The 57,671-nt window shown below is 38.4% G+C and carries 47 protein-coding genes, 1 tRNA gene and 1 pseudogene (1 of these 49 running past the window's edge); 32 read left to right on the top strand and 17 right to left on the bottom strand.

Features of this window, described 5'->3' with window-relative positions; genetic code table 11:
* Positions 1–1,553, bottom strand: partial view of a ribosomal protection-like ABC-F family protein gene (gene abc-f / locus PTI45_RS03455; RefSeq protein ID WP_069326144.1) — the 5' portion only. It extends 388 nt beyond the left edge of the window; the window shows 1,553 of its 1,941 coding nt (coding positions 1–1,553); the start codon lies at positions 1,551–1,553; its stop codon lies off the left edge, out of view.
* 243 nt (positions 1,554–1,796) lie between these two features.
* Here abc-f and PTI45_RS03450 point away from each other — a divergent pair, with 243 nt between their 5' ends.
* The 9 genes from PTI45_RS03450 to groL all read left to right on the top strand — a co-directional run bounded on the left by PTI45_RS03450 (position 1,797) and on the right by groL (position 14,017).
* Positions 1,797–2,429 (top strand): 5-formyltetrahydrofolate cyclo-ligase, encoded by a 633-nt coding sequence (locus PTI45_RS03450; protein ID WP_069326143.1) that lies wholly within the window; start codon positions 1,797–1,799, stop codon positions 2,427–2,429.
* 24 nt (positions 2,430–2,453) lie between these two features.
* Complete coding sequence (moaC, locus tag PTI45_RS03445; protein ID WP_069326142.1) at positions 2,454–2,975, top strand: cyclic pyranopterin monophosphate synthase MoaC; 522 nt, start codon at positions 2,454–2,456, stop codon at positions 2,973–2,975.
* A gap of 120 nt (positions 2,976–3,095) precedes the next feature.
* A complete protein-coding gene (locus PTI45_RS03440; protein WP_069326141.1) occupies positions 3,096–3,593 on the top strand; it encodes a MogA/MoaB family molybdenum cofactor biosynthesis protein in 498 nt (165 codons plus the stop codon).
* Between the two features lie 173 nt (positions 3,594–3,766).
* Positions 3,767–4,000 (top strand): twin-arginine translocase TatA/TatE family subunit, encoded by a 234-nt coding sequence (locus PTI45_RS03435; protein WP_069326140.1) that lies wholly within the window; start codon positions 3,767–3,769, stop codon positions 3,998–4,000.
* A 66-nt stretch (positions 4,001–4,066) separates the two neighbouring features.
* Positions 4,067–4,822: a twin-arginine translocase subunit TatC gene (gene tatC / locus PTI45_RS03430; protein WP_069326139.1), complete on the top strand. Its 756-nt coding sequence runs from the start codon at positions 4,067–4,069 to the stop codon at positions 4,820–4,822.
* Between the two features lie 364 nt (positions 4,823–5,186).
* Positions 5,187–6,356 (top strand): small-conductance mechanosensitive channel, encoded by a 1,170-nt coding sequence (locus tag PTI45_RS03425; RefSeq protein ID WP_069326138.1) that lies wholly within the window; start codon positions 5,187–5,189, stop codon positions 6,354–6,356.
* A complete protein-coding gene (locus PTI45_RS03420; protein ID WP_069326137.1) occupies positions 6,356–11,719 on the top strand; it encodes a diguanylate cyclase in 5,364 nt (1,787 codons plus the stop codon). The genes PTI45_RS03425 and PTI45_RS03420 overlap by 1 nt, the downstream gene beginning before the upstream one ends.
* Before the next feature lie 290 nt (positions 11,720–12,009).
* Positions 12,010–12,291: a co-chaperone GroES gene (gene groES / locus PTI45_RS03415; RefSeq protein WP_069326136.1), complete on the top strand. Its 282-nt coding sequence runs from the start codon at positions 12,010–12,012 to the stop codon at positions 12,289–12,291.
* Positions 12,292–12,376: 85 nt separating this feature from the next.
* Positions 12,377–14,017: a chaperonin GroEL gene (gene groL / locus PTI45_RS03410; RefSeq protein ID WP_069326135.1), complete on the top strand. Its 1,641-nt coding sequence runs from the start codon at positions 12,377–12,379 to the stop codon at positions 14,015–14,017.
* Positions 14,018–14,181: 164 nt separating this feature from the next.
* On the opposite strand, the gene nagA is transcribed toward groL, so the two are convergent.
* The gene (gene nagA, locus PTI45_RS03405; protein ID WP_069326134.1) at positions 14,182–15,321 is read right to left on the bottom strand and encodes an N-acetylglucosamine-6-phosphate deacetylase; all 1,140 of its coding nucleotides are present in this window, start codon (positions 15,319–15,321) and stop codon (positions 14,182–14,184) included.
* Between the two features lie 26 nt (positions 15,322–15,347).
* On the bottom strand, positions 15,348–16,133 hold the full coding sequence (locus PTI45_RS03400) for a DeoR/GlpR family DNA-binding transcription regulator (RefSeq protein ID WP_069326133.1): 786 nt from the start codon (positions 16,131–16,133) through the stop codon (positions 15,348–15,350).
* Between the two features lie 269 nt (positions 16,134–16,402).
* On the opposite strand from PTI45_RS03400, the gene cls reads away from it, so the two are divergent.
* Positions 16,403–17,857 carry a cardiolipin synthase gene (gene cls, locus PTI45_RS03395; RefSeq protein WP_069326132.1) on the top strand — a complete coding sequence of 485 codons (1,455 nt, stop codon included), beginning with the start codon at positions 16,403–16,405 and terminating at the stop codon, positions 17,855–17,857.
* A 75-nt stretch (positions 17,858–17,932) separates the two neighbouring features.
* Here cls and PTI45_RS03390 read toward each other — a convergent pair whose 3' ends face one another.
* From PTI45_RS03390 to PTI45_RS03380, 3 genes are all read right to left on the bottom strand, one after another.
* Positions 17,933–18,598: a PsbP-related protein gene (locus PTI45_RS03390; protein ID WP_069326131.1), complete on the bottom strand. Its 666-nt coding sequence runs from the start codon at positions 18,596–18,598 to the stop codon at positions 17,933–17,935.
* A gap of 208 nt (positions 18,599–18,806) precedes the next feature.
* Positions 18,807–19,124 carry a hypothetical protein gene (locus PTI45_RS03385; protein ID WP_069326130.1) on the bottom strand — a complete coding sequence of 106 codons (318 nt, stop codon included), beginning with the start codon at positions 19,122–19,124 and terminating at the stop codon, positions 18,807–18,809.
* 82 nt (positions 19,125–19,206) lie between these two features.
* Positions 19,207–19,617 (bottom strand): Lrp/AsnC family transcriptional regulator, encoded by a 411-nt coding sequence (locus PTI45_RS03380; RefSeq protein ID WP_069326129.1) that lies wholly within the window; start codon positions 19,615–19,617, stop codon positions 19,207–19,209.
* Positions 19,618–19,734: 117 nt separating this feature from the next.
* Here PTI45_RS03380 and PTI45_RS03375 point away from each other — a divergent pair, with 117 nt between their 5' ends.
* Genes PTI45_RS03375 through PTI45_RS03365 form a run of 3 tightly spaced genes read left to right on the top strand, consistent with a single transcriptional unit; the run spans position 19,735 to position 22,341 of the window.
* Positions 19,735–20,496: an MBL fold metallo-hydrolase gene (locus PTI45_RS03375; protein WP_069326128.1), complete on the top strand. Its 762-nt coding sequence runs from the start codon at positions 19,735–19,737 to the stop codon at positions 20,494–20,496.
* A 32-nt stretch (positions 20,497–20,528) separates the two neighbouring features.
* Positions 20,529–21,740 carry an MFS transporter gene (locus tag PTI45_RS03370; protein ID WP_342672105.1) on the top strand — a complete coding sequence of 404 codons (1,212 nt, stop codon included), beginning with the start codon at positions 20,529–20,531 and terminating at the stop codon, positions 21,738–21,740.
* Between the two features lie 28 nt (positions 21,741–21,768).
* Positions 21,769–22,341 carry a GNAT family N-acetyltransferase gene (locus PTI45_RS03365; protein ID WP_069326127.1) on the top strand — a complete coding sequence of 191 codons (573 nt, stop codon included), beginning with the start codon at positions 21,769–21,771 and terminating at the stop codon, positions 22,339–22,341.
* 112 nt (positions 22,342–22,453) lie between these two features.
* On the opposite strand, the gene PTI45_RS03360 is transcribed toward PTI45_RS03365, so the two are convergent.
* On the bottom strand, positions 22,454–23,230 hold the full coding sequence (locus tag PTI45_RS03360; protein WP_069326126.1) for a sporulation protein: 777 nt from the start codon (positions 23,228–23,230) through the stop codon (positions 22,454–22,456).
* Between the two features lie 432 nt (positions 23,231–23,662).
* On the opposite strand from PTI45_RS03360, the gene PTI45_RS03355 reads away from it, so the two are divergent.
* The 3 genes from PTI45_RS03355 (at position 23,663) to PTI45_RS24030 (ending at position 26,202) form a co-directional block, all read left to right on the top strand.
* Positions 23,663–25,351 carry a methyl-accepting chemotaxis protein gene (locus PTI45_RS03355; protein WP_069326125.1) on the top strand — a complete coding sequence of 563 codons (1,689 nt, stop codon included), beginning with the start codon at positions 23,663–23,665 and terminating at the stop codon, positions 25,349–25,351.
* A 191-nt stretch (positions 25,352–25,542) separates the two neighbouring features.
* Positions 25,543–25,989 (top strand): NucA/NucB deoxyribonuclease domain-containing protein, encoded by a 447-nt coding sequence (locus PTI45_RS03350; RefSeq protein ID WP_069326124.1) that lies wholly within the window; start codon positions 25,543–25,545, stop codon positions 25,987–25,989.
* Positions 25,990–26,043: 54 nt separating this feature from the next.
* Complete coding sequence (locus tag PTI45_RS24030) at positions 26,044–26,202, top strand: hypothetical protein (protein WP_161594229.1); 159 nt, start codon at positions 26,044–26,046, stop codon at positions 26,200–26,202.
* 117 nt (positions 26,203–26,319) lie between these two features.
* Here the strand turns inward: PTI45_RS24030 and PTI45_RS24615 are convergent.
* A pseudogene (locus PTI45_RS24615) lies at positions 26,320–28,155 on the bottom strand (glycine betaine ABC transporter substrate-binding protein).
* Positions 28,148–29,350, bottom strand: a complete 1,203-nt coding sequence (locus PTI45_RS03335; protein WP_069326122.1) for a quaternary amine ABC transporter ATP-binding protein — start codon at positions 29,348–29,350, stop codon at positions 28,148–28,150. The pseudogene PTI45_RS24615 and the gene PTI45_RS03335 overlap by 8 nt, the downstream one beginning before the upstream one ends.
* A 334-nt stretch (positions 29,351–29,684) precedes the next feature.
* Here PTI45_RS03335 and PTI45_RS03330 point away from each other — a divergent pair, with 334 nt between their 5' ends.
* From PTI45_RS03330 to PTI45_RS03320, 3 genes are all read left to right on the top strand, one after another.
* A complete protein-coding gene (locus PTI45_RS03330; protein WP_069326121.1) occupies positions 29,685–30,239 on the top strand; it encodes a GbsR/MarR family transcriptional regulator in 555 nt (184 codons plus the stop codon).
* Positions 30,240–30,577: 338 nt separating this feature from the next.
* The gene (locus PTI45_RS24525; RefSeq protein WP_069326120.1) at positions 30,578–33,808 is read left to right on the top strand and encodes a S8 family serine peptidase; all 3,231 of its coding nucleotides are present in this window, start codon (positions 30,578–30,580) and stop codon (positions 33,806–33,808) included.
* A 435-nt stretch (positions 33,809–34,243) separates the two neighbouring features.
* On the top strand, positions 34,244–37,471 hold the full coding sequence (locus PTI45_RS03320; protein ID WP_069326192.1) for a S8 family serine peptidase: 3,228 nt from the start codon (positions 34,244–34,246) through the stop codon (positions 37,469–37,471).
* Positions 37,472–37,597: 126 nt separating this feature from the next.
* Here PTI45_RS03320 and PTI45_RS03315 read toward each other — a convergent pair whose 3' ends face one another.
* The 3 genes from PTI45_RS03315 to PTI45_RS03310 are packed head-to-tail and all read right to left on the bottom strand — an operon-like array spanning position 37,598 to position 39,991.
* Positions 37,598–38,125, bottom strand: coding sequence for a hypothetical protein (locus PTI45_RS03315; RefSeq protein WP_069326119.1), 528 nt, complete (start codon positions 38,123–38,125; stop codon positions 37,598–37,600).
* Between the two features lie 40 nt (positions 38,126–38,165).
* Positions 38,166–38,489 (bottom strand): hypothetical protein, encoded by a 324-nt coding sequence (locus PTI45_RS23610; RefSeq protein WP_083243319.1) that lies wholly within the window; start codon positions 38,487–38,489, stop codon positions 38,166–38,168.
* Positions 38,490–38,509: 20 nt separating this feature from the next.
* Positions 38,510–39,991, bottom strand: a complete 1,482-nt coding sequence (locus PTI45_RS03310; RefSeq protein WP_069326118.1) for an alpha-N-arabinofuranosidase — start codon at positions 39,989–39,991, stop codon at positions 38,510–38,512.
* Between the two features lie 173 nt (positions 39,992–40,164).
* On the opposite strand from PTI45_RS03310, the gene PTI45_RS03305 reads away from it, so the two are divergent.
* Positions 40,165–41,118, top strand: a complete 954-nt coding sequence (locus PTI45_RS03305) for an ArsR/SmtB family transcription factor (RefSeq protein WP_069326117.1) — start codon at positions 40,165–40,167, stop codon at positions 41,116–41,118.
* A gap of 112 nt (positions 41,119–41,230) precedes the next feature.
* Here the strand turns inward: PTI45_RS03305 and PTI45_RS03300 are convergent, their stop codons facing one another.
* The 4 genes from PTI45_RS03300 to arfA form a co-directional block, all read right to left on the bottom strand.
* Positions 41,231–42,073, bottom strand: coding sequence for a carbohydrate ABC transporter permease (locus PTI45_RS03300; RefSeq protein ID WP_069326116.1), 843 nt, complete (start codon positions 42,071–42,073; stop codon positions 41,231–41,233).
* A gap of 28 nt (positions 42,074–42,101) precedes the next feature.
* A complete protein-coding gene (locus tag PTI45_RS03295; protein ID WP_069326115.1) occupies positions 42,102–42,992 on the bottom strand; it encodes a carbohydrate ABC transporter permease in 891 nt (296 codons plus the stop codon).
* A gap of 117 nt (positions 42,993–43,109) precedes the next feature.
* Complete coding sequence (locus tag PTI45_RS03290; protein ID WP_069326114.1) at positions 43,110–44,453, bottom strand: ABC transporter substrate-binding protein; 1,344 nt, start codon at positions 44,451–44,453, stop codon at positions 43,110–43,112.
* Positions 44,454–44,550: 97 nt separating this feature from the next.
* The gene (arfA, locus tag PTI45_RS03285; RefSeq protein WP_069326191.1) at positions 44,551–46,038 is read right to left on the bottom strand and encodes an arabinosylfuranosidase ArfA; all 1,488 of its coding nucleotides are present in this window, start codon (positions 46,036–46,038) and stop codon (positions 44,551–44,553) included.
* Between the two features lie 294 nt (positions 46,039–46,332).
* Between arfA and PTI45_RS03280 the strand changes: the two genes are divergently transcribed.
* From PTI45_RS03280 to PTI45_RS03235, 10 genes are all read left to right on the top strand, one after another.
* On the top strand, positions 46,333–46,869 hold the full coding sequence (locus PTI45_RS03280) for a TetR/AcrR family transcriptional regulator (protein ID WP_245703403.1): 537 nt from the start codon (positions 46,333–46,335) through the stop codon (positions 46,867–46,869).
* 69 nt (positions 46,870–46,938) lie between these two features.
* Entirely contained in the window at positions 46,939–48,012 is a 1,074-nt protein-coding gene (locus tag PTI45_RS03275; RefSeq protein ID WP_069326113.1) for an SDR family oxidoreductase, read from the top strand.
* A 329-nt stretch (positions 48,013–48,341) separates the two neighbouring features.
* The gene (gene fur, locus PTI45_RS03270) at positions 48,342–48,827 is read left to right on the top strand and encodes a ferric iron uptake transcriptional regulator (protein WP_137222488.1); all 486 of its coding nucleotides are present in this window, start codon (positions 48,342–48,344) and stop codon (positions 48,825–48,827) included.
* Between the two features lie 183 nt (positions 48,828–49,010).
* A complete protein-coding gene (locus PTI45_RS03265) occupies positions 49,011–50,267 on the top strand; it encodes an SPFH domain-containing protein (RefSeq protein ID WP_069326111.1) in 1,257 nt (418 codons plus the stop codon).
* Position 50,268: 1 nt separating this feature from the next.
* Positions 50,269–51,024 carry a coiled-coil domain-containing protein gene (locus PTI45_RS03260; RefSeq protein WP_069326110.1) on the top strand — a complete coding sequence of 252 codons (756 nt, stop codon included), beginning with the start codon at positions 50,269–50,271 and terminating at the stop codon, positions 51,022–51,024.
* Positions 51,025–51,092: 68 nt separating this feature from the next.
* On the top strand, positions 51,093–51,752 hold the full coding sequence (locus tag PTI45_RS03255) for a hypothetical protein (RefSeq protein ID WP_069326109.1): 660 nt from the start codon (positions 51,093–51,095) through the stop codon (positions 51,750–51,752).
* A 249-nt stretch (positions 51,753–52,001) separates the two neighbouring features.
* The gene (alr, locus tag PTI45_RS03250) at positions 52,002–53,189 is read left to right on the top strand and encodes an alanine racemase (RefSeq protein WP_069326108.1); all 1,188 of its coding nucleotides are present in this window, start codon (positions 52,002–52,004) and stop codon (positions 53,187–53,189) included.
* A gap of 221 nt (positions 53,190–53,410) precedes the next feature.
* Positions 53,411–53,692 (top strand): CopG family ribbon-helix-helix protein, encoded by a 282-nt coding sequence (locus PTI45_RS03245; protein ID WP_069326107.1) that lies wholly within the window; start codon positions 53,411–53,413, stop codon positions 53,690–53,692.
* A gap of 3 nt (positions 53,693–53,695) precedes the next feature.
* The gene (locus PTI45_RS03240) at positions 53,696–54,046 is read left to right on the top strand and encodes a type II toxin-antitoxin system PemK/MazF family toxin (protein WP_069326106.1); all 351 of its coding nucleotides are present in this window, start codon (positions 53,696–53,698) and stop codon (positions 54,044–54,046) included.
* Positions 54,047–54,184: 138 nt separating this feature from the next.
* Positions 54,185–56,410, top strand: a complete 2,226-nt coding sequence (locus PTI45_RS03235; protein ID WP_069326105.1) for a Tex family protein — start codon at positions 54,185–54,187, stop codon at positions 56,408–56,410.
* 89 nt (positions 56,411–56,499) lie between these two features.
* On the opposite strand, the gene PTI45_RS03230 is transcribed toward PTI45_RS03235, so the two are convergent.
* Positions 56,500–56,865, bottom strand: coding sequence for a hydrolase/acyltransferase (locus PTI45_RS03230; RefSeq protein WP_069326104.1), 366 nt, complete (start codon positions 56,863–56,865; stop codon positions 56,500–56,502).
* Between the two features lie 186 nt (positions 56,866–57,051).
* Here PTI45_RS03230 and PTI45_RS03225 point away from each other — a divergent pair, with 186 nt between their 5' ends.
* Together PTI45_RS03225 and PTI45_RS03220 are read left to right on the top strand one after the other, a co-directional pair.
* A complete protein-coding gene (locus tag PTI45_RS03225) occupies positions 57,052–57,537 on the top strand; it encodes a SprT family protein (RefSeq protein ID WP_069326103.1) in 486 nt (161 codons plus the stop codon).
* Positions 57,538–57,576: 39 nt separating this feature from the next.
* Positions 57,577–57,652, top strand: a tRNA-Asn gene (locus tag PTI45_RS03220).
* The last annotated feature ends 19 nt before the right edge of the window (positions 57,653–57,671 follow it).

Here is a 57,671-nt window from a genome sequence, read left to right as displayed (position 1 = left end):
CGCAGTTCTAAGATTCGTTCTGCCATTTTATTTAAGAAATACCGGTCATGTGAAATAAATAATAGGGTGCCTTCATAATCCATCAGCGCGGATTCCAACACTTCTTTGCTCATTAAGTCCAGATGGTTGGTCGGCTCATCCAGAATCAGCATATTGGCATCCAGTAACATCAATTTGGTCAAAGAAACTCTGGCTTTCTCACCACCGCTAAGCGCAGATATTTTTTTGAGTACATCTTCACCACTGAACAAGAAGTTACCAAGCACTGTACGAATACGTACTTCTTCTAAATGAGAGAAACTACCCCATACTTCCTCAAGCACAGTATTGTTGGGATTCAAATGACCTTGTTCTTGATCATAGTAGCCAATTTTTACTTTTGCTCCCCATTCGATCTTACCAGTGTCTGGCTGATGCTCATCAATAAGTGCTTTTAGCATGGTGGTTTTACCAGTTCCGTTTGGTCCGATAAGTGCAACCATATCTCCACGTCTTAATTCAAATGAGATCGGTTCAAAAAGCTTTTGCTTATCTTCATACGAAAGAGTCAATTGATGTACACGCAACACTTCTTTACCAGAAACGACAGATACACCGAATGAGAAGTTTGCTTTTTTGAGGTCACCTGCAGGACGATCCAAGCGATCCATTTTATCAAGTGCTTTACGACGACTTTGTGCACGTTTGGTCGTGGATGCGCGTACAATATTTTTTTGCACAAAAGCTTCCATACGTGCGATTTCACCTTGTTGTTTATCGAACTGTTTCATTGCCGTTTCATATTCAGCGGCTTTGATATCAATATAACGACTGTAGTTACCGGTATAGCGTTTGGAACGATGACGCTCAATCTCGACAATTGTAGTCACTAAGCGATCTAGAAAATAACGGTCATGCGATACAACCAGTAATGAACCCGAATAACCACGTAAATAATCTTCTAGCCATGTCAGAGTATCGATATCCAAATGGTTGGTCGGTTCATCCAGCATTAATAGATCAGGTGCTTGTAACAGAATACGTGCCAGTGCTAATCTTGTTTTTTGCCCGCCACTTAGCGTCTCGACAGTCGTTTCTTGAGAAAAGTCACCAAATCCCATACCATGCAAAATACTGCGAATCCGTGTATCCATTTCATATCCGCCTTGTTCACGGAACCACTCGGAACGTTCTGCATAACGAGCGAGAAGATCAGCATATCCTTTGTCATCTTCCATCATGGCAGGATCAGCAATCTGTTGTTCCATAACACGTAATTCTTGTTCAGTATCAATTAAGTTAGCAAATACAGAACGCATTTCTTCGCCGATCGTATGGCCATGATGTAATCCACTATTTTGCGCTAGATAACCAAGTGTCATTTCTTTATTGCGGAAAATCTGCCCACTATCATAAGACATTTCACCTGCAATAATTTTGAGCAAGGTTGATTTGCCTGCGCCGTTTACCCCGACCAGACCAATCCGTTCTCTTTCTTCAATTTGCAAATTCAAACCTTCTAAAATAGGTGTAATTCCGTACAGTTTAGTAATTCCATTTGCTTGCAGTAACATTGACTGATTGAGCCCCCACATCATATATATAATTGAAAATCATGAATTTGTATAAAAAGTTATTGTATTTAGTTTACATGAAAGGATGTTAATTTGCACCGTAGATCATTTTTAATAGAGGGTGAAGTTGGTTTTTGGAAAGAACAATGATACACTGTCACTATCGGGATTTTTGCGAAATTTGCGATGATCATACAGGCTTATTATTCCTACAACAGCCTGGTCTGTGCAAGGAGGTAAACCATGGAAATCGTCTCAAATAAACAGCGTTTACGACAAGAGTTGAAACGTAAGCGAATGGCATTAACTCCTGAACAACGATTACAAGAATCAGCAGACATTTGCGCTGCTGCTGCCTCATATATGAATCAATTGCGTCAACAAAAACAAAAATCAACACTAACTTTATTTACTTATCTGGCGTATCGTGATGAACCAGATACAATGCCCTTATTGCATCAATGCTGGCAAGCAGGAGATACTGTTTTTGCCCCGCGTATTGATGCAGCGCAAGATGCTCTTTTTCATTTATACCCAATTACAGGCATTCATGATATCGAACCTGGAGCTTTTGGTATTCCCGAACCTAAGCACGACCTGCCAATAGTACCCGAATCAGCGTGGCAAGAGATAGATCTTATTCTTGTTCCGGGACTTGGATATGATAAGCAAGGTGGACGTATTGGTTATGGTGGTGGATACTATGATCGTTTTATGTCCAGATTAGAGCAGACTTCTTCTCATCTACCTGTATGTGGAGCATTTGTTTTTGGCACGCAAATCACGGAAAAGATTCCGATGGAATCGCATGATTTCCGTATCGACGTGCTGTTTATGGCGTCTGAATATAAAGTAACAACAAAAAGCGAGAAGTAGACACAATAGGTGGGATAGATAACGATGAGTAATCAACATAATCAAGAGTATGAAGGTCTACCAACACCGGCAGGGAAACTGACTCATTTTAATGAGCAAGGACGTGCGCGGATGGTCGATATTTCAGATAAAGAAAGTACATCACGTACAGCGATTGCAGTAACTACCGTTCAGATGTTACCAGCAACACTGGCTGCGATCAAAGCAGGACAGGTAGGTAAAGGCGATGTATTGGCTGTTGCACAGGTAGCAGGTATCCAAGCTGCCAAGCGTACATCAGATTGGATTCCAATGTGCCATCCTTTACCTTTAACAGGTGTAAATATTACCTTTGGAGATAATGATCATGATGAGCTTCATATTGAAGTTCAAGTGAAAACAGAAGGTAAAACAGGTGTAGAGATGGAAGCTTTAACCGCGGCTTCTGCTGTTGCTTTGACCGTATATGATATGTGTAAAGCATTACAAAAAGATATGGTGATTGGACCGACGATGCTGTTATCCAAAAGCGGCGGAAAAAATGGAGATTTTAAAAGAAACGAATAGAAGTCATCCATATACGTGATAGAGACGAATCCTTATAGTAAGAATAGTGATCCACCTGAATCGATGAATACAGATGTAATAGATAGAGGAAGATGGCAGATAGATGGGGAGGGTGAGAGCATGGTTTGGAGAACGGCTATTCTTACAGCCAGTGACAAAGGTGCACGAGGAGAAAGAGAAGACACAAGTGCACAAGTCATTCGGGAATTAATCGAAGAAGAATTAGGTGGAGAAATCGTTGAATACCGGGTCGTGCCTGATGAGCCTGATGAAATTATTGCAGCATTGATTGAGATGACAGAGTATTTCAATGCAGATCTGGTATTAACGACTGGGGGCACCGAGCTAGCGCAGCGAGATGTTACTCCTGAAGCAACACGGCGGGTGATTCAACGTGAAGTACCCGGAATGGCAGAAGCGATGCGTGCCACAGTAATGAAAAAAAATCGTTCTGCTATGTTATTTCGTGGCATTTGTGGTATCCGTGAACGCAGTCTTATTGTGAACTTGCCAGGTACACCCAAAGGGGTACATGAACACTTAGCCGCTATTATGGATCAATTGCCTGAAGCGCTACTGATGATTACAGGGCAATACAGTAATCCAGATGAGCGTTAAGAACGATCAAGCTTAGCCGTTATAAGAGTAGGTGTACCACAATTTTTTTGAATAAAGAATTGTGTCTTTTTGTCGTTGTTATATCCTATCTCCAAAGATGAACTGTACATTTGAATATGCTATGATAAAAAAGACAAAGCTAGCTTTGTCTGATTAATAAGGAGGAATACCAAATGCTTAGTGGTATAGGACCTACAGGATTTATATTGTTGATAGTGTTGGCGCTTATTTTATTTGGTCCAAATAAACTACCTGAATTAGGACGTGCTGTAGGAAGAACTTTCCGTGAGTTCAAAGAAGGCACACGCGATATGATGAAAGATGATGATACAACATCAAAGACTCGTACCGATTCTATTCAGTCCGCAGAAGTTATTCCACCTGTTCAACCAGAAGATAAACGTTAAAAGGATGCAGACCATTCCGAATCCCTTCCCTACGGAAGGGATTTTCTTTTGAGATAGGAGGAACCTATGGATAATCCTGAAAAGCAGATGTCCTTGATCGAACATATAGGAGAATTACGGCGACGATTGATTATGATTATCGCTGTGTTATTTATAGGTATGATTTTGGGGCTATTTGTCGCTCAACCGATATACCAGTATTTAGTTGCCGCAGAGACTGCACGAAATCTTGTATTTCATGTCTTTTCATTTTGGGATGGCATTGGCTTGTATATGAAGATTGCGATGGTCGTTGCTTTATTACTTACTTTACCTGTCACAGTCTATCAAATATGGGCATTTGTTAGCCCTGGACTGTTAGATAAAGAACGCAGAGCTGCTTTACGTTATGTTCCTTTTGTATTTATGATGTTTTTACTAGGCGTTTTATTTGCTTATTATGTCGTCTTTCCGATGGCGCTCACGTTTACCTCCAATGTCACGCGTAATATGGGATTAGCGGAAACATACGGAGTCGTGCAATACTTTACGTTTATGTCGAATATCGTATTTCCAGTAGCAGCGCTATTTGAATTGCCGATCTTGATTATGTTCCTAACGACGTTACGTATTCTTAATCCAACGGTACTGCGTAAATGGAGAAAAATCGCTTACTTGGTTCTGGTATTTATAGCTATCGTGATTACACCGCCTGATTTTATATCTGATATTTTGGTTGCGATTCCGTTGTTATTTTTATACGAGTTAAGTGTGATTCTGTCAGGTGTTGTTCATCGTAAACAACAACGATTAGATGCTGCACGATTAGAGCAAGAGCTATAAGATTTCAATAGGTGAAGAGTAGCATATATCCAAAAGTAAATACTATCTATAAAGTGAAAAAGAGTATTTTTGCAAAGTAGCTATGATCTGGAAATTCAGGCAAAGCTAGCAAAAATACTCTTTTTATTTGAAGTTTTTATAAAAAAATCACTATCTTTTTTAAACATCAACTATTATAAATAATAGAGAGAAGAAATAGAAAAAATAACTTATTTTAGAAAGGAAAATAAAATAATCGTCAAAATATGACAAATACTGCATAAAAGCATAGATAAAGCAAAAAAGAGAGTGTTTTGTTCAGTATTTGTACAGAGTGGTTGGTTTAAAATGATAAGGTAAGGAACGAAAAAAGGGGATAAGTATCATGAAAAAAATCATATTTTTATTGTCTACATTTGCGTTGATTTTTATTTTGCCATTACTGGGGAGTTTGGCGAAATGGGATGGATTGCCTCCGGGATATGGAGTATTTCCTGTACAAAATAATGTACAAGATCCGGGGTTTAATTTAATTTATTTTATAGGTGCATGTTGTATCGCAGCATTCATACTTATATTTTTATTATTTCCACGTTTGTTCGGATTTAAAAAAGAGAAGATTGTACGTGTCGCCAAAACAAGTGTACCTTTTCCGATCTGGTTCTGGGCTGCTTTCCCAATCTTGCTGATTTGTTGGTTTATTATATGGTCACGTGCTGGATTTGTCAGTTTACTTGAGCCGTATACTTTTGTACCCTTATGGTGGGCATTCATTCTGATTCTGGATGGTATCGTATACAAAAGAAATAATGGTGTATCTCTTTTATCCAGCAAGCTATACATAATGCAGTTGCTGGCAATCGTATCTTGTTTTAGTTGGTTTGCATTTGAGTATTTGAACTTTTTCGTGATGGAAAATTGGTATTATCCGAATAAAGATGTATTTTCTAATTTTGGTAATATCTTTTGGTTTGCGTTATCGTATACCACAGTACTTCCAGCGATTATTGAATGGTATTTGTTACTACAGACGTTCCCAAGCTTGAAAAAAAGATACAGCAATGGACCTAAGATTCATTTGAATAAGCCGTTGTTGATTGCATTTTACATTGTAGGTTTAATTCTTGCTTTTGCGATGGGGTATTTCCCATTCGAATTATTTTTTGTACTGTGGGTAGCTTTAGTACCTATGTTGTCTGCGGCTATGGGTCTGATCGGGTTTTGGACACCGTTTACCTCGATCAAAAACGGAAACTGGTCACCATTACTGCTTATCGCTATTGCTACAGTAGCGAACGGTTTCTTTTGGGAAATGTGGAACTTTGGTAGTGAATGGTTTAATCAAGGGATTCCAGTCAATCCGAATTACTGGAAATATTCTGTACCGTATTTAGATAAGATTCACATCTTCTCAGAAATGCCGATCTTAGGTTATTTTGGCTATCTATTCTTTGGTGTCAATTGTTGGATTATTTGGTTGACAGGTGCATACGTATTTAAATTTGATCCTAATTTTGAAATTGTCGGAACAGGGGATAAAGCGAGGGAACACTAATGATATGGAAAGATCAGAAATATACAGTGGTCGAAGAGATCGCCGATAATGGCAGTAAAGCGATCTATCGTTGCATTGATAATCTTTCCGGACAGACAGTCATTGCCAAGGTTCTAGGAGCCAAAGCATCCACATATGAAGCAGTGATGCGTATCAAAAAAGAATACAAAATGCTATCCGAATTAAAAGGTATAGTTGAAGGGGTTATTCAACCGATTCAGCTGGAAGAACGCGGTGGTTTTTTTGTACTAACTTTGGAAGATATCGACGGGCAATCGCTAAGAAATGTAATCCGGGATGAACAACTAGAATTATCAACTATTTTACGGTTAGCTATAAAGATTGTAGATATTGTCGGACGTATTCATGAGCAACAGATTATTCACAAAGACCTCAAACCAGCCAATTTGATTTGGAATCGTCAAAGTGACCAGATTCAAATTATCGATTTTGATCTATCTGTCAAACTGACCAATGAAAAGCAAGAATTTCAAAATGCAGGTGTGATGGAAGGTACATTATCTTATATTTCACCTGAACAGACAGGACGCATTAATCGGAATATCGATTATCGTTCTGACTTTTATTCGTTGGGTGTTGTTTTGTACGAAATGGTCACTGGTCAAAAGCCATACCCTTCGGATTCGGTTGTCGAGCAAATTTATTCGATTATAGCGAAGAAGCCAACATCTCCTTATGACCTTACACAGGGGCAAGTATCTCGCTCGCTATCAGATATCATTATGAAATTGTTAGAAAAGTCACCGGAAGATCGTTATCGCAGTGCATATGGAATCAAAGCGGATCTTAGAAAATGTTATGATCCTCAAGCTGAGTTTCAAATAGGGCATGAAGATCGTTTAAGTCTATTTCATATTCCACAACGATTGCATGGACGTGATGAAGAATTAGCCCGGATGAAGCACATTTTAACAGAAGGTATTCAAGAGCATGTTCAGCTGGCTCTGGTATCTGGAGAAGCAGGAATCGGAAAGACTGCTTTTGTTAATGAGTTGCACAGCTTTATTTCGAAAGAACGCGGTTATTTTATTCAAGGTAAATTTGAGCAATACAATAAAAACATCCCGTATAGTGCGATTATCCAAGCATTTCGTACATTGCTGGTGCAGTATCTTAAAGGATTGCCTGAAGAAACCCAACAGTTACAATTGGCTCTTCGCAATGGATTAGGGAATAATGCAGGTGTGATTACCAAATGGTTACCAGAACTTGAGCAAATACTAGGCATACAGCCAATGGTCGAACCCCTTAATCCAACCGAAGAAAATAATCGCTTTTTCTTATCGTTTATTCGCTTTCTTGAAGGATTAACAGTAGGGCAACGTCCGCTTGTATTATTTCTAGATGATCTACAATGGGCAGATGTAGCCAGTATTCAATTGGTAGGGCGATTGATGGAAAGTAGCAGTTTGAAAAAGCTGTTTATTATCGGTTCGTATCGTCCCAATGAAGTGAATCCAGGACATCCATTAGCAACTACGTTGGAAGAAATTGAAAAGCAGATGACGATTCATCATATTCAATTGACTACCTTATCTGCTGAACATGTACAATATCTGATTGAAGATACGCTAAATACAACCAATACGGATATTATTGAGCCGTTGCGTGAAAATATTTATCATCAGACCAAAGGGAATCCATTTTTTATTCATGAAATCCTTAAAGATTTGTACAAAAATAAAGCGATCTTTTTCGATGATCAATTAGGCACATGGAACCTGAATCAGACTCAGGTGAAACAGATGACAATGAATGAAGATTTGATTGATTACCTGATTCAGAAAATGCAAACGCTCCCTGTCCATATGCAGCACATTTTAGGATTAGCGGCATCGATCGGTCGTAGTTTTGATTGGCAGATTCTTCATCTGGTCAGTGATGAGACAACGACAGTTATCATAGAATCTTTAATACACGCAGTACAAGAAGATATCATTACACCACTTCATTCGAATTACCAAATGTTAAGCAGTGTAGAAGAAGTCAGTACTGAACTGAAGCAGTTGGATATTCCGTTTGCGTTTGGACATGATAAATTGCAACAAGCTTTGTACCAAATGATAGATCCACAGAGCCGTCAAAGTCTGCATCTTCAGATTGGCTGGTTATTACTAGATCATTGGTCAGTAGATAAAGTCCGCGAAAATAGTATGGAAATAGCAGGGCATTTGAATAAAGGTGTATCTCTAGTGGACTCTGTAGAAGAGCGCGAACGTATAATTATCATCAACCTTCAAGCGGCTAAGCGTGCTAAAGAATCTTTTGGCTATGAGATTGCTTGTCAGTTTTTGGAGACTGCGCTCAGTCTATTAGGCTCCAATAGCTGGACAACGCATTATCAGATTACATTTGATATTTATTATCTGTACAGTGAATGTTCGTATTTGATTCATCAGCTAGAGTCAGGAGATCAAGCTTGCCGTGCACTGATCGAACATGTACAGATTCCGATGGAACTGGCTAGAATCTATGAGATGCAGTCTAATCATTATATGTACCTCGGAATGATGAAAGAAGCGATTGAAGCAGGGAAGTTAGGTCTGGCGAGTCTAGGTGTATACGTGCCCACCAAGCTCAATATGGCGATTGTAGGCAAAGAAATAGTACGAGTCAAGCTCAAGCTCCGCGGCAAAACCACTCATGACTTATTACATGGCCCTGAAGTACAAGATGAGAAGATTAAGTTGGTTATGCGATTGTTAGTAAGCTTTATTCCACCTGCCTTTATTTCAGGAGAACAGACCTTATTCGCATGGGCAGTTCTGAAAAAAGCTTATTTATCTATCCAATATGGAAATGGCCCAGAATCGGCGGGTGCTTATATCGGTTATGCCATGTTGCTCTCTGGTATGGGTGATCTCAAAGGCGCACAAGAATACGGCAAGCTTGCAATGGATATCAACGAGAAATTCAATGATCTACAGTGGCGTAGCCTTGTAAAAGTGCTCTACACACTGTTTTGTTACAGTTGGAGTCATGAGTGGGAACTGCTAGAGGAACAATACAGTCAGGCAATCGATTCCAGTATATTGTCAGGTGATATGCTCTATCTGGCACATGCTTGTTATTATATGAATCTCTGGAATCCAGCACTTGAGATTGAAAAGTATTTGCAAGAAAGCGATCAGATGATCTCTATGATCGAAAATACCAAGTATAAAGAAGCGCTGGCAACCGCTCAGTTATCACGCCAAAAGTTCCGGATACTGGCTGGAGAGTTGAAGCAGACCGATTCTTTTGACGATGACTCTTTTAGCGAACAAGCCTATTTAGCACAATTAACAGAAGCTAATTATTATTCAGGCATCGCTATTTATTATATTAATAAGATCCAGATTGCATTTATTTTTGAAAATTATCGTGAATCGTTGAGTGATATCGACAAAGCGTATAAAGTGGTAGGCACATTAGCAGGTTCAACCTTTTTGGAAGAGTTCTCTTTTTACACATTTATGAACATAGCGGCTTGTTATGAACATATGAGTGTAGGAGAAAAGCAGACTGCTCGTCTACGTATGCGCAAAGAGTACCGAAAAATGAAAAAATGGGCAATTCATTTTCCTCATAACTTTTTGACACAGCAGCATATGATGAAAGCAGAATGGTTACGGATTAATCGAAGACACAAGGAAGCTGAAAAGTATTATCATCTTGCTTTATCTACAGGTGGACATGGTAACTTTACAAGATACAAAGCGATTGCAAGTGAACTTATGGCTCGCTTTTACCAATCCAGAAGATTAAATGAACTGGCAGCTTACTTCTTCAAGCAGGCTTCTTATTATTATTCTGTCTGGGGAGCCAAAGCCAAAGTTAAGCATCTAGAGAAACGTTATCAGGATCTGATGTATCATGTGCAATGGATTCCTTCTCATACCGAGAATACGCTCACTTCTTCTACAGAGAATATTGATATTCATCTGTTGTTCAAAGCATCGCAGATCATTTCCAAAGAGATTGAATTGGATCAGTTGCTACAAAAAATTATGGAAGTTGTGATTATGAACGCAGGCGCAGAACGTGGTTGTATGGTGATGCAGTCTAATTTCTCTTTGTGGGTTGAGGGAGAATACAAACATACCGAAAATCAGATCGAAGTCTTGCTTCATCACGAACAACGTAGAGATCAGCAACAGCATTTCCCATGGGATATTATTGATTATGTAGCGGAAAGCGGGCAAATCTTACTTCATAGTGATGCACGTTCAGGAATTGGTCTAGCAGCATACTCGTATATTGCAGAATATCAGCCAAAATCCATGTTGTGTATGCCTCTTTATAATCAGAATAAGTTGATTGCGATTATTTATCTGGAAAATAATTTGATGACAGGTGCATTTACCAATGAACGTCTGAAAATGATTAACTTGCTATCACGAGATATGGTCTATTCTATCGAAAATGCAAGTCTGTATGCGAACATGGAAAACTTGGTCGCAGAACGTACTGAAGAGCTAGCGATCAAAAATGAACAACTAAGTAAATACTTTAACATTGTTGATAAAAATGTCATTATTGTGCAGACGGATCTGCATGATGAGATCACAATGGTGAGTGAAGAATTTTGCATTATGACTGGCTATTCTCGGGAAGAATTAATTGGTAAAAAGCATCGTTTCTTATATGCCAAAGATCGTCGCGAAGGCTCTTATCAGGTCTTTGTCATGAACGAAGAAAATACATGGACAGGCGAATTAATTCAACCGAAAAAAGATGAAAGTTTACTGTGGCTGGATATGATTATTGAGCCTATTTTGAATCATAATCAGATTACAGGATATACCTTTATCGGTCATAATATTACAGACAAAAAGCAAATTGAACGCATCTCGATTATTGATGATTTGACTGGTTTGTATAATCGCCGACATTTTAATGATCGTATTGTGCACAAAATTTTGAAAGCAGCCAAAGAGCAAAAAGGGCTTGCTTTTATGTTGCTCGATATCGATCATTATAAGAAATACAATGATACCTACGGGCATTATGAAGGTGATCATGTACTACGAATGATCGGTTCCACATTAACGGCTCAAATGCGAAAAAGAACAGATATGGCTTTTCGTCTGGGTGGTGAAGAATTTGCGATCTTGCATATCAGTACAGGGATTGAAGAGGCGCATGAATTTGCAGAGTCTTTACGTGCTTGTATTGAAGATCTTCATATTCCTCATACTCAAAATGATGCCAGTCCATATATTACTGTTTCAGTAGGTCTAGCTGTAGTGACGGCTGTCGATGATGAATTAACCGAAGAGAAAATTTACCGATTAGCAGATGAAGCCTTATATCGCTCCAAAACCAAAGGTAGAAACTGTATCACGATCAATGTATTGTAAGAAAAAAGAAATTAACGTGAATGTATCCAAATCGCGTTGATTTCTTTTTTTATAACCCGATTGATGTTTTATTCCCTCGGATTGGGTAATTGTAAGAGTGATTGTATGGTAGAATAATCGTTATTTTGAACCTAACTTTTATAAATTTACACAAAGAGACTTGAAATTATCGCTCAAGTTGAGTATCATAAAGTTGGTTGTTAGCACTGAAAGGTGTCGAGTGCTAATTACATAAATAACAACCATCACATGAAACAAATCAATATATTATTTTAAGGAGGCTATTTTTCATGATCAAACCTTTAGGTGAACGTGTATTGGTAGAAGCGATCGAACAGGAACAAACAACTTCATTTGGTATTGTCCTTCCAGACTCTGCTAAAGAAAAGCCGCAAGAAGGCAAAATTATTGCTGTAGGTAGCGGTCAATTAAAAGATGGAGTGCGTATTCCTTTGGAAGTGAAAGAAGGCGATCGTGTCCTTTTCTCCAAATATGCTGGAACAGAGATTAAATTCGAAGGTAAAGAATATTTGATTATGAAAGAAAGCGATATTCACGCTATTCTATCTTAATACCAACGAATATACATGTATACAGTCGGTGTAAGCCGGTCTGTCATTATAATGATTTTAAAATATCAAGGAGGTAACTATTCTTATGGCTAAAGAAATTAAATTCAGTGAAGATGCTCGTCGCGCAATGCTTCGTGGTGTAGATGCTCTTGCAAATGCAGTAAAAGTAACATTGGGACCTAAAGGACGTAACGTGGTTCTTGAGAAAAAATTCGGTAGCCCATTGATCACAAATGATGGTGTAACGATTGCAAAAGAAATCGAACTTGAAGATGCTTTCGAAAACATGGGTGCGCAATTGGTTAAAGAAGTAGCAACTAAAACCAACGATGTAGCTGGTGATGGTACAACAACTGCAACTGTTTTGGCTCAAGCAATGATTCGTGAAGGTCTTAAAAACGTAACTGCTGGTGCTAACCCTATGGTTATCCGTAAAGGGATTGAAAAAGCAGTTCGTGCAGCTGTTCAAGAATTGCAAAACATCTCTAGACATGTAGAAGACAAACAGTCTATCGCTCAAGTTGCTTCTATTTCTGCGGCTGACGAAGAAGTAGGTCAATTGATCGCTGAAGCTATGGAAAAAGTAGGTAAAGACGGTGTTATCACTGTTGAAGAATCTCGTGGATTCGCTACTGAACTTGAAGTGGTAGAAGGCATGCAGTTCGACCGTGGATACCTTTCTCCATACATGATTACAGATACAGATAAAATGGAAGCTGTTCTAGAAAATCCATATATCTTGATCACTGACAAAAAAATCACAAACACACAAGAAATCTTGCCATTACTTGAAAAAGTAGTACAACAAAGCAAACCATTGGTATTGGTTGCTGAAGATATCGAAGGCGAAGCTTTGGCTATGCTAGTTGTGAACAAATTGCGTGGTACATTCAATGCTGTAGCTGTTAAAGCTCCAGGATTTGGTGACCGTCGTAAAGCAATGTTGCAAGATATCGCTGCTCTTACTGGTGGTCAAGTGATCACTGAAGAATTGGGTCTAGACCTAAAAACAGCAACAATCGAGCAATTGGGTACAGCACGCCAAGTACGTGTAACAAAAGAAAACACAATCATCGTAGACGGTTTTGGAGACAAAGCGGATATCGATGCTCGTGTGAACCAAATTCGTTCCCAACTGGAAGAAACAACTTCCGAGTTCGACAAAGAGAAATTGCAAGAGCGTCTAGCTAAATTAGCTGGTGGCGTTGCAGTAATCAAAGTCGGTGCAGCAACAGAAACAGAATTGAAAGAGCGCAAACTACGCATCGAAGATGCTTTGAACGCAACTCGTGCTGCGGTTGAAGAAGGTATCGTATCTGGTGGTGGTACAGCGCTTGTGAACGTATATGCAGCAGTATCTGCTGTACAAGTTACAGGTGACGAGCAAACAGGCGTAAACATCGTACTACGTGCTCTTGAAGAGCCAATCCGTACAATCGCTGCGAATGCTGGACAAGAAGGTTCTGTTATCGTTGAACGTCTGAAAAAAGAAGTAGTTGGTATTGGTTACAATGCAGCTACAGGCGAATGGGTAAACATGTTCGAGGCGGGTATCGTTGATCCTGCGAAAGTAACTCGTTCTGCACTACAAAATGCAGCTTCTGTAGCAGCTATGTTCTTAACAACAGAAGCAGTTATCGCTGACAAACCAGAACCAGCTGGATCTGGTGGCGCTCCTGATATGAGTGGCATGGGCGGTATGGGGGGAATGGGAGGAATGATGTAAAAAGATTCTTTTGAATCTTTTACATGATCCAACTGTTCTTTCAACAAAAGAGGTTGTCCACAGGTTTTAACACCTGAGGGCAACCTCTTTTTGCTATTTTAAATAGACTTCTATTAGATATATCGTATGTTCTGTATAAGTTAGAGCAATGAAGTGTAATGGCGTTATACTATGTGACCATCGATCATAGTCCATTGTACTTGAAAGTCATCATCTAGTAGCACAAGGTCTGCATCCATACCTACTGCAATTGTTCCTTTTTGCTGTAGACCCAGAATATATGCTGGCGTAGTGGATGCCATCTGTACAGCATCTGTCAAAGAAATTCCTGTTTCAACCGTATACCGAAGTGCTTCATTCATCGTAACTGTACTTGAAGCTAGTGTTCCATCATGTAATCTAGCCACGCCATTGGTTACCGTTACATGGTGACCTCCAAAAAGATAATCGCCGTCTCCCATACCCATCGCTTGTAAAGCATCTGTAATCAAAACCATACCTTCAGGGCCTTTGGAACGATGCATGAGTCGAATAATTGCAGGGTGCAAATGAATATGATCAACAATAGCTTGGAGGCTGACATGCTCTTCTTCAAAAGCCGCAACGACAATTCCCGGATCGCGATGATGGATCGGTCGCATCCCATTAAAACAATGTGTAACATGACTTGCACCAGCTTCAAACGCTTTTTTGGCTTCTTCATAAGTTGCATCTGAATGAGCAATAGATATAATAACACCTTGTTCTTTAAGAAATGAAATTAATTCCATCCCTCCCGGTAACTCTGGAGCGATCGTTACCATTTGAATAAGAGAGTCAGCTTCTTTAAAGATCATCTTCATTTCTTCGATATCAGGATGACGTAAATACTTCTCATTTTGCATACCTTTACGTATTGGATTCAAATACGGTCCTTCTAAGTGAATCCCTGCGATTTTGGCGCCTACTTCATGACCGACGACACGTTTCACACTGTGGATCATCGCTAAAAGATCTTCAATCGTAGAACTGACAGAAGTAGCTAGAAAAGAGGTACACCCTGTAGAAGCACATGTACGAGACACTTCTTGTATACTTTCTTCACGACCATCCATCATATCAAAGCCATTCGCTCCATGAATATGAACATCAATCATGCCAGGGATTAACCGTTGCCCTTTACAATCGATTTGTTGATATTCTTCATATGCAGAAATAGGAGCTGCATCAATCTTTACGATTGTTCCTTTTTCGATCCCTACATGAACGTTTGATAGAATTTTATTTGGAAGTATCAGTTCTACATTTTGCAAAATAGTATACATCAATATTCTCATCCTCATCATATGACTTAGTCATTATAGTTCGTTCCATGCTCCTCATCTTGATAAGTAATAACCGTAATATTGTTCTGACTAAGTATTTCTTTTAAGGGGTTAGGAACAGGCTGATTCGTAATTAAAATATCTATATAATCAAAATCTAATCTATAAAATGATTTACTTGTAAATTTAGTATGATCTGCTACCACAATTACTTGATCTGATCTTCTAGCCATTTCTTGCTTCACCCGAGCATCTTCTTCATAAGAGTAGTAGATACCATCTGAACCGATAGCTACAGCCCCAATAAAGGCTTTATCTGCACGAATCTGACTAAGCTTATCGAGAATAGAAGGACCAAATAAAGAACGATTTTTTACATTCAAATAGCCACCAAGTAAATAAATCTGCATATCTTCTCTATCTGATAAAATCCCTACATTATCAATAGAGTGTGTAATCACTGTAAGATGTTGAGCTTTGATCTGTTCTGCGACGAATTGTACCGTAGTGGATACATCCAAAATAACAGTCTCATGATCTTGAATAAGTTGAGCGCCAAGCACTCCAATTGTTCGTTTAGGTTCGGCTTCATCAATAAGACGATCTTGGTACGATAATATTTCTTTTTTTAATTGAGGTAAAGAGACTCCGCCATGAGTACGGATAACGACTCCTTCTTGTACTAATCTAACAATATCTCTACGGGCTGTATCTTTGGATATTTCAAATTCAGTACATATATCAGTTACGCTCATTGATTGATGCTGTTTTAAATATTCTAATATTTTCAATAATCGTTCTTCTTGATACATAATAATCACCTCTTATAAGTAATATTATTCGTTTATATAATGATATTCAAGTATTTTATTTTAATTATTAATGATTTGTAAGTTTTAGAAATTATAATAGTAATGAAAAGCGCTATATCATTTAACATAAATATTTAACAAGTATGTAAAAAATGAATATCCATTTGTGATTGATGACTTTAAGCTTTAAACTAACTATATTGAGCTACATATTAGTATAAAGACGTGTTATTCAGTTAATAGATGAATTTAGAAGAAGGGACATACATATGGAATACGGAAATGTAGTTACACTGATCGTTTCGATCGTTACCGTTATTAATATTGCTTTGTCGATCGGATTTCTGTTTTTTGAAAAAAGAGATGCAGGGTATACTTGGGCATGGTTGATGATTCTCTTTTTTATTCCGATTGTTGGGTTTCTGGTTTATATCTTTCTGGGACGTAATCTTAAAAAGAAAAATTTCTACGGGCTTTCTGCGGAAGAACGAGGATTTGTACAATCTGAGGTCGATAAGCAGTTACTTACATTACAAGATACACAGTCACAGGAATTTCCGATACCATCCAAATATGATGAATTAGTCACGCTGAATCTTAGATCAACCAATGCTTTATTATCGAATGACAATGAGATCGTTATTTTCGATGATGGTCATGTTAAGTTCGATGCTTTGCTTCAGGATATTCAAGCAGCTACGGAAGAAATTAATATCCAATATTATATTATTCAACCTGATGCGTTGGGCAGAAGGCTAAGAGATGCTTTAACTCAAAAAGCTCAAGAAGGCGTGAAAGTAAGATTACTTTATGATGAAGTAGGTTCTAAAAAAATCTCAGGTTCCTTTTTTAAAGAATTACAGTTAGCTGGTGGAGAAGTAGAAGTATTTTTCCCTTCCTTTTTCAAATTAATCAATTTCCGCATCAATAATAGAAATCACCGCAAGCTTTGCATTATTGATGGAACGATTGCTTATATTGGTGGGTTTAATGTAGGTGATGAATATCTTGGATTAAATAAAAAATTCGGTTATTGGAGAGATACCCATTTTAGAATAGAAGGCGATTCAGTCAATCATATTCAGGGCAGATTTATTCTGGATTGGCATCAAGCTCGCAAAGAACAAAAAGAAGATTATCATGAATTTGAGTACCGTTCTGCAAAGCATCATGGTAACAGTATGATCCAGATCGTTTCCAGTGGGCCTAATTCGGAGACAGAACATCTTAAAAATATGTATATTAAGATGATTTTATCGGCTAAAAAGAATGTCTATATTCAGACTCCGTATTTTATTCCAGATGCCAGCTTTATGGATGCGTGTAAGATTGCTCTGATCTCAGGAATTGATCTACAAATTATGATCCCTAATAAACCGGATCATCCGTTTGTCTATTGGGCAACATGGGCACATGTAGGGACATTGCTGGATTATGGAGCTAAAGTTCTTTTGTATGAAAAAGGTTTTTTGCATGCAAAAACGATTGTAGTAGACGAAGAAGTAGCTTCTGTAGGAACGATGAATATTGATTCTCGTAGCTTTAGACTGAACTTTGAGATTAATGCTATCGTGTATGATGAGCAGATTGCTAAGCAACTTCACGATCTATTTGATCAAGACAGTCTAGTCAGTAGTGAACTGACACCTGAACGCTATAATAATCGATCATGGATCATCAAGTTTAAAGAAGGCATTTCCAGATTGCTTTCACCTATTCTTTGATCCTAGAATCGTATCCAAAATAACAAAAAGACGATCTGCACAATGTATGCAAATCGTCTTTTTGTTATATTTATCTTAAGAGTTATCAGCAATTTTAAATGCTTTGATCATTTGTTCTGCTTGTTCTTTACCACCATTTTTATACGTATCTTTAGACATAGAGATAGATAACGTATACAGCGTTCCTTGATCTGCAACGATAGCTTGAACAAGAGCAATATCAACTTTTGCTTGAGCTTGTGTGTATTGACCTACAATCACAGCTTGATTTTGAGATGCATCTTGGTCATTACTAAGTAATTTAAAGTTAGCCATATTGGTTGTATCTTGCTCATAATAAGCTAATGTAGTGTCAACAACTTGTTTGATCGTTGCATTAGGATCAACTGCATTAACAGTCACATTCACATTATCTGCAAATTGAACTTTAGGTGCTGGATCATTGAAAGCGACTTTGATAGAAGGTTGGTTGAATGCTGTCGTATCATATTCTACCCATGAAGCAGGATAATCGATACTGAAGTTTTCACCTTCATAGGTTTTCATTTCAACAGCATCAGCTGTTTTTACATCTGTGTTCTCTGTAACTGTTTCTTCTGTTGCTGTAGTAGGTGCAGTTGTTGCAGATTCATTTGTTGCTACTGTTTTGCTTTCGGCTGCTGGAGTCGCTTCTTTATTAGCAGAACCACAAGCTGTTAAAGCTACAGATAGTAAAATGACAGGTACGATTTTTTTGTACATTTGAATAATAACCCCTTTTATGTGTATTGTCTCATCGGCTGAGAATATAACTTGTGCCTTATGTCGGAAAATAAATATAGCCATGTATCTACAAAATATACATAACACTATCTTTATCGGTAAATTCAGGAATAATATGAAGAGTCATGCTATTTTATTAGATATGACAAAAAAACAAGCGCACCCCTATACATGGAGTGCGCTTGTTTTAAATAGACCGTATCGTTTCTACCAATGTAGAACAATTAGATGGAAGAGCGATTTCAGGAATCGTTGCAGCATACGTAAGGTGAATCTGATGAGTTTCAAAGATTAGTCTAGCGGTCTCATTTAAATAATAAATATATTTATAAGGAGAATCTTCTTCATCGTGATGAGTCGAGCAATACAGTAAAACTTTGTCTGAACTGGTGGTGGGGTGACCTGATTCTATCCCCTCCAGATGTTCTTTTTGGATCAACTGATTCAACGTCTCTTGAATATAACTAGAATATTTCTCTTCTCTAACCATATAAAATTTAGACATGCTATCAGCTCCTTTCATAATATAACCATTCTAGATAAACTTACAGATTCCTTTTGCATATACTCACTTCTTTAGACACATTTTATTTATTAATAATGATAGATAATGTGTAATTGACATGCTCATTTAATCGAATCAGAAATTCATTTAATTCCTCGTTAGAAGGAAATTTACATTCTAGAATGTAACAGCTATCTCCGCTAATTTTATAGTTATGAATCACGTACGATTCTTGTGTTTTTAGGAAGGAAAGATAAGGCTGATGATGGGTACTTTTGGTAAAGATATTGATCATAGCATGAACAAAATACCCCATCTTTATTTGATTAATATTGATCGTATAGTCTTCAATAATTCCACTATTTTCTAATTTTTCTACTCGTGCTGAAGCGGCAGGCCCACTTAAATGTATTTTTTCTCCTAACTCTTTCATCGAGATTCGGCTGTTCTTCGAAAGCTCTTCTAGGATTTGCCTATCTGTATTATCTAACATTTGTTCAAATCCCTTCATTAATAAAGTTAAACGGTAAAAACACTTTATTTATACCATGTATTTGCAATGTTTCAATAGTATACACTGTATGTAAATCAAACAAAAGGAGTTACACACATGAATATACAGCAAATCCGAAGTGCAACATTGATCATCCAGTATGCAGGCAAAAAGTTTTTGGTAGATCCATTTTTAGCTGAAAAAGGCACGTATCCTCCTTTCTCAAATTCAGCAAGACAAGATCAAAATAATCCGTTGGAAAGTTTGCCTATTCCTATGAATGAAATTATCGACCATATCGATGCGGTGATTGTAACTCATTTGCATTTAGATCATTGGGATGATGTAGCCAAAGAAGTCTTGCCCAAAAACGTAAAACTGTTTACTCAAAACGAAGAAGATGCAAAAGAAATTCAAAGTGCAGGATTTCAAAATGTAGAGATTTTGCAAGCAGATACATTGTTTGAAGGGATTCAATTGATCAAGACAACAGGGGAGCATGGCAGAGGAGATCTAGTCAGTCTTATGGGACATGTATCTGGAGTAGTCTTTAAGCATCCAGAGGAGCCAACATTATATGTAGCTGGCGATACCGTATGGTATCCGAGTGTTCAAGACACGATTCACACGCATCAGCCAGAAGTAATTGTAGTGAATGCAGGCGCTAATCAATTTCTAGAGGGTGGTCCAATTATTATGGACAAAGAGGATGTATATCAAGTTCATCAAGCGGCAACTACTGCAACGATCATTTCTGTTCATATGGAATCGGCTAATCACTGGGGATTGTCTAAAAAAGAATTGAAACAATTTGCAGTTGAAAAACAGTTCTCTTCTCAATTGTTAATACCGGATAATGGAGAGTCATATCCATTTTAAAATAAGAAAGTATAAGAAATAGAGGAAATAAAATGATGAAAACAGCACAACCGAAATTATGGACAAAAGATTTCATCATTCTCTCTTTAGTCAATTTTTTCTTGATCTTTATTTACCTGTTATTAAATGCCACGATTGCTCTTTATGTGCTAAGAGAATTTGATGCGACTACGGGACAAGCAGGTCTGGCAGCAGGAATTTTTATTATTGGTGCACTGACAGGACGTATCTTTACAGGATCCCTTATGAAAAGACTCCAATATAAACGACTATTGGTGGCTGGACTTATTTTTTTTGCCTTAACAATTCTTCTGTATCTGGTGAATTACGGACTTTCTTTTTTCATTATTAGCCGATTTTTTAATGGCATTGCATTAGGAATCACGACAACTGTGATTGGAACGCTTGTAGTGCTTACGATACCGATATCTAAACGAGGTGAAGGTATTGGCTATTTTGCTGTTAGTACAGCAGTAGCAACCGGTCTAGGTCCATTTGTGGGTCTATACATGGCTCAACATACTGGATTTTATAAGATTTTTATCGTGTGTCTACTATTAGCGATCGTAAGCATTATCATTGGATTTTTCGTCCGTATTCCTGAAATGAAAAAAGTAGACGTGGTAGAAGAAAAGGGTAAAGGTATTAAACTTTCAGAGTATATTGAACCAAAAGCACTGCCGATCAGCTTTATCGTTCTGATTATGACTTTTTGCTTTTCTAGTGTTTTGTCCTATATCAATTTATATGCTATTGAGCTGAATTTAATAGATACTGCTAGTTTCTTCTTTATTGTGTATACAGTTACTGTTTTGATTTCCCGTCCATTTACCGGGCGATTGATGGATAGTATCGGAGCTAATTATATTATGTATCCTGCTTTTATTATTTTCGGTATTGGAATGGTTCTTCTCGGTACTGCAAATAGTGCATTAACTCTTTTAATTGCAGCAGGGTTGATTGGTCTTGGCTTTGGAAATATTTCTTCGATCAGTCAGACGATAGCTGTAACCGTGGCTCCTCCTCATCGCATGGGACTGGCTAGCGCTACATTTTTCATTTTTTATGATATTGGAAATGGATTTGGGCCTTCACTTTTGGGACTTGTTATTCCCATTACTGGATATCCCACTATATATATGATTTTAGGAGTAGCTGTTATCGCAACATCTGTTCTTTATTATGTATTGTATGGAAAGAAAGAAAAAGCTAATCGGTATATCCTTAATAAAAAAACAGGTTAACAATCGAATATAGTAAGGAATTGATGATATGAGTCTGAGAGTAGAATCACTAAAGAAACATCCGCAACAAATCAATAAAGTCAAAGAATTATATTTAGATTCGTTCCCTGCAAACGAGCGGATACCGATGAACCTTTTACTGTGGAAAGCTAAAAGAGATTTCGTAGACTTTCTTATTATGTATGAGGATGATGTATTTGTAGGATTTACGTACTTGATCACTCGTAAAGACTTAACGTATGTCTTATATATAGCTATAGACAACAATATTAGATCCAAAGGGTATGGAAGTCGTGCACTTACTCTAATTAAAGAAAAGTACCCGAATAATCGGATAATACTTAATATAGAATTTGTGGATGAGATGGCTAATAACTATGAGCAACGGTTAACGAGAAGGAAGTTTTATGTTCGTAATGGTTTTGAAGATTCAACTTTGATTTATCAAGATCGTTGGGGTCTGTACGAAGTTCTGATTTATAGAGGTCAGGTGGATAAAGAAGAATTTTATGATTTACTAAAAAGATTTGCAGGTACTTTACTATTTTCAGTATTCAAACCTCATATCACTTCATCAAAAGCATTAAAATTTATAAAGTGAAAAAAGGATGATCTACACCTGTTAGCGTAGATCATCCTTTTTGATCTCTATTGCGTATACATTATTAGCCACTTCAGAAAAATATGAAAAGAATATTTACTTCTTATACAAATTAACGACTTTGTTGAATAATTAGATTTTCTAATTTATCAGCAATATGTTCTACACCACGATTTAAGTCACTGTTGCTAAGTTCTAACCACGCATGACGCTCATCCATATCGAAAGCTTGAGCAAATAATCCTCCTAGACCCCGTCCACGGCGATCGACTTCAACCAGAACTTGAAGACCATGAGGTTCTAAGCGCATCACTAATTCCAACTCTGTAATCCGGTTGCTGAATTCACGACCTGGTGTAAATTCGAATTCTTGAACAAATGGAACACCGTAACGTGAACGGGACAGGTATTCAACAGATGAGCTATGGAAATGGAATCCTAGTAATTCAGCTGCTTGAAGTACTGTTTCCATGTAAGGATGTGGATGCACTGTAATATAGTCGTGATCGGTAGGGTCAAGGCTCATACCAATATCCAATCCGGTATGCAACCATACTTTTTGACGATCCAAAGTGATCGGCGTTTGCGAAGGTAATATAAAGGAGAACGGAATTTCTAACTTTTGTCCTTTTTTGACAACCATTTCATCAGATACTTTGTATTGAGCCATCGCATACTGTACATGTTCTTTTTTCTCATCGTGTTCACGAATATACTCAGTCATCACTTTAATATAGATATTACCGACTTCTTGATCAACATTGCCTCCTTGAATATGAACGACTCCGTTCATATCTTCATTAGGATAATACTCGGTACGCTCTAAGATGGTATCAATTTTGGCTGCGCCTACTCCTACGCGAGCAAGCATTTTGTTAAAGAATGACATTGGACATTTCCCCTTTTGGATGATGAGTAACTTATTTAGATATGAACATATACGGAAGAAATATATATTACGTTTCTTATTTCTATAATATTTTTATCGACAATTTTTGTGCAAAAGGTGATTTCTTGTATAGTCTGACTATATCTTTTTGTTTCATAATTTATAAATATAGGTATTAAGATATAGAACTAAAGTTTAATTGTTAAATAAAAAGGAGAAATGAAGTATACATATGTAATCTGTAAACGCTTATACACCTACTTATAAACTACATTTTTAGCACTAAATAAAATAATATGTCGATTTTTATCGAAAATAGGTATAAATGCTCATAAAACATGTGATGGATAACCCGATAATCTTATTATTAGCATTTCCTGAATTTGTAATTTTAAATTGTGAACAATAGATATGAAAGTAGAGTGATAAAAAATGAACATTAAACAGAAATTGTCAGGCGTATTTTCAATCATGATATTTATAGTTTTGCTTGTAGGTGCTATTGGAGGATATGAAGTTCATGTAGCTAGCAAAAATTATCAAAATTTACTTAATGACAGGGTTCAGACCATACTAGGGATTAAAGATCTAAGATACTTGGCGGGCGATCAGACCAAATATTTAAGAGGGTACTTACTTACAGGCGATACGAATCAACTGGATATGTTCAAGCAGAATAAGGAGAAATTGATTGCTGGTATCGCTACGATGCAACAGAAGCTAGCCGATGATTCTACAACGCTTAACATGTTACAAGAATTATCTGATCTAGAAACTCAATATGGCGGTATTACCGATCAACTGATTACGTACAAAGAACAAAATAATGTGGTTGCTTATACTAAAATGGTCCAAGAGCAATGTGTACCGATGGCATTATCTTTAGCAGACAAAGCGCAACAGATGGAAGAATACCATTCTAATCTATTAAAAGAAGCACAAGCTGAAACCAATAGTGATGCTAATGTAACGCTCTATACATTGATGGTTGTTAGTGTTATTGCTGTTATTGTAGGAATAGTCATTGCATACTTTGTGATTCGCATGTTCTCCAAACCTATTGCTCTTGTAGCTGAAGGTGCTAAAGAAATTGCACAGGGGAATTTAACGATTGAGGATCTTCAGATTTCAAGCAAAGACGAATTGGGTCAAATGGCTAATTCATTTAATGAAATGAAGAATAATTTACGTGGTTTGATGCAAGTGATTGGTTCAAGTGCAGAACAAATGGCAGCCGCTTCGGAAGAATTAACAGCAACTTCTGAAGAATCAGTCAAAACAGCTGACGAAGCTACGGTTACGGTCAAAGGCATTTCATCTTCAGCAGGACTTCAATTACAACAAGTGATGGACAACCAACAATTGTTAGAAAAAAATACAGATAATATTTATCGTATAGCTGAATCAGTGGCATTAGTTGCAGATTCTTCAAGCAAAGCATTAAGTGATGTTGAACATGGAGAAAGCAATGTAGAACAAACAGTGCTACAAATGAAAAATGTAGATCAGACCGTACAAGCGACAGCAACAGCATTGTATGAGTTAGCAGAACAGTCTAAAGAAATCGCTACGATTGTACAAGTGATTCGTGATATTGCAGGACAGACTAATCTTCTTTCTCTTAATGCTTCTATTGAAGCTGCTCGTGCAGGTGAACATGGACTTGGATTCGCTGTTGTAGCAAGTGAAGTGAAAAAATTATCTGAATATTCTAATGATTCTGCTAGACAGATCAATGACAAAATCGAAGATATTATTCAAAGAACGTCACATGCTGTAACCAAAATGGAAGAAGGCGCCAAAGAAGTACAAAGCGGTACCAAAGCAGTACAGCAAATGGGAGAGATTTTCCATAATGTACACAGTGCAATCCAGTTGGTAACAGAGCAAGTGAAAGAAGTTTCTACTGCTTCGAATCAAATTTCATCCGGTTCATCCAAAATTTTGGATTCTGAACGTCAAATTGCAGGTCTTTCTCAACAAATTACTTCAGATTCAAAAGAAGCGACTCAAGCATCTACTATTCAGTTAGAGTCTATGCGCGAAATCTCGAATGCTGCTGAATCATTAAGTCATTTATCAATGGATTTGCAGACAGAAGTTTCGAAATTCCGTGTGTAAGTCAAATCTTCATTCATTCGTCTGATTGAATTTAATACAAAATTCTTCTATATAGAGGATGAGCTGATGATTTCCGGTTCGTCTTTTGTATAGAAGAATTTTGTATTTTTTTGTATATTGAAACGTTTGTTCCTATTTAGGGAGACAGCAGGTTATAATAAAGAATGAGTACGATAGGAGGAACTTAATCGATGTCTTCTAAAAAAATATGGGGATTTGTGGTTACTGCTATTCTAGCAGGGGTTATTTATCTAGTGAATGGACAAGTGGATCTTGGCAATATATTGAATCCCAATCAAGCGTCTAATGGACAAGCCGATTATACCCTTGTTGTGCCTGCTGATCGCTATCCCAAAACAGCCGCTCATATCAAAGACGCGATCGCAGAAGGACATTCTGCGATCTGTACCATAGACCGTGGAGGCGCCAAAGCAAATAGACAGTTATCTTTACGAGGAATAGCTACCAAAAAAGGCTATGATCGAGATGAGTGGCCGATGGCGATGTGTCAAGAAGGTGGAGAAGGGGCAGATATCCGTTATATCAAACCTTCAGATAATCGAGGCGCAGGTTCATGGATAGGTAACCAATTAGACAATTATTCGGATGGCACAAGGGTATTATTTGAGGTAAAATAAGATAAGGATTGATTAAAAATTCGTTATTGAAAATTTATAAAGGAGGAATACCTGATGGGAACTTCTATTTTGCCGGCTGTGTTGCCTTTATTTATGGAATTTAATGCACACACACCTTACATTTTATTGTATGCAGTAATGATAGTGGTAGCATGTATTGCTTTTGGATTGTGGGTTAAAAAACTTAACGATACCAAAGATGATCCAGAATAAGCTTTAACTTATGTATACTGCTATAGTTAGGCATTAAAAAAGCTATCTTTGAAATCACTGACGATTTCAAAGATAGCTTTTTTTGTATTTCTATTTAAATTCTATGAAAGATAAAGATTATTTAGTAGCTGCTTGAGGCTGCAAATCTTGAATCGAATCCACATTTACATATTTAGGAACAACAAGTCCTACTTTAACACCGGTCATACTAGGGCCGAGGTCATCCAGTTTGGCTTTGTATTTTTCCCAATAGTCAGCATGGGTAAGTGGTAACCAAGCTGCTACGGTAGCATCTGCATCGCCATTAGCAACACCGGTAAACATAGGGCCTGCTTCTACTTGCAAAGCAGTTACTTTGTAACCGAGTTGAGTTTCTAAAATGTATTTTATTAGGTTCGTACTGGCAATTTCAGAATCCCATGCTACATAGCTTAATGTAAGTGTATTGCCATTTACTTTTTTCAAGCCTTTGGTCCATTCAGCAACACGGTCAGGATGAGCTTCAGCCCAATCTTTAGCCGCTACAGCAGAATCAGTACCCGCTTGAATAGCTACCATCATTTCGCCCATTTCATCAGAAGACCATTCAAAACGGTCTAAAAATTGATAAGCGGTTGGATCGTCTTTTTGTAATCCTTTACGAGCAAGCGTATGAATTTCTTCAGCATCTCCGTAAGATTTCTTCGGATCTTCTAAATATTTAAGATCGTATTTACTGAACATCCAGTGTGGTGTCCAACCTGTAATGATAATAGGTTCTTCATTTTTGATTGCTTTATCCAGTGTTGCTGTCATCGCTGCACTAGAACCTTCAACCAATGTCCAGTCTGTTAATTTATAATCTTCGATAGCTTTGCGTGTAGCTTTCATTATGCCTGCGCCTGCATCGATACCGATAATCTGGTAACCGACTTGATCGCCAATAGCGTCAGAGCTATTGGTTGTTTTACTGCCCGGGAACGATGGAAATGGTTGACGGTTCGGGTTACAGGCAGAAATGATCATGATCAATATAATACAGGAGAAAAGCAGCAAGTTTTTATGCTTTTTCATGCGTATAATTCGCCCCTTTAATCAATATTTTCAAATGTTGCTAGAGTATACAGTTAGTTACTATTAAGCGCGTTGTTTGCGTCCACCTTTGAATAAGCTCTGAGAAAGACGGTCAAGTACAATAGCAAGAACAACAACAGCTAGACCTGCTTCGAAACCTTCACCAATTTTGAGCTGTCCAACGGCACGATATACAACAGCACCGATACCTTGTGCACCAATCATAGATGCGATAACAACCATAGATAGAGATAACATAATCGTTTGGTTAATACCTGCCATAATCGTTGGTAGAGCAAGTGGTAATTGAACTTTAAATAATTTCTGTCCACCGGTTGACCCAAATGCGTCAGCCGCTTCAACTAATTCTTCCGATACTTGTCTAATTCCCAAATGGGTTAAACGAATTGTTGGTGGAATAGCGAAAATAACAGATGCGACTACACCAGGTACAACACCTAGACTGAAGAAAGTTACAGCCGGTAATAAGTATACAAATGCTGGCATGGTCTGCATAAAATCAAGTAATGGTGTAATAATTTGTGCAGCTAATTTGCTAGAACCACACATAATACCGAGTGGAACACCGATCAAGATTGAGATTAGAGCAGAAGTGATAACAAGACCTAATGTGTTCATGGTTTCTGTCCAATATCCCAAGTTGTAGATTAATAAAAATCCAAGTGCTGAGAATATGGCGAGCGACCATCTATTCGCGATATACCCGAGAATACCGATAATAATGACGAATAAGAATGGGTGTGGCAACATAAAGAAATACGTAAAAATATCGACGACATAACTGATGATGTTAGATACGCCTTTGAAAAATCCTGCCCAGTGCAGGCTCAGCCAATCTACTAACGTTTGTATCCATTGTGCTAAAGGAATCTTAGGCATACTCATTCACCTCTCCATTATCTACTTCGCCGGCAAGTGCACCTAGTAATGCTCCACGAATCAATACACCTGTTAAGCGATCACGTTCATCTACAACAGCAACAGGCAATTTAGCTGTGCTGACTAATTCAAATAGTTCATTCAACATACGTTCTGGTTCTACTTGAGGCACATCACGAATTAAGATGTCTTCAAGTTTTTGTTGTGTTTTCATTGCGGTAACAGCATCTTCTGCAGTAATAATACCGAGTAGTTTTTTGGAACGATCAATAACGAATAGATTAGATACACCGCGTTCACGCATCAATTCAAGCGCTACACGAGGTCCACGATCCAATGTGATCGTCTCAGGTCTGCGCATCACATGAGCAGCAGTTAATACTTTAGACAAATCAACATCTTCTACAAAGCGTGCAACATAAGAGTTAGCAGGCTGGATCATGATTTCTTCCGGTGTACCGATTTGGACAACAGCACCATCTTTCATCAGTGCAATACGATCACCGATACGAAGAGCTTCATCTAGATCATGCGTAATAAAGATGATTGTTTTTTTCATTTTATCTTGTAATTCAAGCAATTCATCTTGCATATCACGGCGAATCAGTGGATCAAGTGCACTAAATGCTTCATCCATTAAAAGAACTTCAGGATCATTGGCTAGAGCACGTGCTAGACCGACACGTTGTTGCATACCGCCACTAAGTTCGTCAGGCATTTTCGTTTCCCAGCCTTTAAGACCTACTAACTCAAGCGACGTTTCTGCTTTGGTACGACGTTCAGCTTTAGCCACTTTTTGAATCTCAAGTCCGTACTCCACATTTTCGAGAACACTACGATGAGGGAATAGAGCGAATTTTTGAAAGACCATACTGATTGTTTTGCGACGCACATTGCGAAGTTGTTCTTTATTCATTTTGCGAAGATCTTTACCATTGACTAGAATTTCACCAGAGGTAGGTTCGATCAGGCGATTGAACATACGTACTAATGTAGATTTACCACTACCAGACAATCCCATGATTACGAAGATTTCGCCTTCTTCAATCTCCATATTGACACGATTGACACCAACAGTAATCTGTTTTTCTTTAGCCATTTTTTCTTTTGTCCAACCTTGATCCAATAATTTCGCATTTTGTTCTGCGTTTGGACCGAACAATTTACTTACATTTTTGATTTCTAAAATAGACACTATTTGTCACCCCTTTTATATAGTAGGAAGATAAAGATGAAAAACATTATACTTACAGAAAATAAATGATTATTTTCATCATTTGCAAACCGACGAGATTCATTGTAACAAATATAAGTTTGCAAATCAACCGTAAAACCCGTATATTTAGTATGTACAGAAAAAACTGTACGGAAAGTTTATAAGGAATACTTTAATATACGCTCATATTCTCAGTCATACTATTCATTTTGAGACTTTACTTTTGAGATTATCTTTTTTAAAATGATTTAAGAAAACATAATATCCAGATCATAAAGAATAAACTGTATATATAGAATAGGAGTGTGCAAGCATGAGCTTGGACCAATTAAATGCATCACAGCAAGAGGCAGTAGAAAAAGTAAGAAAACGCGTTATCGAAGTCATCGGACGTAATATGGATCTATATGGAGTAACATTATCTACAGGACATTTATATGGAATGTTGTTTTTTGCAGACAAACCTATGACTTTAGATGATATGGGTACTGAAATGGCGATGAGTAAAACAAGCATGAGTACAGGTATCCGCAATTTGCTAGATTTACGTATGGTTAATAAAGTCTGGGAAAAAGGGTCACGTAAAGACTTATATGAAGTCGAATATGACTGGTATCAGACATTTACTGATTTTTTCGCTATCAAATGGCGCAAATCGGTTGAAAGTAATATTTTAGTGTTACGCAAATCGGTCAAAGAAATCGATAAATTGATTGTTGATCTCGATAGTGAGTCACCAGCGACCCAAGTATTGATGAAAGATAAAGAGAAAATGGAAGAAGCAGTACGTTATTATATGTGGTTAGATCGTCTGATTGATCTTATGGAAGAAGGACAAATTTTCGATTTTGTACCTAAAGAAGAATAGAATCGTACCCTATAAAATAGAACCACTTTCGCCTGTCATAAGGTAGAAGTGGTTTTTTGTTCCAATAAAAGTAATAACTATTTCATTTCACCAGAATATGATTATTAAAAGCGTATATTTTAATTATAACTATCAAAATAGGATAAATAGTTCTATATTGGGTCTAGTCGATCACTACATCTTAATGATAATATAGCTTTGTATTACAAAATTAGCATAATGAACAGTGAAGTATTCTGTATTTATGAAGTCGTCATTATGTATTACTTATGTATGTCAAACGATTGTAAGAGAAAGAAAACGATTTGAATTTTAGTCATCGAAAAGAGGGATATCATTTGAATAAAGTCAAAGCTATGCGTACATGTTCTATGATCACATTAACAGCCTTGCTTACAGTAAGTACCTTATTATCACCAAATCGTTCTTTTGCTGCTGAAGAAGGTACCATCACATCTCCTTATGAATTAACATCAACAGCGAATGCATCATTATTACATTCATCTGCGAATACAGCTCCTATCATTTCACGGCATATCAATCTCAAATCCAGCCAAATCATTCGAGTGATTGTCCAGCTTAATAATGAACCTGTTGCAGTGGGTCGATATGAAGCAGATCAAGCAGTACAAGGATTCACCACTCAATCGGTAGAAGATTCGCAAGTGATGGCTTCTACAGCAACAACGATAGATTCACAACAGTCTACTTTTACCAATGCCGCCAAAGCTAAAGGGATTAAGATGACAGTGAATTATCGTTATAACACTGTACTCAATGGGATGGAGATTTCGATACCTGCTAATCAAATTTCGACTCTGGCTGAGATTCCGGGTATCAAATCTATTTATGAAAATAATAATTATTATACGATTCCTGTACAGGAACCAGCTACACTCACTGCAACCAGTGCTACATATGATGCTTCACCACTTAACCTAATCGGTGCTCCGATGGCCTGGCAAAAAGGGTTAACTGGTAAAGGTGTTAAAGTCGGAGTGATCGATACTGGGATAGATTATGAACACCCAGATTTGAAAGGCGCTTATAAAGGGGGTTATGATTCTGTTCACCATGATAATGACCCTTATGAAGATCCACCGTTATCTGTACAAGATGATCCTCAAGGATTGGGATTTGCAGGAACATCTCATGGTACCCATGTATCCGGTACAATCGTAGGGCAAGCGGCGAATAAAACCAGTGAAATTGTGCAAAAAGGAGTCGCTTATGATGCAGAACTTCATGTCTACAAAGTATTAGGACGTGACTCGCAGACAGGGCGTTCTACAGGTACGACAGCGCAAATTATTGACGGTATCGAACATGCAGTTAAAGACGGTATGGATGTTATTAATTTATCGTTAGGAACAGACGCAGACAAAGATGTGAATTCACCAGATGTGATTGCTATTAATAATGCTGTATTAAGCGGTGTTGTTGTGGTGGTTGCGAACGGAAATGCAGCTGCTCCAGGTTCCTATTACTATTCTTTAGGTTCTCCAGCTACTTCGCCATTGGCGATTTCAGTAGGTGCTTCAACTGTTCCGGGTACTCAATATCAAGCATCGGTTACAGCTTCTGTGTATGATGCTGATTCGGTGAGTCAAGATACGTATGCACAAAGTTATTCTTTGCAGGCGATCGCATGGCGCACCCAGCAAGATGATTTTGCTCAATATTTGGGAAATACGTTGTATCAAGGAGTATATGTAGGCTTAGGATTGGATGATGATTATAAAGGCAAAGATGTACAAAATAAAGTGGTATTGATCTCACGTGGAGGTTCTAAATTCACAGATAAAATAACCCTTGCCAAATCTAAAGGAGCCAAAGCGGTTATTATTTTCAATGGAGATGCTCAAATCAATGATTCTACTCAAGCTGACTTATCCGAACATATAGCAGGGCGAGATGGAAATATTGGAAGCGGAGCTTATATTGGAGATGGTTATCCTTATATTCCAAGCTTTGATATGGCAGGTGAAGCAGGACGTGCCTTAGCAAGAAAAGCTATACAATCTCCTACAACGCCATTAACATTTACATTCGGAAAGCAATATCCCAAAACATCTTCTATTGGAGATACTATCGCTGATTTTAGTTCCCGTGGACCGAATCAAGATGGATTGCTCGGGATCAAGCCTGATTTTGTGGCTCCAGGAACGAATATTGAATCAACATTCCCGGCATATGGCAAATTAATTAAAGATGCTTCGTATAAAGAAGCTTATTTACGACAAAATGGAACGAGCATGGCTAGTCCTCATGTGGCTGGTCTAGCGGCTTTGTTAAAACAGGAGCATCCTGACTGGACTCCATTTGATATTCGGGCGATTCTAGCGAATACAGCCAAGCCGCTTAAAGATGAAAAAGGAACTTTATATGACGTCTATTCTCAAGGAAGTGGACGTGTAAATGTAATCGATGCTGTCTATTCACCAGCTGTGCTTGAAACCGTAGAACCGATTACAATTTTGGATAAAGAATTGAAAAAGAAAACAGTGACCAACTATGGTTCTTCTGCTGCTTTTGGCGTAGTTGCGGCAGGTGGGGCAGAACAGTCCAAAACATTGCAAATTAAAAATACATCGACCACGAGTATACAATATCAAGCGACTGTACACATGAATCCAAGCGTGACATCAGATCCTTATCAACCTGTAGCAACGCCAGATGTAAGTCATATTGCAGCACGGTTAAAAGGAGTAAATCCAGACGGCTCTATTCTGGTTAATGGGCAATCGACTAAATCGTTTGCTTTAGCTGTTCAACCCGATGCTACTGCTGTAACAGGAGATTATGAAGGCGATGTGGTATTAACAGCTAATGGTTATCCTACATTGCATCTACCATTCGTTCTCCATGTAGGAACCAATCTTCCTGATGCTGGATTAGGACTACAAGAAGTGACGTTAAGTGATCGAGACATTCGTTTAGATGGCAAGCAAGATAGTATAGATATTGGTTTTCACTTAACAGCTACCGATTCCAATGTCATGGAATTAAATGTGTATGATATGAATGATGTTGCTCAAGGAACACTGGCACAAGTCGTTCAACCGGTTACTGATGAGGGATACCCATTATTTAAGCCAGGGTATTATAACTTTAACGATATAGATAATGTCGTGATGGTATCTGACAATAACGGAACTTCTCTCAAAGCACTCCCGCCGGGACAATACAAATTAGAACTGGCTGTATATCATGTGAATCCGCAGGGGGTGACAGATCCTAACTCTGTTCATCCTGCTTACACCTCTTATCGCATTACAGGTACGGAGAAAGATCGAATCCATACCGCCGCAAAACCGTTCCATTATATTTTGGATGGACAAAATAAGATCGGTAAACCCGTGATTGCACTAAACGATACAGAACGGATCACCTACAAAGTATTATCTACAAGTGATGCCAAATATGTAGATAATACTGGAACACTTTTGAAGTATCCCGCTTCTGGTTCGCGTATCGTAAAATTAAATATTCAGATTCGTTCAGTAGCAGATCCTACTGTCCAGACAACGGTCAAAGCATTAGTCAAAATTAAAGCACCTGCAAAATAATGAAAAAATATCGATCTAAATAGTAAACAAAAAAGAACCTTTCACAATAGATACTATCCAACCTGCGGGTAAGGTAGTACTATAGGAGAGGTTCTTTTTTATTCCATTTAATGTAATATATATTATAAATTTGGTTAAAGATTGATAAAAATTCATTATTTCATTATAACTAACGCAAATTTTCTCTATAGATGGATAAAATATCTAGCCACTGGTTAATTCAGGTGGTAATATAACTTTATGTTACAAAATCTTCCTCACATTCTCATTAAAGGAGGTTACTATAGCTTACACTTAAAGTAAGATGTTAACGGTTTAATTCTGGGGCTACCTTTTAGTTCGGTAAAAAATCATTACACACACTATCTAACTTAACGAAACGAGGGAAATCATTTGACGAAGTTACACGTTATCCGTAAATTTTCGGTTGTTTCCATGGCAGCTGTTCTAGCTGTAGGTACTTTATTATCGCCAACTGCTTCTTTCGCAGCTGAAGCAGGTACAGCAACATCTCCGTACGAAATAGGACGCAATCTACCGACAGTGTTGCTTAATCAGACTTCAAACGAAGCACCTGTTATTTCGCCTAAATTAAATGTGACTTCTAGTAAAGTAATACGCGTTATCGTGCAATTGTCTAATCAACCGGTTGCTATAGGTCAATATGCTGCTGAAGCAGGTGTACGTAGCTTTGCTACAGAATCTACAGAAACAGCAATTGATTCTCAACAATCTGCTATTGTGAATGCAGCCAAAGCGCAAGGTATTTTGCTTAAAGTTAATTATCGCTACAATACGGTACTTAACGGTATGGAAGTATCGATTCCAGCAAATCAAATTCCCAAGTTGGCTGAATTGCCAGGTGTAAAGTCTATTTATGAGAATAGTGTGTATTACACGATTCCTGTACAAGATCCTCCTTCGCTTACAGCAACAGCAGCTACATATGATGCTTCTCCTTTGAACTTAATTGGTGCACCTGTGGCTTGGCAAAAAGGATTAACAGGTAAAGGTGTTAAAGTGGGTGTTATCGATACAGGTGTTGATTATGAGCATCCTGATTTGAAAGGTGCTTATAAAGGCGGATACGATTCATTTGAAAAAGATAACGATCCGTATGAAGAGCCACCTATCGCTATTGAAGACGATCCGTACGGTACAGGATTTGCCGGTACATCGCATGGTACTCACGTATCAGGAACGATTGTAGGTCGTGCAGCGAACAAAACAAGTGATATCGTACAAAAAGGGATCGCTTATGATGCAGATCTTTATGTATACAAAGTATTGGGACGTAACGCAGAGACAGGACGTTCTTCCGGTTCTTCCGCACAGGTTATTGATGGAATCGAACGTGCGGTTAAAGACGGTATGGATGTTATCAACTTATCTCTAGGTTCTGATGCTGAGAAAGATGTCAACTCACCAGACGTTATCGCGATCAACAATGCTGTACTCAGTGGAGTTGTAGCCGTTATTGCAAATGGTAATGCAGCCAAACAAGGATATTACTACTATTCTATGGGTTCACCTGCATCTTCCCAATTGGCTATTTCTGTAGGAGCTTCTACTATTCCTACCAAACAGTTCGCTTCAACCGTAACGGCTTCGGTATACAGTAGTGAAGCTGCTGCGACAGCAGAGGCAGTAAGTGCTGCGGCAGTTAATTATCACAATGCAAATGAGACAACAACGGTAACAGCAGATGCTTATGGTCAATCGTATGGATTGAACTTAATGGCTTGGCGTACAGGAAACGAAGATTTCCAAAGAGTTCTAGGTACTTCTCCATTAGATGGAGTGTATGTAGGATTGGGTCTAGTGGGTGATTATAAAGGCAAAGATGTGAAAAACAAAGTGGTTTTGATCTCGCGTGGTAGTGCAACATTCGTAGACAAAATCAAAGTAGCTAAAGACAATGGAGCCAAAGCGGCTATCATTTTCAACGGTAATGTTAAAGCTTCCAATCCGTTAGAAGCTGACTTGTCTGAAAGTGTGGTTGGACGTGATGGTCCAATCGGTTCGAGCGCATTCTTAGGGGATGGATTCGAATATATTCCAACATTTGATATGGCAGGTAAAGAAGGACGTGCTTTAGCTAAAGAAGCATTGAAATCTTCTGCGGATGCATTAACATTCAAATTCGGAAGCAGCTATCCAAAAACAGAACAACGCGGCGACACGATGGCTGATTTCAGTTCACGTGGTCCTAACCAAGATGGACTTCTAGGTATTAAACCTGATCTAGTGGCTCCAGGTGTAAGTATTGAATCTACAATTCCTGCTTACGGTAAATTTATCAAAGATGCTTCTTATGCTGAAGCATATACGCGTCAAAACGGAACAAGTATGGCAAGCCCGCATATTGCAGGTCTAGCTGTATTACTGAAACAAGAACATCCGGATTGGACACCATTTGATATTCGCGCAGCATTGGTGAATACAGCAGATGTGATCAAAGATGAGAATGATACACAATACGATGTCTATTCTCAAGGTGCTGGACGTGCAAATGTAGCATCAGCAGTCTACTCTCCAGCATTATTGGAAACGGTAGAATCGATTGTTATTTTGGATAAAAACTTGAATAAGAAAACAGTGACTAACTATGGTTCTTCCGCTGCATTTGGCGTATTAAAACCAGGTAGTGCAGAACAAACGAAAAAATTACAATTGAAAAACACTTCTGCTTTAACAGTGTCTTACAAAGCAAGCATTCAATTGCATGCTGATGTCACTTCTGATCCTTACAATCCGACTTCAACACCGGATGTAAGTAATATCAGTGCTACACTTAAAGGATTGGATGCTAATGGTTCGATCTTACTAGGTGGCAACTCAACCAAAGAATTCTCATTAGCCGTCAAACCGAACGCTGCTGCGGCAACAGGGCCTTATGAAGGTGAAGTGGTATTAACAGCTAATGGTTATCCTACATTGCATTTACCATTTGTATTGCATGTAGGTACTGAATTACCAGATACAGGCTTAGGTATTCAAGAAGTGACAGTAAGCAATACCAATATTCGTTTGGATGGCAAACAAGATGTAACAGATGTAGGTTTCCATTTAACGTCGCAAGATTCTAATGTTATTGAATTGAACGTGTATGGTCTGGACGATGAGCTTAGAGGAACAGCCGCTCAATATGTTCAATCTCCAACTGAAGAAGGTTATCCTTTATTTGACCCGGGATACTACCAGTTCAATGATATTGATAATGTAGTCATGGCTTCAGCTAATGGTACGGTTTCTCTCAAAGCATTAGAGCCAGGAACGTACAAATTGCAATTGGCTGCATACAATGTTTCTCCAACAGGTGCAGTAGATAGCAACTCGATTCATACATCTTCTGCTCAATACCGTATTGTAGGTACAGAGAAAACACGTATTGCTACAGCGAAAAAACCATTTAACTACATTATTGATGGTAACAATGTTCTTGGACAATCTGTGATTACATTGCCAAACGATAATCGTCTAGATTATAAAGTATTGTCTAGCGATGATCTGAAATATGTAGATAACAAAGGTGTATTGATTAAGTATCCAGCTTCTGGATCACGTATGACTCGATTGAAAATCCAAATCACTTCAGTAACAGATCCAACAGCAACGGTTACTGTAAATGCCTTGGTAAAAATTACGGCTCCTAAAAAGTAATACTGAATAAACGGGTACACACCTGATTAACCCGATCATAAGTAACAAAAAAGACGCTCAAGCTAATATAGCTGAGCGTCTTTTTTTGATGTGAATAACATCATTATTCATATCATAGGGGATAGACTAGGAAGCAGTCACACCTAGTTGACGATACAACAGTTGTTGTTGTTTTAAAGCTTCTTGGTATTTAGGATGATCTTCTTGCTCCAGCATAAATAATAGATCATCATGGAAATCTTGAATCATATATCCTTCAGGCAAATCTTCAAATAGACTATGGAAATCCATCACAGGCAAATCAAGCTTTCCTTGAGACGCTTGTTCCATCCAATGAATCCAATCTCCTAATGTCAGAACATTGGTCATCCACAAGTCTTCCTGCAAGCTGATACAGTCTTGCAACACTTCATATACATCCGGTTCAGCAAAGCGGCGAGAAGCTTGTACAGATAGCTCATATAGTGATTGAGCAGCAGCATAAGCTTCTACACCCAATGAATGTTCAAGATGATTGAAATAGTCTTCGACTGCAATCTCGTGACCATCATCATAAAGCAGTGGCACGACTGCCCATTGATGCAAAATATCAGTTAGCGTATCGTCATTAATAATACCTTCAACATATAATTGTTCGATTTGATGTGTTGTCATGTATAGACCTCCAAAAATTCAATACGGGTTATCGTAGTACTTAACCATTCCCGTTTGCATTATACCTTAGAATGTCTGACAACACATCTTCTTTTTCCCATTGCGATCCATAGGGAGAAGGGCAATAAGAGGCAGATAAACGTGTACGGATATGCACAAGGCAGCCACAATGTTTGCACGTTGTCCCATATTGTAAAGAAGGACAAGACAAGCAAGTGTTCATTCGTGCTTGCTGTACAGACTCTGGTGTTAACTCATGAGGCTGTTTATGTTGAATAGCGATAGCGACCAATCGTTCAATCTTTTCGTCAGACAGTTGAGGGCTACGGTTACAACCTTTACATCCATGATTGATTGCTGGCATTAGGGTGACCGTCCTCTCTGTTAGATCAACGTAATCGCTGCGACAGAAGCCGCTGGAAGTTCGAATGTTAATGTACCGTCTTTGGCAAAAGAGACTTCCAAAGCAACCGGAGTAATTTGCTCTGGATGTTCAAATGTATTATGTGTATTGAGAGCAGAAGCCGTTAATACTTTGCCTTGAATATCTGAAGGGGTAAAGCCTTCTATGCGGCAAGAGAACGATTCACTTTCGTTATGGCTCAAGTTACAGATCGTCAGATGAACACGATTTAGATGGTCTTTGGAAGCCGCTGCACTGATTTTGTCTATAGATTGAGCACCCATCGTGTATTTAGGGCTTGTATACTGCAAGTCTAGTCTTTGGCTATCCTGATGTATTTGATACATATTAAATACATGATATGTCGGAGTTAAGATGAGCTGATCGCCTTCTGTCAAAATCATTGCTTGTAGCACATTCACCATCTGTGCAATATTTGCCATTTTGATCCGATCTGCATATTTATAAAATAAGTTTAAGTTCACACCTGCGATAATCGCATCACGTAATGTATTTTGCTGATATAAAAAGCCCGGGTTAGTTCCTGGTTCTACATCTGTCCAGATTCCCCATTCATCGATAATCATACCGACTTTTTTCTCAGGATCATATTTATCCATAATTTTGGAATGTTTAATAATCAATTCTTCCATATATAATGTATTTTTGAGCGTTGTAAACCATTCTTCTTCTGTAAAATCAGTTGCCGAACCTTTACTCGATGTCCAATCGCCGGAAGGAAGCGTGTAATAGTGTAGGCTCAATCCGTTCATTAAGTGTCCAGCTTCACGCATTAATACTTCTGTCCAGTGGTAATCATCACTATTTGCTCCACAAGCGATCTTATAAATTTGATTATCTCCATAGTTGCGAACATACGTAGAATAGTGTCTGTAGAGGTCAGCATAATATTCAGGGCGCATATTACCACCACAACCCCAGTTCTCATTACCTACACCAAAATAAGTTAATGTCCACGGTTCTTCCTGACCGTTCTGTTTGCGCCAGTCTGCCATTGGAGATTGCCCATCCAAAGTCATATATTCAACCCATTGTTGCATCTCATGAACCGTACCACTGCCTACATTGCCGCTGATATAAGGTTCAGTCTCAAGCAACTCACATAATCGTAGAAATTCATGGGTACCAAAGTGATTGTTTTCTTCTACGCCACCCCAGTTGTTGTTTACCATACGAGCACGTTGCTCTGTAGGACCGACTCCATCTTTCCAATGATACTCATCTGCAAAACAGCCCCCTGGCCAGCGTAGAACAGGAATATGAAGCTTACGTAACGCTTCTATCACATCGGTACGCATGCCTTCTACATTGGGGATCGGTGAATCTTTTCCTACCCAGATACCTTCATAAATACAACGACCTAGATGTTCAGCAAATTGTCCGTGGATATGCCGACTGATTTTCCCTGTGATATCTTGAATATTCATATTCATGTTAATCATATATATATACCTCCTTGATATCGCTTACATGACGATAATAACACGTTTTTTGATAATATATAATATAATTTTACGACATAAATAGAATAACGTTTGTATTTTTATTAACATAACGATATAGTGGAAAGGTATTGGTTTACGTTACACACATTTGGTATTGGAGGAGCCTGAATATGAATCTGGATATTTCGGATAAATCATTGCCTGTGTATGAAGCACTCGCAAGCAGTGTAAGGCACAAAATCATTCAATTACTTGCTATACGACCTATGAATATTCGTGAATTAGCGGAAGCAGTAAGTTTAACCAGTGCCATCGTCTCTATGCATGTCAAAAAGCTAGAGAAAGCAGGAATTATTTCAACAAGTATGCAACCCGGTAAAGGGGGCGTACAAAAAATATGTTCACTTCAAGTGGAAGAAGCACAAATTATTTTTCCTAATAAAGTAGAGCATTTACGTCAATACCATGAAAGTGAAATTTCAATCGGACATTATACAGACCTTAAAGTAGAACCAACTTGTGGCTTAGCTTCAGCTGAAAAGTTTATCGGGCAAGTAGACGATACTCGTTATTTTTTCGATGCTGAACGTTTTCAAGCCAAAATTCTGTGGTTTAGTGAAGGATTTATTGAATATAAAATTCCTAACTTTTTGCTGTCTACCGAAAATCCATTAGAATTGTTAGTATCGCTTGAGATTTCGTCAGAAGCGCCTTTGACAGATAATCGTTTTCCTTCAGACATTACTTTCTATTTGAATGAAGTGAAATTAGGAACGTGGACAAGTCCGGGTGATTATGGAGACAAGCGTGGTAAGTACAATCCGCAATGGTGGCCGGATATTGTCAATCAATATGGACTACTCAAACATCTGACTGTATCTAGAGATGGTACATATATGGATGGGCAGAAATTATCTGATGTGAATCTGGATCAGGTCAATGTACGCGATCGTCAGTGGACATTACGTATCGCAGTCGATCCTTCGTCTGAGCATGTCGGCGGGTTAACACTGTTCGGTAGAGGATTTGGTAACTATAATCAGGATATCGTATTCCGGTTGTATTATGACAAATTAATTCATTCTGCTAATGCTAGTGCACGTGAAGCAGAATCACAATCTTAATGCAGTGCATACCAAAAAACGGCTAAGAGAATAATCTCTAGCCGTTTTTTGGTATGGTTTAGTTTTTGGATAAGATTTAGATAAAAGTAAAAAAGGGATAGAGTGCAGTTGATTATCCTTTTACACCTGAAATAGCGACAGACTCGATAATTTGACGCTGGAAGATCAAGAAAATAATCAAGATCGGTAACAACGATACTACAGATGCCGCCATGATTAATGGATAATCACTTTGGATCGCATAGTTAGCATTAAAGTTAGCAATAACGATCTGTAGCGTCTGAATTTCAGGAGAGTTCAGATACAGAATAGGAGGTAAGTAATCATTCCAGATCCCCATAAACCACAGAATTAACTGAGCTGCAATCGCTGGTTTGATCAATGGGAAAATAATACGGGCATAAATGCCGAAGTAAGAAGTTCCATCGATTTTGGCAGCTTCAATGATTGCATTTGGAATACTGTACAGATACTGTCTCAAGAAGAAGATCATAATAATATTACCGAATAACCCCGGTACAATCAGCGGTAATAGTGTATCGACCCATCCCCATTCAGAGAACATAATGAATTGAGAGATCATAACAGCTGGATACGGAATCATCATCGAAGAAAGCAATAGTAAAAAGATTTGATTTTTGTAAGGAAAACGTAATTTAGCAAAAGCGAAAGCGGCTAAGCTGGATGTAATCGTACCGATAATGGTTACAGTAAGCGCCACAATCAGACTGTTGATAATACCGCTTAATAATGGACCCGCTGTCCAAATTTCCTGATATTTATTAAAGTGGAACACAGCAGGAATCCAGTTCGGTGGAAGAGCAAATACATCTTGTCTGTCTTTAAATGAAGTAGAGACCATCCACAGCAATGGAGCGATCATCACGATAGCTCCGATGCAGAGTAAAACAAAAATGAACGCATTACTTATCTTTTGTTGCTTGGTATGAACCATTCTGTAGTCACTCCTTTCGAGCTAGTAATCAATCGACATCAAAGCTGGAACGCTCATTCATTTTGAACTGAACCAATGTAATAATAAAGATAAATAGTCCTAAAATAACAGCCATTGCCGAAGCATAGCCCATTTGTAAGTTATCAAAAGCTTTCTGCCAGATGTAGAATACGATTGTAGCTGAGGAGAACTCAGGTCCGCCTGTAGGTGTCATAATATTAATCTCGGTGAAGATCTGAGATCCGCCGATAATATTCGTAACCACAAGGAAGAAAGTAACTGGTTTAACCATCGGCCATGTAATATGACGGAACATCTTGAATCCACTTGCGCCATCTAATTCAGCTGCTTCATAGTAGCTACGAGATACGCTTTGTAGAGCAGCTAGATAAAGAAGCATGGAGTAACCAAGACCTTTCCAGATCGTCATAATAATCAACGCTGGTTTGACTGTAGCTGTATTTGCAAGCCAGTTAGGGCCTTTGATTCCAAATAGATCAAGGAATTGATTAACCAGTCCATAATCGCCGTTATATGCCCACTGCCACAAGATAGAGATTGCAGCGAGTGAAGAGATAACCGGTACATAATAGATCACGCGGAATGTAGTGGTACCCGGAATTTTACGATTTAGACCTAATGCTAGTAGTAAAGAAATAACCAATCCAATCGGAATACCGATCATTAAGAATAAAGTGTTAAACATTGATTTGTAAAAGAAATCATCTGTCAAAATATCTTTGAAGTTATCCAACCCGATAAAGTTCATCTGTCCAAGTCCGTTCCAATCGGTAAATGATCCATATACCGAATATAAGGCAGGGTAAAGTGTGAACAGTAAGAAACCGACAACGGGTGGCAAAATAAACAAATAACCAAAATATTTTTCTTTACGATACAGATTAGATTTGGTTTTCATAATTCACCCCTAATTCATCTGGAATGAAAATGATGTTAGTCCCATTTGGATTTAGGGAAAGCTAACATCATTTTCACCATTCTCAAAATGGCTCTCATTTAGTGGAAGATTTAAAACTTATTTTTTAGATTTTTCATCCTGCTCGACGGCACGATCGAGTAGTTTTTGCATTTTAGGCTGTTCTTGTTTGACATAATCAGCAGCTGACATTTTACCATCAATAACGGGTTGAACATCAGTGAAGAATAGGTCATACCATTCTGCATTGTACGTATATTGACCTGGTAAAGGTCTGCCATATTCAGTTACGATTTTAATAAATTCTTCTTTGTTGGCTGGTTTAGTAGATGTATCAGCAGCCCATGTTTTCGCCATATCTTGTAAGTTCGGAATCTGTACGCCAGATTTCACCAATGCTTCTTGTCCTTCTTTAGAAGCGGACAAATAAGTCACTAATTTAGCAGCTAGTTCAGGATTAGCTGTTTTACTGGATACACCGATACCTAGACTACCGATCCATGTTGCTGTTTTGCCTGTAGAACCTGCTGGGTAAGGAATAAGATCATAATCAAATTTCAATTCACGATCATACGTGCTTAGATCCCAAGGTCCAACCGGGAAGAATGCAAGTTCGCCTCTCATCCAACGTTGGTACGTATCTAGTGTTTGTGCTTGCTCAATCGCAGGGGTGATTTTGTATTTGTTCTGCATATCTGCAAAGAATTGTAGAGCTTCGATAAATTTAGGCTCATCGATAGTTACTTTAGTATGTGTGCTATCAATCCAATCAGCGCCATTACTCCATACGAACGCTTGAAGCGCCCATTGTACGTTCAGTCCAGTACCGAATTGATCTAATTTGCCATCACCATCGGTATCTTTCGTTAGCTCTTGATTGACTTTGATAAATTCATCCCATGTATAAGGTTTGTTTTTGTCCGGCAGAGGGATGCCTGCTTTTTCAAACATGGTTTTGTTATAGCCGAGGGAGAAAGGACCCAAATCTTTAGGCAGTCCGTATAGTGCGCCTTTGCCCACTTCTTTACCATCGTAGCGATAGAAATTCACGCCATCTGCCCACATGTTTTTCAGGTCAACTTCTTTGTTGTTTTCGATATACTTGCTAATGTCTAATAAGATGTTGCTATTTACGTATGCTTTCAGATCAGCAGGATTGTAGAAGAATACATCAGGAATACTGTTTCCTGTAATCGCCGCTTGTAATTTAGTAGCATACTGATCACCTGTTGTCTGAATCACTTTAACCGTTACACCCGGATTATCTTTTTTAAATTCCTCGACAACCGCATTATATGCTTTTTGCTCATCGGGTCCACCACGGAACATAAATGTTAATTGATTAGGATCTGAATTTTTTTTGGAACCTCCACAGCCTGCAAGTACCAAAGACAACATCAACACACTCGCCAAGACAATCAGCCAACTTTTTTGACGCAACATAGTTTAAACCTCCCCTTAAATTTCAAAAAAGTAATACATAGACCACTGTACATATTCCAACCCAAATCGTATTGATTTTTATACAATAAGGCGAAGCTTACGCTTTACGAAGACGAATAACGTTCCATGAAGCTTTAGCAAGGCGAGCGGTTAACATTCCATCATCTAATTGAGATTGACCTCCGCGATGTGGAGCCACTTTTTCTTCATCTGCTGTGTTGACTGCTTTAAGATCATCATTTTCAAGTACAATATGTTCTTCGATCTGATAGCCTTCAAAAGAACGCACATCACAGTTCAAGTCTAATGATTCGCTCAAATGACGGTTTAAAGCAAAGATCGTTAAGTATTCATTTTCCTCATCATATACAACAGCACTATCTAAGTAAGGAACATCGGTGTAATCACTAGCATCATACTTAGGAGAATCAACAACAGGCTTGAGGGATACCCCACGTCCGAAAGTAGAAGTGTGCATATATGGATAGAAAATCGTTTGCTTCCATACACGTCCGCCATCTTCTGTCATAATCGGAGCGATAACATTGACCAATTGAGCCAGACAAGCCATTTTCACACGATCAGCATGACGCAAGAAAGTAAGTAACATACTGCCGACTAACAAAGCATCTTCAAAGTTATACACATCTTCCAATTGTGGTGGAGCAATACTCCAAGGGTCCATTTTGCTATCTGCTTCATTGGAGTGGTACCATACATTCCATTCATCAAAGCTCAAGTTCATTGTTTTTTTGCTGCGTTTTTTGGCTTTGATGTAATCACATGTAGAGATAACGGTATGAATAAAATGATCCATATCCATCGAGCGGGCTAGATAATCAGCAGTATTATTAGTAGGGTTACCATAATATTGATGAAGAGAAATATAATCTACTGCTTCGTACGTATGATCCAGTGTTGTTGCTTCCCATTCTGGGAATGTAGGCATGCCTGTATTGGAACTTCCGCAAGCCACCAATTCAATACTTGAATCGACCTGACGCATTGCTTTAGCTGTTTCAAGTGCTAATCTACCGTACTCGTCCGCTGTTTTGTGACCAATTTGCCAAGGACCATCCATTTCATTACCAAGACACCATGTTTTGATATTGTAAGGATCGCTTGCACCATGTTGTTTACGTAGATCGCTGTAATAAGAATTGCCCGGGTGATTACAGTACTCGATTAGATTACGAGCAGCATCAATACCACGTGTTCCCAAATTGACAGCCATCATGACCTCGGAACCGGCTTCTTTTGCCCATTTCATAAATTCATTGGTACCGACTTCGTTAGGCTCAACCGTTTTCCATGCTAACTCTAGGCGCTTCGGTCTAGATTCAACAGGCCCAACGCCATCCTCCCAATTGTAACCGGATACAAAATTACCGCCAGGATAACGAATAATAGGCACTTGTAGCTCTTGTATCAATTGTTTGACATCATTACGGAAACCGCTTTCATCTGCGGACGCATGAGAAGGATCATATATACCACCATATACGGCACGACCTAAGTGCTCGATAAAGGAACCATAAATGCGTTTATCAACTTCAGCGATACGAAAAGCTTTATCCACGACCATTTTGGCTTTAAGGTTAGACTGTGACAATAATATTCATCCTTTCTTTAATCCATCATCAATAATGATAACGCTTCATTTGGATACTTCTTGCATAATTTAACAAAGCAAATGTAGCATATATTTTTTACCCAGTCAATAATAATATTAATAATTAACATAAATATTAACTAAAATAAATATATAAATGATAGACCTGTACAAAGCAATAACAGTTGACAATATTAAGATTAGTACCGTACAGTACTAATTATGATTAAAAAAAATAAAACCTCAAATCGTGATCTCATTTTACAGTTGTCAACGGAATTGTTTTTACAAAAAGGATATTTAGCAGCAGGTATGGATGAGATCGTAGCAGTAAGCAAAGTGTCTAAAACGAATATTTATTATCATTTTGCAAGTAAAGAAGAACTGTTAGCAGCTATTATTCATCAACTGATCACACAATATACAGAGAAGATTACACAGATTGCTGCTCAGCATGATCAATCAGTATGGGAACGTCTACAACGATTTACGGAGCTTCTAATCATGGAAGAAGTCGATTGTTTGGGAGGCTGTCCATTTTTAACATTGTACACACAGACTCCTATAGAAGCAGAACATATTCGCAATGCGATCAAGCAGTTTTTTGAACAGCAAGTGATCGTGGTCGAACAATTGATTATTGAAGGGATACAGCGTAAGGAATTTAATGAGTCTTTGCAACCACCTGCTGTTGCTTCATTAATCGTATCTACTATAGAAGGAGGACTATTTTTAGGTCATGTTCATCAGAACCCGCAAATGATTCGATCCTCACTTTTTGCTTTGGCAACCATGCTGAAGTAATTTTTTTGAATATATTAGTACAGATCAGTACTAAATTAAAAATAAATAGATATTGATGAGGAGACGAATATGCATACTTTATTTTTGACAGGTGCAACAGGGTTTATTGGCAAGGCACTATTGGAAAAATGTTTGGCAACCGATTATCGCATCATTGTACTGGTTCGTTCTTTACAACGATGGAAAGAGTGGAAGACATTACAGAAGTGGAAAGATAGTTCGTCAGTTATCGCGATAGAAGGCGATCTTGGATTACCGCACTTAGGTTTGTCTAATGAAGATTGGGAACTAGCGATGGAGGCAGATACGATTATTCATGCAGGTGGGCCGATGGATATTTTACTTCATTCCGATCAAGCGTATTCTGCTTTTATGCAAGGGGCTATCCATATTGCAGAGTTAGCGAGCGAGATTCATCAAGCTCATTCTTTAAAGCAATTTATTCATATCGTAGGTTATAAAAGCCCGGTCACTGAAGAACATATCCAGTTTCCAGAACGATTGGATCAATTATTACAACATGAAGCTCCTTATGAACAGATGAAGTTCAAAGCCGATGCTTATATTCGTCAGCAATCATTCCAGCATCGATTTCCATTATCCATTATTCATCCAGGAGTCGTGATTGGAGATTCGATAACAGGCACTACACCGCAATTAGGAGGACTTGGCATCGTAGTCGATGCGGTACGTAAAGGAAAGATGCGTATTGTACCGGGTGGAAAACGTCACTGGTTACCTTTAGTCCATGTTGATTATATTGCTGATTTTCTGATTTGTTTATTATTGGAAGAGCAACATTCACAATTACCTCATATGCAAGCATACTATTTATTAAATCGTCCTGAACATACCTATAATATCAAGCAATTGGTGAAGCAGATCAGTTTAGAATTGAATGCTCCTCAACCTATTTTATCTGTTCCACCTTACGTAGTTAAATACATACTGAGTACATCGCTCGGGCAAAAGCTAGGTGTACCGGCAGCTTCTATTGATTTTATCGTCGAGCAACAATATCCGTTAGAATCAGTACGCCAGATCGAAGCTAAATATGGTATTCAATCTACAATTACTGTAAATGGATTGCAAAAAGTTATACAAGATCTGGATGCTCGTCTTCAGCTTCAGACTTATGTATAAATGACAACGATAGAAATAAAATCGTTCATTAGTATAACGTCAAAAAAAGGATGAGAATACATTTTAAATTCTCTCTTTTTTCATTGACGTTTTTTTTTATGATAAATTTACTTTTTTATCCAATATGCTTTACAAGAGTGCTACATTTTAGTTATTATAGAATTATAATTATTCTAAGTATAAATACTGCATATTCATATCGTATTCTAATAATTTCATAATAAGTTGTGCTAGAACATATAGATTTATCGTGAAAATCAGATTATGCTCATCTTAGAATCTGTAGATATCTTGCAAATTTAACCGGAAGGTGTGAACACATAATGATACTGACAGAACAATTGAACCGGATTAAAGAGCGCTTAAAATCAAAAGGGTATAAACTGACACCTCAACGTGAAACGACTATTCGGGTATTACTCCAACATGAAAAAGATCATTTAAGTGCAGAAGAAGTATTTTTATTAGTGAAAGAACAATTTCCAGAAATCGGCATGGCGACGGTGTACCGTGTACTGGATCTTTTGAACGAACTGCATGTTGTACAAAAAGTGAATTTTGGCGATGGAGCCGCTCGATTTGACCTTCGTCAAGCGAATAGCCCCCATTTACATCATCATTTAATCTGTACCGAATGCGGGAATGTGGAAGAAATTATGGATGACTGGTTATTGCCACTTGAGAAACGGATTGAACGAGAATATGGTTTCACTGTCACCGATCATCGTCTTGATTTTCAGGGCATATGCACAGAATGTCGTGTCAAAGAACGTGATAAAAATAAGTCCAACAACAAATGTAAAGCTGTATCTTAATCCCAGAAAGAGCCATTAATGGCTCTTTTTTTGCGTTCATCTTTATTTTCACAAATACGCAACCGAAATATAGCTTATATCGACAATATAGACTGCCCTTAATTTGCCAAAATTGAGACTTATCTCATAGGTCGTACGTATGTAATAATAAAATAGAGATAGATAAAGAAAAGGGGAAGAAAGATGGCATTAGTAGAAGTAATTAAGTACGACGGTACACCCGATGTATATGCTTGGAAGCATCCGAATGAAGAGTTAGGCACTTGGACACAATTAATCGTTAACGAGTCTCAAGAAGCGATATTGTACAAAGGTGGTAAAGCGTTTGATACTTTTGGGTCAGGTCGACATACACTCAGTACACTGAATATTCCGTTGCTTAATAACATCGTTAATATTCCATTCGGCGGACATTCTCCTTTTGCAGCAGAGATATGGTATGTCAATCGGGTAAGCAATTTAGATATGAAATGGGGCACAACTGCACCTATTCAATTACAAGATCCTAAATATAAAATTATTATTCCAGTACGTGCTTTTGGACAGATGGGTATTCGTATCGAAGATTCACGTAAATTTCTGGTGAAATTAGTCGGTACACTATCTCAATTTGATCAAGCTGATATTTCAAGATATTTCCGTGGATTGTTGTTAATGAATATCAACGAAAGTATTTCGTCTTATCTGGTACACAAGCAGATTAGTATACTGGAGATTAATGCTTACATAAGCGAGATTTCCAATCATGTCAAAGAAAAAATGATGCCTGTTTTCGCAGAATTTGGTATTGAAATCGTGAACTTATATATGGATTCAGTTAATACACCGGATGACGATCCTTCTGTCAAAAGATTGCAAGAAGCCTTAGCACGCAAAGCAGAGATGGATATCGTTGGATATACGTATCAACAAGAACGAAGCTTTGATACGTTAGAAGGAGCTGCCAAAAATGAAGGGAGTACACAAGCAGGGCTAATGGGTGCTGGACTAGGCATGGGTATGGGCTTTGGTTTGGGTGGTGCTTTTGGGCAAGGGATGGCAGGTCTTGGTCGAGTAATGGATGTAACGGGTGGAACAGGAAATGTTCAATTTAATGATTCAACATCTTCTCATTCCAATACGCAACATACGTGTGATAAATGCAGTCAACCACTCACACCGGGTTCCAAATTTTGCGCGCATTGTGGAGACAAATACAACTCCTGTGATCAATGTGGAGCAGATAATCCAGAAGGTGCAACACAATGTAAAAGTTGTGGTAAAGCATTTGCTAAGCCTTGTCGTAGTTGCGGTGCTGCACTTCAAGCAGGTGTGAAATTCTGTCCAGAATGTGGAGCATCGGCAGTGATGACGTGTAGCAGTTGTGGTCATGCTGTTCAGCCAGGTCAAAAGTTCTGTCCGGAATGTGGTCAACGTGTTACACCAGAAGGAGAACAATAAGATGACCGATAATCGCTTAGGGATCAAAATCATTACCTTACTGTATGGTGTTATTTTGACGATTACTGTGATTGGCTTTTTTCTTCTAGCTTCTTTTCATATATTAGATGTTCGTTTTTGGGTTTCTTTAGCAACCGTTGTTTTAGCAGAAACAATAGTATGGTCTTTAGCAGGCTGGGGCGCACTACGAGCAGAGCAATTTAAAAAGACAGTACCTGCATTTCTAGGGTTAGTGGTTGTAGCTGTTACGTATCAAGCATTAACGATTATGTATGCTGTATTGCTCTGGTTAGTGATCGCGGTTCCGACCAGCTTATATATCTGGATTCAATTGATTACATTTGGTGCTGTATTTGTGATCGGCGGGTTATTGATCTGGTTTATGCAGACTGAACGTGGCATTGATAAAGAAGAACGATTGCAGGTGCTCGGTATTCAAGAAATTCGATCCATACTCAATGAATCCAATCTGCAATTAAAAGGTTGGCAAGAACCTTATCGTAGTGAACTCAAACAGTTATTCGTTCAACTTGAAGAAAATGTACGCTTTAGTGATCCTGTGACTCATCCTGATATTTGGCAAGAAGAAGAGCAACTGGTGAATGAAGTCAGACGTTTACAAGAACAAATGATGCAGACCCCGATTGAAGATGAACACAAAGCTGTTCAACAGATACAGCAGCTAAAATCAGTATTCGGATCTGTACAAGACTTACTTCAACAACGTAATCGTAAGCTTATTACTGTAAAGTCTTAATACACGTAAGTAGTAAGAAAGTCATTTGAATAAAAAGAAAAGATACAGTTGTAAAGGAGTTAATAAATATGGCAGTTGGTATTATTATGATCGTCATTGGTATTCCGTTTTTGTTAGTATGGGCATTAATATCTATTGGAATTTTTGTTCCAGATGGTACGTCTGTTTCAATAGGGAGTCTGTGGGGAAGTTGGATTATAGTATCATTATTTACATTCTTACCTGGTTTTTTGCTAATCCATTTTGGTTCCAAACAAATCAAATTGCACAAACAAAAAGTACAGGCACAAAAAGATTGGTATGCTCGTCAAAATGAGCTTCATAATGAACGTCAACAACAGCATCAAAACCATTCATCAGGTTCTATTCATACGATTGATCCCATAGATCTTCAACATATTCCACATCGTCAAGCAAATCCTAATCAGCAGATCAATACCACCACATCGTATTCATCTACAACAACGACGACAAGTAACAGTAATGGCAATAGTACGACAACAACAGATTATAAAATCTTCAATCCTTTAGATCCCAAAACAGCACCTTATATGTCATGGCAACAGCAACAACGTCATCAGTCCATGAATGCATCAACAACACAACCTCCTGCTCCTAATCTTCAGCCTAAAAAGGTAGATTGTTCCGGTTGTGGAGCGATTTATACGATTGCACCGCATGAAAAGAAAGATTGTGAATATTGCGGTAACACCGTTGTGTATGAATAAAAAATGAAAAAGTTTTAATTTTAAATGTAAATTTACAAAATACTCAAAATCCCGCTTCTATCGACCTTGAAGCGGGTAAATACTACGATATAAGACGAAACCGCAAGGCGCAACTGCACTACGGAACATCGTCTTTTTTAATATTCGCCTTGTTAATGTATCCAAGTGTAATTGACAGTTATCTTACTTCCGCATTAACATATATTTATTGCCCTTTATAGGCAAAAACGGATTAGAAGGTGACTGCAAGTGCAACAGTATCGAGCAACGAGAGCAGACATTAACTTGGATGCATTACGTACCAACTACGAAGCTTTTCGTGGAGCTTTATCTCCACAGACTCAATTGCTATGTTGTGTTAAAGGTAATGCCTATGGACACGGAGCAGTTGAAATTTCACGAGAATTGGAACGATTAGGTACGGACTATTTGAGTGTGGCATTTTTGGATGAAGCGATTGAGCTGCGTCAGCAAGGTATACGTATGCCTATTCTTGTTCTGGGCTATACCGGACCGGCAGGTATATCTGCTGCTTATGAATATGATATTACTCTTAATGTATTCACGGAAGATGTACTTGAAGCGATAGCTGGACTTGTGCTTGATTCTTCCGAACGCAAGCTTAAAGCTCATATCAAGATCGACAGCGGAATGGGAAGAATCGGTCTTTTGACTAATGTGGCAGTTGATTTTATTACTAGAGCTTTCAAAGTGCCACAACTTGAGATCGAAGGAATGTTTACCCATTTTGCCAAGGCGGATGAGTTTGACAAAAGTTATACATTGGAACAATACGAACGTTTTCAACAGGTTAACGTGCAATTACGTGAACTGGGTTATTCTATCCCTATCATACATACGGGGAACAGTGCTACCGCTATTGATACTCCTGAATTATCGCCTCAGATGGTTCGGATAGGTATTGCATTGTATGGGCTGTATCCTTCAGCTGAAGTGAACAAACAGGCGATAGAATTAACTCCAGTACTGACGCTCAAAACTGAAGTGACATACGTCAAACAACTTCCTGATCATTCTAAAGTAAGTTATGGCGGGAAATATGTTACTGAAAGTGATGAATATATTGCGACACTTCCTATCGGTTATGCGGACGGTTATTCTCGAATGTTAACGGGAGTGGCGGAAGTGTTAATTCGTGGTCGCCGTGTCCCTGTAGTAGGAACGATTTGTATGGACCAGTGCATGGTATCACTTAAATCTTTTGCTGAAGAAGCAGAAGAAATCCAAATCGGCGAAGAGGTTGTCTTAATTGGCAGACAGCATGATGCTGTCATTACTGCTGATGAGCTGGCATCGAAGCTCGGTACAATTCACTATGAAATCGTTTGTATGATTGCCGCTAGAGTGCCTCGTGCATACTACCGGAATAATGCCATTGTCACCCTTTGGAATCCCCTTACACATTTTACAAATTAATTTTGTGAATCAGAAGGAAACCGAATATTTACAGCGAATCTTACATAAGTATCAAGAAAGGTCTGTACGCACACGTATGATCTGGTTTATAATGATGGCAGCAAACTTGCCTCATATGTCGTATGTGTCGCAAAGACCAGAAAGTTAGATTCGTGCACAAAAGATACCAATACAGCCGCTATAGGGGTAGAGCTGGAAAAGGTTTTGGGGGTGCTTGACAGTTGGACAACATGCAAAATGCGCAGAGCATTATGATCCGTTTGCCGGATCAACTTCTGCAAGAAGTGGATGGTATCGCAGCTTTAGAAGATTCCGATCGCAGTGAATTAATCAGAAAAGCCACCAAAATTTATCTCACTGAACGCAAAAAGCGGTATATCCGTGAAGCGATGCAGCGTGGATATATGGAAATGGCTAAGATCAATCTGAGAATCGCTTGCGAAGCTTTTCATGCGGAGGAAGAGGCGGACATCACTCTGGACCGTTTAGTTAGCGGGGTGTAGACATTGATCGTAAAACGTGGCGATGTATTTTTTGCAGATTTATCGCCCGTCGTCGGCTCCGAACAGGGCGGCGTGAGGCCGGTTCTGGTTATCCAGAATGATATCGGCAACCGTTTCAGTCCAACGGTTATTGTGGCGGCAATTACAGCACAGATTCAAAAAGCCAAATTGCCAACACATGTAGAGATCGACGCTAAATCTCATGGGTTTGACAGAGATTCCGTTATTTTGCTGGAACAGATTCGAACTATTGATAAACAGCGTCTAACTGATAAGATTACACATCTGGATGAAGAAACCATGCGTCGTGTACACGATGCGCTCCAGATCAGTTTAGGCTTAGTTGAATTTTAAGCCTAACTTGCAATTTCAACCCGGTGCTATCACCGGGTTTTTTTGTATTCAGGTGGAAATCAAAGACATTGTCTGAGATAATAAAAGTATGATGCGAGGAATCTCCGTTGTAAGGGAGAAGAGAAAGAGGGATAGGATTTGTCTGAACAAAAAGTAATCACAGAAGAACAAGCCAAAGTCACCGAACAGCAAGTTCGTGAACAAATTATTAAACAAATCGCAAGCGAATTACAAATTTCATTAAAACAAATTCGCACAACGATTGATTTATTGTCAGAAGGCAATACGATTCCATTTATCGCACGTTATCGTAAAGAAATGACCGGCGAACTAGATGAAAATGAATTGCGAGATATTGAAGAACGTCATCAATATTTGCGTAATTTACAAGAACGTAAAGATGAAGTGCTACGGATTATTAGTGAACAAGATAAATTAACCGAAGAGTTAGCGACTGCTATTCAAAGTGCAGCTAAATTACAAGTGGTTGAAGATTTATACCGTCCGTATCGTCAAAAGCGTAAAACACGTGCAAGTGTTGCCAAAGAAAAAGGGTTAGAGCCACTGTCCAATTGGATAATGGAGCAACACGCAAGCCCTGCACCACTCGTGGAAGCAGAACGTTACGTAGATGCTGACAAAGGTGTAGAAGATGCGAACCAAGCTCTACAAGGCGCTATGGATATTATTGCAGAAAGTCTATCGGATGATGCGAATCTGCGTACATGGATTAGAAGATACACACTTGATCAAGGGATGCTGGTTACAGAAGCCAAAGCGCCTACGGAAGAGTCTGTATATGAAATGTATTATAGCTATCGTGAATTAGCTAAAAAAATGCCACCTCACCGTATCTTAGCGATCAATCGTGGAGAACGTGAAAATATTTTAAAAGTACAACTGGAAGTTCAACCGGAATCTATTCATCGGTATATGGAAAAGCAGGTTGTTAAAGGTTCTTCTGCTGTTCGCGATCTATTGATCAATGTGATCGAAGATGCTTACAAACGTCTGATTGCGCCATCGATTGAACGTGAAGTACGTGCAGAATTAACAGAAAAAGGTGATCAGCAAGCCATCTCTATTTTCGCTGGTAATCTTCGTAATCTGTTGCTACAAGCACCGATTAAAGAAAAACGTGTACTTGGTGTCGATCCAGCTTACCGGACAGGTTGTAAATTAGCAGCAGTAGATGGTACAGGTAAATTACTTGAAGTTGAAGTAACGTATCCAACTCCACCACATAACAAAAAGCGTGAAGCTGCTGACATATTCCGCCGTATGATCAAGCAGTATGATATTGAATTGATCGTTATTGGTAACGGAACAGCTTCTCGTGAATCCGAACAATTTGTCGCTGAATTGATTCAAGAGATTACAGATCAAGAACTATCGTATTTGATCGTCAGTGAAGCAGGAGCAAGTGTATATTCCGCTTCCAAACTCGCTCAAGAAGAATTCCCTGATCTGGATGTAGCTCAGCGTAGTGCAGCTTCTATCGCTCGTCGTGTTCAAGATCCATTAGCTGAATTGGTCAAAATCGATCCCAAAGCAATCGGTGTAGGACAATACCAGCATGATGTCTCTCAAAAACATCTGGAGAGCAGTCTAAAAGCCGTTGTAGAGTCCGCAGTTAACCATGTTGGGGTAGATGTGAATACAGCTTCTCCATCGCTGTTATCGTATGTAGCAGGCGTTAATACAACGATTGCCAAAAACATCGTAAAATACCGTGAAGAAAATGGTAAATTTACAAGTCGCAAACAACTGCAAAAAGTACCACGTTTGGGTGCGAAGTCGCTCCAGCAATGTGTGGGCTTTTTACGAATCAATGGTGGCGAAAATCCACTCGATTACACATCGATTCATCCAGAGTCTTATGCAGCTACAACCAAATTGCTTAAATCGTTAAAAATTACACCTGAGCAATTAGGTACACCTGAAGCAGTAGAAGCATTATCTAATGTCGATGTAGAGCAAGCTTCAGAAACATTGGATATTGGTGTTCCAACATTACGTGATATTTTGGATAGTTTACAACGTCCAGGTCGTGATCCACGTGACGAATTGCCATTGCCTATTTTCCGCACCGATGTGTTGAAAATTGAAGATCTATCGCCAGGGATGGAACTGCAAGGAACGGTGCGTAATGTTATTGATTTTGGTGCCTTTGTTGATATTGGTATCAAAAACGATGGATTGGTACACATTTCACAATTAAGTAACAGCTTTGTGAAGCATCCGATGGATGTGGTGTCTATCGGGGATAATGTAACAGTATGGGTTCTAAATATCGATCATAAAAAAGGTCGTGTAGGCTTGACGATGCGCAAGTCCTCTGCGGATGAAGCTGCTCAAGCATAAAGATAATTTAAAAAGCGTACATTCTTCGAATTATTGTTCGAAAAGTGTACGCTTTTTGCTATATAGAGATTATGATTGAAAAGAAATCGTTAAACTTGAGATTCTTCGTATTCTTCATACCATTGTTCTAATTGTGCTTGCAGTGCCCGAATTTCTGTTAATAATGAGATTAAAGGATAATGATTTTCTTTAAGCATAGCAAAAGAACGTTCCAATTCGTTAATGTAGTCCAATCCACCTGTAATCGAAGCGGTCTCGTCTAATAATTCTAGCTGGTCACATTCAGCAATCGCACGAGGTAAAGAAGGAATATCTTCAGCTGTTAATTTACTGATTTCTTTATGTAGTCTGAGGTTAAGCGCACTTAATTGGTAAGCATAGTCAGCAGGCATTTCTATATAAGAAAGTTGTGAATCTTGTTGCAATAGCACATAACGCATGTTTGTAGCAGTCATGAGTAGATTCTCCTTTAAATATCAAATGGGTTATATAATTTATACTTGAAGTGTAGCTTAGAATAAAGTTAAAATTCAAGAGAAGAGATTATATTTATAGTAAATATAGATTAACGGCAACAATCGAATGAAGTAAAAGGATAGTTATACAGAGTAAAACCGATACAAAGGAGAGCAATAGTGTCCATGACGAACGAAGAATTACAAACTTGGGTAGAACAACTTTCGCTGGAGCATTTCGAATGGCCTTTTCGACATCGTGCTGTATTCAACGCTAGATTACGTACTACAGGTGGACGTTATTTTTTGAGAAGTCATCATATAGAGATCAACCCACATCAACTAGAAGCATTTGGTATAGAAGAAGTGGAACGCATTATCAAACACGAGTTGTGTCATTATCATCTACATATTCATGGTATGGGCTATCGTCACCGGGATGCAGAGTTTAAATACTGGCTCAAACGTGTGGGTGGAAGCCGATACTGCCAGGCTCCACCAGCGATCGAACAACAAAAACGAAAAGAACTGTATCGTTATAAGTTATTATGTACCTCTTGTCAGACTCAGTATTTGCGCAAACGTAAAATGAATCCAGACAAATATCGTTGTGGCAAATGCAGTGGTAAATTAACATTGGAACAGCTTGACTTGCCTCAGGAATCATGGTAAATTATTTCTTGTACTACCTATATTATTCTTTTTAGATATTCCCTGATAGCTCAGTTGGTAGAGCACTCGACTGTTAATCGAGTTGTCACAGGTTCGAGTCCTGTTCGGGGAGCCAATGGAGAGATACCCAAGTG

It is taken from the genome of Paenibacillus nuruki (assembly GCF_001721045.1).
Classification (GTDB): Bacteria; Bacillota; Bacilli; order Paenibacillales; family Paenibacillaceae; genus Saccharibacillus; species Saccharibacillus nuruki.
This window is presented reverse-complemented; position numbering and strand designations above follow the sequence as displayed.

Bases quoted from the DNA above. Each gene is read 5' to 3' on its own strand.
- PTI45_RS03260 (WP_069326110.1), top strand. From the start codon at position 50,269: ATGACCGATAATCGCTTAGGGATCAAAATCATTACCTTACTGTATGGT.
- PTI45_RS24030 (WP_161594229.1), top strand. From the start codon at position 26,044: ATGGGAACTTCTATTTTGCCGGCTGTGTTGCCTTTATTTATGGAATTT.
- PTI45_RS03385 (WP_069326130.1), bottom strand. From the start codon at position 19,124: ATGTCTAAATTTTATATGGTTAGAGAAGAGAAATATTCTAGTTATATT.
- nagA (WP_069326134.1), bottom strand. From the start codon at position 15,321: ATGTATACTATTTTGCAAAATGTAGAACTGATACTTCCAAATAAAATT.
- groES (WP_069326136.1), top strand. From the start codon at position 12,010: ATGATCAAACCTTTAGGTGAACGTGTATTGGTAGAAGCGATCGAACAG.
- PTI45_RS03315 (WP_069326119.1), bottom strand. From the start codon at position 38,125: ATGACAACACATCAAATCGAACAATTATATGTTGAAGGTATTATTAAT.
- PTI45_RS03425 (WP_069326138.1), top strand. From the start codon at position 5,187: ATGAAAAAAATCATATTTTTATTGTCTACATTTGCGTTGATTTTTATT.
- PTI45_RS03265 (WP_069326111.1), top strand. From the start codon at position 49,011: ATGGCATTAGTAGAAGTAATTAAGTACGACGGTACACCCGATGTATAT.
- PTI45_RS03350 (WP_069326124.1), top strand. From the start codon at position 25,543: ATGTCTTCTAAAAAAATATGGGGATTTGTGGTTACTGCTATTCTAGCA.
- tatC (WP_069326139.1), top strand. From the start codon at position 4,067: ATGGATAATCCTGAAAAGCAGATGTCCTTGATCGAACATATAGGAGAA.
- PTI45_RS03290 (WP_069326114.1), bottom strand. From the start codon at position 44,453: ATGTTGCGTCAAAAAAGTTGGCTGATTGTCTTGGCGAGTGTGTTGATG.
- PTI45_RS03275 (WP_069326113.1), top strand. From the start codon at position 46,939: ATGCATACTTTATTTTTGACAGGTGCAACAGGGTTTATTGGCAAGGCA.
- PTI45_RS03400 (WP_069326133.1), bottom strand. From the start codon at position 16,133: ATGTATCAAGAAGAACGATTATTGAAAATATTAGAATATTTAAAACAG.
- PTI45_RS03305 (WP_069326117.1), top strand. From the start codon at position 40,165: ATGAATCTGGATATTTCGGATAAATCATTGCCTGTGTATGAAGCACTC.
- PTI45_RS03230 (WP_069326104.1), bottom strand. From the start codon at position 56,865: ATGACTGCTACAAACATGCGTTATGTGCTATTGCAACAAGATTCACAA.
- PTI45_RS03380 (WP_069326129.1), bottom strand. From the start codon at position 19,617: ATGTTAGATAATACAGATAGGCAAATCCTAGAAGAGCTTTCGAAGAAC.
- PTI45_RS03310 (WP_069326118.1), bottom strand. From the start codon at position 39,991: ATGATTAACATGAATATGAATATTCAAGATATCACAGGGAAAATCAGT.
- PTI45_RS03375 (WP_069326128.1), top strand. From the start codon at position 19,735: ATGAATATACAGCAAATCCGAAGTGCAACATTGATCATCCAGTATGCA.
- PTI45_RS03225 (WP_069326103.1), top strand. From the start codon at position 57,052: ATGACGAACGAAGAATTACAAACTTGGGTAGAACAACTTTCGCTGGAG.
- PTI45_RS03355 (WP_069326125.1), top strand. From the start codon at position 23,663: ATGAACATTAAACAGAAATTGTCAGGCGTATTTTCAATCATGATATTT.
- PTI45_RS03320 (WP_069326192.1), top strand. From the start codon at position 34,244: ATGGCAGCTGTTCTAGCTGTAGGTACTTTATTATCGCCAACTGCTTCT.
- moaC (WP_069326142.1), top strand. From the start codon at position 2,454: ATGAGTAATCAACATAATCAAGAGTATGAAGGTCTACCAACACCGGCA.
- PTI45_RS03295 (WP_069326115.1), bottom strand. From the start codon at position 42,992: ATGAAAACCAAATCTAATCTGTATCGTAAAGAAAAATATTTTGGTTAT.
- groL (WP_069326135.1), top strand. From the start codon at position 12,377: ATGGCTAAAGAAATTAAATTCAGTGAAGATGCTCGTCGCGCAATGCTT.
- arfA (WP_069326191.1), bottom strand. From the start codon at position 46,038: ATGGTCGTGGATAAAGCTTTTCGTATCGCTGAAGTTGATAAACGCATT.
- PTI45_RS03450 (WP_069326143.1), top strand. From the start codon at position 1,797: ATGGAAATCGTCTCAAATAAACAGCGTTTACGACAAGAGTTGAAACGT.
- PTI45_RS03360 (WP_069326126.1), bottom strand. From the start codon at position 23,230: ATGTCATTCTTTAACAAAATGCTTGCTCGCGTAGGAGTAGGCGCAGCC.
- PTI45_RS03435 (WP_069326140.1), top strand. From the start codon at position 3,767: ATGCTTAGTGGTATAGGACCTACAGGATTTATATTGTTGATAGTGTTG.
- PTI45_RS03365 (WP_069326127.1), top strand. From the start codon at position 21,769: ATGAGTCTGAGAGTAGAATCACTAAAGAAACATCCGCAACAAATCAAT.
- PTI45_RS03300 (WP_069326116.1), bottom strand. From the start codon at position 42,073: ATGGTTCATACCAAGCAACAAAAGATAAGTAATGCGTTCATTTTTGTT.
- PTI45_RS03440 (WP_069326141.1), top strand. From the start codon at position 3,096: ATGGTTTGGAGAACGGCTATTCTTACAGCCAGTGACAAAGGTGCACGA.
- cls (WP_069326132.1), top strand. From the start codon at position 16,403: ATGGAATACGGAAATGTAGTTACACTGATCGTTTCGATCGTTACCGTT.
- PTI45_RS03390 (WP_069326131.1), bottom strand. From the start codon at position 18,598: ATGTACAAAAAAATCGTACCTGTCATTTTACTATCTGTAGCTTTAACA.
- PTI45_RS03330 (WP_069326121.1), top strand. From the start codon at position 29,685: ATGAGCTTGGACCAATTAAATGCATCACAGCAAGAGGCAGTAGAAAAA.
- PTI45_RS03370 (WP_342672105.1), top strand. From the start codon at position 20,529: ATGATGAAAACAGCACAACCGAAATTATGGACAAAAGATTTCATCATT.
- PTI45_RS23610 (WP_083243319.1), bottom strand. From the start codon at position 38,489: ATGCCAGCAATCAATCATGGATGTAAAGGTTGTAACCGTAGCCCTCAA.
- PTI45_RS03255 (WP_069326109.1), top strand. From the start codon at position 51,093: ATGGCAGTTGGTATTATTATGATCGTCATTGGTATTCCGTTTTTGTTA.
- PTI45_RS03420 (WP_069326137.1), top strand. From the start codon at position 6,356: ATGATATGGAAAGATCAGAAATATACAGTGGTCGAAGAGATCGCCGAT.